Consider the following 57,671-nt stretch of genomic DNA (forward strand, 5'->3'; position numbering starts at 1 on the left):
TCCGGTCATGACTGCTTCTTCTCCTCCACTGCGGGCACTCATTCCCCGTTTTCCCTACCATATGCGGCAGAAACATACACCATACGCACCGTAACTCCGTTGAATGAGGTACATTCCGGCCATTACAGACAGCTATCTGCCTTGAATGTGGTACCCGCACCGCGAAAGCGGCAGTATCGGAGAACGTAGCTCAACGTCATTCCGCCAGTTTCCGGCCTCCGATACTTGACCTCATACCTCATTGAACGCAGATACCTATCCGCGCAACCGGTGTACCTACCACACTCAACCGAGAAACCTACGGCACACCTTGCAATCTCTTTTCCGAAGATTCCCAAAACGGCAATGGCGGCCGTGAATCACTTCACAGCCGCCATGTCAGCCTTTTCATAACAACATGTACATCAACACGCTGCACTCATTCCCGCAACGTCACTTGTCTTCGGAGACGTTGCCGACTTCCACATCCGGGTCGTCGCCGACGATCTGGTCGCTGGCCCAGGCGGAGAGCTCGAGATGCTCGCCGCCGGTGTGGTCGACCAGCACGGTGTCGCCGTCGTGGACCTTACCGGCAAGCAGCATGCGTGCCAGCTGGTCGCCGACCTCGGTCTGCACCAGACGACGCAACGGACGGGCGCCGTACGCCGGGTCGTAGCCGGTGTTGGCCAGCCACTCGCGGGCGGAGTCGGTCACGTCGAGCGTGATGCGACGGTCGGTCAGGCGCTGGGCCACGGCATTGACCTGGATGTCCACGATACCGCCCAGCTCCTCGCGGGTGAGCGGGTGGAACATGACGATATCGTCCAGACGGTTCAGGAACTCCGGCTTGAAGTTCATGTGCACGGCGTCCATCACGGCCTTCTTCTTGGCGTCGGCGTCGAGATCCTCGTTCACGAGGAACTGCGAGCCGAGGTTGGAGGTCATGATGAGGATCGTGTTCTTGAAGTCCACGGTCCGGCCCTGGCCATCGGTCAGGCGGCCGTCATCCAGCACCTGCAGCAGCACGTCGAAGATCTCCGGGTTGGCCTTCTCGACCTCGTCGAAGAGCACCACAGAATACGGGCGACGACGCACGGCCTCGGTCAGCTGGCCGCCCTGCTCGTAGCCCACGTAGCCCGGCGCCGCACCAATCAGGCGGCTCACGCTCGCCTTCTCCATGTATTCGGACATGTCGATGCGCACCATGGCCTTCTCATCGTCGAACAGGAAGTCCGCGAGCGCCTTGGCGAGCTCGGTCTTGCCAACGCCGGTGGGGCCCAGGAACAGGAACGAGCCGGTCGGGCGGTTCGGGTCTGAGATGCCGGCACGCGAGCGGCGCACAGCGTCGGACACGGCCTGAATGGCTTCCTTCTGCCCGATCACGCGCTTGCCGAGGTAGTCCTCCATGTGCAGCAGCTTCTCGTTCTCGCCCTGCATCAGGCGGCCGACGGGGATGCCGGTCCAATCGGAGACAATCTCAGCCACGGAGTCGGCGTCCACGCGGTCCGGGACCATCGGCTCGCTATTCGGGTCAGTGGAGCCGGTGTCCTTGGACTCGGCATCCGCGTTCTCGGCGGCGGCGAGCTCCTTCTGAATCGCCGGAATCTCGCCGTACAGGATCTTCGAGGCTTCGGCCAAATTGCCCTCGCGGGTGAACTTGTCCGCCTGCACGCGCAGGTCGTCGAGCTTGGCGCGCAGCTCGCCAACCTTGTTGTGGCCGGCCTGCTCGGCATCCCAACGCGCCTTGAGCCCGCTGAGCTTCTCACGGGTATCCGCGAGTTCGGCCTGCAGCTTGCCCAAGCGCTCCTTGGATGCCGGGTCCTCGGCCTTCTTGAGCTGCATCTCCTCCATCTCGAGACGGGTCACCTTGCGCTGGAGCTCATCGATTTCCTCCGGGGAGGAATCGAGTTCCATACGCAGATGCGCGGCCGCCTCATCGACCAGGTCGATGGCCTTGTCGGGCAGCTGACGGCCGGAAATGTACCGGTTGGACAGCGTGGCCGCCGCGACCAGCGCATCGTCTCCAATCGTCACCTTGTGATGCGCCTCGTACCGCTGCTTCAGGCCGCGCAGGATGGCGATGGTGTCCTCGACGGACGGCTCGCCCACGTACACCTGCTGGAAACGACGCTCCAGCGCCGGGTCCTTCTCGATGTTCTCGCGGTATTCGTCCAGCGTGGTGGCGCCGATCAGACGCAGTTCGCCACGGGCCAGCATGGGCTTGAGCATATTGCCGGCGTCCATGGAGCCCTCGGCGGCACCCGCGCCCACGATGGTGTGGATCTCATCGATGAACGTGACGATCTGCCCGTTGGCGTTCTTGATCTCGTTCAGAACGGCCTTCAGACGCTCCTCGAATTCGCCACGGTACTTCGAGCCTGCCACCATCGAGCCGAGGTCAAGCGAGATCAGCTTCTTGCCCTGCAGGGTGGTCGGCACATCGCCGGCCACGATACGCTGGGCGAGTCCCTCGACGACGGCGGTCTTGCCGACGCCGGGCTCACCGATCAGCACCGGGTTGTTCTTGGTACGACGGCTCAGAATCTGAATCACACGGCGGATCTCCTGATCACGGCCGATGACCGGGTCGAGCTTGCCTTCCTTGGCGCGGGCGGTCAGGTCGGTGGAGTACTTCTCCAGCGCCTTGTACGAGCCTTCCGCATCCGGGCTGGTGACTTTCGCGCCGCCGCGCACGCCGGGCACGGCCTTGCGCAGGGCGGCCGCGGTCACGCCGTTCTTCTCAAGAATCTCAGCCGACTGGTTCGGCTTGCTGGCTGCGATGCCGATGAGCAGATGCTCGGTGGAGACGTATTCGTCGCCCATCTGCTGCATTTCCTTCTCGGCCTGGGCGATGGCCGCGGTCAGCTGACGGCTGGCCTGCGGTTGCGAGGTGGTGGAGCCGGATGCGCTCGGCAGCGCGACCAGCGCGTTGCGCACGGCGGCTCCGATGGCCTGTGCGTTGCCGCCCGCCGCCTCGATCAGCGAGCGCACCACGCCGTTCTCCTGACGCAGCAGCGCATCCATCACATGCAGGGTCTCGACCTGCGCGTTTCCAGCGGCGGACGCACTCTGAATGGCGTCGCCGACGGCCTCTTGGGCCATGGTGGTGAACTTCTGTTCCATGATGTGTTCCTCCAAAGTATTCTTGTATGCCCGCCCGAGGTTGCGCACGGTTTGCGATCCGGCCTTGGCGGCCCGATTGCTCGGCCCGCCGCTTGCCGAATCATGACCGCGCGCCCTAGGCGGGCATTCGTGTCATGTTCTGATTCATTCAACCGACCTATGGCACATTCTATTCCCAAAACTTGAGCGGAGGTGACTCAAGTTTTGGGATTCGGCTACTCCCGCGGCACGCGATCGGCATGCTCGGGCAGCGCGGGCGGGGTCGGCAGACCTTCGTGCACAAGGTTCCACGGCGAGGGGAAATCCGCCACCGGCACTTCGATCAGCGTCGGCGTCCGGCTGGCAAGCGCCTTCTCCAGCGCACGCCCCAGCTCCTGCGGGTCGAAAACACGCGCGTGGGCGATGCCGAACGCGTCTGCAAGCTTCATGTAGTCCGGGTCGGTCAGGTCCGAGGAGAACACTCGACCGCCGTAATTGCCGTTCTGAATGCGGCGCACATTGCCGTAATAGCCGTCGTTGAACACCACGGCGGCCACCGCCAGCCCGAACCGACGCATGGTGGACAGCTCCTGCAAGGTCCAGGAGAAGCCGCCGTCGCCGCTGACGGACACCACGCGACGGTCCGGCGCCGCAGCCTGCACGCCGAGCGACGTGGCGAATCCGAAGCCGAGCGTGCCCTCATAGCCCGGGCCGATGTAGGTCTCGGGGCTGTGGCGCGGCATGCATATCGCCGCCGCGTATCCGATCTGCGTGTATTCGCTGACGAATACGCCGTCCTTGCCGAGCACGCGCCCGATGACGTCGAGATATTCGCGCTGCGGGTCGAGTTGGGCGAGCGTCCGGTCGCTCCAGGCGCGCACCTCGGCCAGTTCCTCGCTCCGGTAGGCAGGCCGGTAGCCGACCACGGACTGCGCCACTACGGCAGCGTCATCGCCAGCGGCAGCACCCGCCGATTCGCTAGACGATTCACCATCACCAGCCGATTCGCCATCCACCCCACCAAGCAGCTCGACCAGCTTGGCGAGCGCCACCTTGGCGTCGCCCAGCACGGCAATCTCCGGGTGACGCGGGCCGGTCAGGTCCGCGGCGTCGGCGTTGATGCAGATGTACGGCACACCGTTCACATTGAGCTCGCCGCCGAAACTACCCACGAAGCGCGAGCCGACAGCGATGATGAGGTCGGCGGTCTCACGCAGTTTGCGGAACGCCACCTGATCGAACGCCAGCGGATCGTCAGCGTCGATGTCGCCGCGGCCATTCTCGGTGACCACAACAGGTGCCCCCAGCAGGTGCGCCAGTTCGGTGAGCTCCTTGGATGCGCCGGCCGCGCGCACGCCGCCGCCAGCGTAAATCAGCGGGCGCTGCGACCGGGCGACGCGCTCTGCGGCACGCCTGAGCACCTCGTCCGCAGGCACGACGGGCTCCGGCTCGACATATCCGGGAATCGCCAGATTGGCGGGAATCGACGCGGCGAGCACGTCCGGCGGAATCTCCAGCACCACCGGGCGCGGACGGCCGGACCGCAGCTGGCGGAACGCCTCGGCCACCAGGCCGGGGATGTCTTCCGCATGTTCAGCCATCGCGTGCCATTTGCACAGGCGCGCGATGATGCCGGTCTGGTCGGGCAGCTCATGCAATACGCCATCGCCCTTGCCGATCTGCGGAGTATCCACCTGACCGCAGATGAGCAGCACACGCGAATTCGTGGAGTATGCCGTAGCGAGGCCAGCGAGCGCGTTGAGCACGCCGGGACCGGGCACCACCATACCCACGCCTTCGCGCCCCGAGCTGCGCGCATAGCCGTCGGCCATGTAGGTGACGGCCTGCTCGTTGCGCGCGCAGATGTAGCGGATCTGCGCCTTGCGGTAGTAGAGCGCATCGCAGGCGGCGTCCAGCTGCACGCCGGGAATACCGAAGATGGTGTCTACGCCTTGCGCGATCAGGGCTTCGGCGAGCGCGTCGCCGCCGGTGGTGAATCGGGTCATCAGTCCTCCTCGATGATTATCGGATTGTTCCGTCCGTTGTCCTCACGTTTGTTGTCCACACGTTTTCTATAACTATAATAATGATTATTACGAATTAATGTACGGGCCATACGATGCCGCTGGCGGTACCCGCCCATGCTCTGCAAGGCGGTAGGCTGGGAAGATAGTGGCGACAACGCCAAGGAGGAAGCATGACCGTTACGCAATCGGTGTCCGGGACCGTGGCCGACGCGCTTGAGGAAGGCATCCGCACCCGCCATCTGCCGGCAGGATGCCGCATCGGCACGAAAACCGAACTGCTCGAGCAGTTCAACGTGGCCCCCGCGACGCTGAACGAGGCGCTGCGCATCCTGCGCGAGCGCCGCATCGTCATCGTCAAGCCGGGACCTAAGGGAGGCATCTTCGTGGCCGACCAGCCGCCGCTGTCCCGCTTGGCCTTGGAGATCGTCGACCTGAAGACCCAGCACAAGATCGACGTGAACAACGCGGTCGAGGTGCTGGATGGCCTGGATACGCAGGTCATGCATGACGCGGTGCGCTGCCGCACCGACCAGGACGTGGCCGACCTGAACGCGCTGCGCACGCCGCTGATCGAGCAATGGCACACACCCTCCAGCGAGGAGGTCAACTGGAAGCTGCACCGACGTATCGCGGACATCACCCCGAACCTCATGCTGCGCAGCTTCTACCAGAATCTGGTCGACTACATTCTGGCCGAGGACACCGATCCCACGCTGGGGGTGAGCGGCTTCGACCCGACCAGCGACGAGCGCCTGAAGATACATCTGGCCCTGATCGACGTCATCATCGACCAAAATGATGACCGCGTCGAAGCCGTGCTGCACGACCACCGCATGGTCAAGGCCTAGTGTCTCCTGCGTCAGAAGCTCGTTGACGACATGACTACCCCTCAGACCCGCTTCGCGTCTCTCCCCCAGTCAGCTTCGCTGACAGCCCCCTCGTCAGAGGGGGCCAGCACGCTCAACAAATTGCTGACGCAGACCGCTAGAACTGTCCGTCACGGTAGAACGCGCGCAGGTCGGCGTCCATGGCCTTGAGCGCGGCGGCATCCACATAGGCCATATGTCCGGTGGCATACAGTCCATACGAGATATTCGCGCGCAGCCGCGGTGCCAGAAACAGATGCGCGATGTCGTTGCGCGCCGAGAGATACGGGCAGGCCAGATCGTATTTGCCGCCCATCACCGCCACCTTGAGCAGCGGATTGCGCCGCATGGCCGCCGACAGGTCCAGCGCGGTATTCGGGCACATCATCGGCCCGTCCACTGCCGGCGCCTGATGCATCCAATTCCAATTCGGCTCCACCTGCATGTTGTTGAGCACCAGATACGGCCGGTTCCAGACATACCCAATATCATGCAACGCGGCACGGAACGCGCAGGTCTCCGCGGAATTGACGCCCGCCGTGGCCGCATCGTTCGTGGCCGGATCGGCACCGCCGGAGCCCACCACATAATCGTTGTCCGCCACGAACCGTGCGTCGAACCGGCCGATCATCTTGCCTTCCGAACCGCGCAACGCCGCACGGAAATCCTCCATGTCCAACCGCAGATGCCGGCGCAACAGCAGGCCCTTGTCCACGCCGATCAGTTCCGCCAGCCGCCGTGCCACCTCACGTTCCCGCTCGACGGGCAACCGGTCACCCTGAATCAGCGCGGCCGCATAATCACCCAACGCGAACGTCTCGGCCTCGCGCAGCAGATCATCGGTCACCGTCGCATTCGCCTCGACGGCGTCCTTGCCTGCGGCGAGCGCCTTATGATACGCCGCAGCCGCCGCATATGAGGGGATGAGATTGATGTATCCGGCATCGGACCCGGCTTGTTCGCCAGCCCAGTCGAGCAGATTGGACAGCATGACCACGCCGTTGAGATCGATGCAGCGGTTCTGGATCATGTTGGCCATGACCGCCACTCGCGTGGTGGCATAGGATTCGCCGAACAGGTACTTCGGCGCATTCCAACGATTGTTCGCGCCCAGCCAGTCGATCACGGCTCGGCTGAACACATCCGCATCCTGATCGACGCCCCATGCGCGCGAGGTGGGCACGCCGGGCGCCATCGTCGACCAGCCGGTCTCCGGCGCGTCGATGAACACCAGATCCGACCAGCGCAGCAGTGTATACGGGTTGTCTTCGATGGGATATGGCGCGGCCCCCGAAGGCTGTGGCGCCATGGATGGTGCCTTCTTCGGCCCGAAGCCGCCGGTGTTGAGCCACACGCTGGACGACCCCGGCCCGCCGTTGAACAGGAAGGTGACCGGACGCTCCCCGCCCGCCGCCGCAACGGCCGCCGCGTCGCCGGATACCTTCTGCGCCACATAGGAGACGGTGAACAGCGACGCTATCGGCGAACCGTCGTTCTCACGGATGTCCAGGTGACCGGCCGTAGCCGTGTAATCGATGGTCGATGAGCCATCGGTCCAGGTGAATCCACGCGAAACCGCCGCCGGATGCGCCGCAAAGCCTTCCGGTGCCGCGTTCGCCGCCGCAGCGGCAGCCGCAGCACCGATCCCAGTGGCAGAGCCAGTCACTCCTGCGATATCTTCCGTCATCATCAACACCATCCCTTCCGCTGTCACTCGCCCCACTGCTCGGCAGCCGCCGGCAGTTCACTGATTACGGACGCACAGGTCTCGATGACGAGATCGTTGGCCTCATGCGTGCCGATGGAGACGCGGATGCCGCAGCCGCTGAACACGCGCGCGATCACGCCCGCCTCGGTGAGCTTGTCGGCCACGGCGTCTGTCAGGCCGCCAAGCTGCAGCCAGAAATAGTTCGCTCCGGACGGTGGCACATGCCAGCCCTGCCCGCGCAGCGCGTCGATGATGCGCTCGCGCTCGGCGATGATGTCCTTGACGCGCGCGTCGAGCTCATCCTGCGCGTCAAGCGAGGCGACGGCGGCGGTCTGCGCCACATCCGAGACGGCGAACGGCAGCGCCACCTTGCTCATCTCGTTGATCACCGGCACCGGGCCGATGCCGAAGCCGATGCGCAGGCCCGCCAGACCGTAAGCCTTGGAGAACGTGTGCGCCACCACGACGTTCGGGTACTTGCGGTAGAGGTCCATGGCCACTTCGGTATCCGAATCGGTGTTGAACTGGTAGTAGGCTTCGTCGAAGAGCACCACGACGTCGCTCGGCACGGCTTCCATCAGCTGTTCGGCCTCAGCGCGTGAGACGGTGGTGCTGGTCGGGTTGTTGGGGTTGTTGACGATGATCAGGCGCGTGCGATCGGTGATGGCGTCGATCATCGCGGGGATGTCGTGCCTCAGGTCGACGGTCAGCGGTACTTCGACCGGGGTGGCGCCGGCGCCGCGCACGATGATCGGGTAGGCTTCGAAGCTGCGCCACGGGTAAATGACCTCGGTGCCTGGTCCGGTCAGCGCGTTCACCAGTTCGGTGATGATCTCGGAGGAACCTGCGCCCAGAATGATGGCGGCCGGATCCACGTCGTATCGCTTGGCGAGGCGCTCCACCACCTTCCAGCCGTGCATATCCGGGTACCGGTTCATCGTGGCGAGCGCGGATTCGTCGATCGCCTTGACCACGGAAGGCAGCGGACCGTACGGGTTCTCGTTGCTGGAGAGCTTGAACGCGCGACGGTCCGTGGGCGCGGGCTTGCCCTGACGGTAGACCGGAATCGAGGCAAGATCCTCCCTGTGGCGGAAAGCGGCGATGCTTTCAGGAGCCGAGGATGCTGCAGTCATAATCATGTTCCTTTCTTTATTATTACTTCCGTATGATTCCGTTGCGTTGCTGCGGTGACGCATGCGGCTCGCGCCGCGCAACGGATGGCATACCGTATCGGGCGGATCGTTCGGCGAGGCTCAGCGGCCGGTAACGAAGTCGGCGAGGTCGTGGTTCAGCGACACGGACGATTCGCGATCGGTGTAGGTCATGTGGCCGGCCGGGTAGATGCGTTGCACCACGCTGCCTTCCGGCGCGTCGATCGAGGCGATGAGCGCATCCGACGCGCCCACGGTGGTGATGGTGTCGTAGCAGCCGTTGACCACCATCAGCCGGAATCCGGCCACCTGCTGCAGGCAGTATTCCACCGCCCCCGCGTAATCGAATTCGTCGAACGGCGACTTTTTCTCGCCCGCGCTCACCGAATCGCTGGGCGCGCCCACGCTCCAATCCCAGACGGACCATACGTCGCCCGGCGCCTCCACATGAGTGATTGCGCGATCCACGCCGAGCAGGTCGTTGTAGAACAGGTGCACGCACGCGGACAGCACCGGCTCGACACGGCTGCTGGAGGGGTCGACCGGATAGGTCGGCGAGGCGGTGGCCTTGTACCGTGCGTCGTACACGCCCAGCACGTCGCCGTCGTCCTCCAACAGCATCGAACGGAACCGGTCCTTGGAGATGTTGAGTCGGTTCTTGAGCCATTCGGCGGTCTTGATGCCGGTGATGCGCTCAAGCTCGGCGGCCACCGCCCGGCGCTCCTCGGCCGGCAGCCGGGAGCCGGTGTACAGGGCGTGCAGGTAGGGGCCGTACGCGTACTCGCGCGCATGATCGATGGCCTCGCGCCAATCGGCGGCGTCGAGCGAACCTTTGTGGTGATACCAAGCGACTGCGGCCATCAATGGCAGCGAGCTGGCCGGCGCCACCACCGAACGCAGACGATCGTGCACCTCCTGGATGTTCGTGGTGGTACCCATCAGGATCACGCCGGCGGGCGCTATCGCGGTGTCGCCGAGCTCGAGTAGCGCCTTGGCCATGAGCGGCGCGCGCACGGTGCCGTAGCTCTCGCCGAGAATGTACAGCGGCGAGGTCTCGCGCCCCTCCAGCACCATCCAACGCGCGGCGGCTTCGGCGAACTGCCGGGCGTCCTCGCGGGCGGTGTACTTGGATTCCACGTCCACATCCTGCTCATAGCGCCCGTATCCGCAGCCGATGGCGTCCATGACCAGCAGATCGCAGACGGTCAGCAGCGAGGACGGGCTGTCCTCCAGATGGAAGGAGTCGCGCACCGGGGCCGTGAGGTCGTCGCTGAACGCAGCGCGCTTCGGCCCGATGCCGGAGAGCAGCAGCGCGGTGCTGGCCACGATCGGCCCGCCGTTGAACAGTACGAGCACCGGACGCGCCGGGTCGGCATGGCCGTCGAGCTGCCGCACGAACGAGGTGACGGACATGCGTCCGACCGGCCGGCGGTCCTCGTCTGATCGCGGCACGTCAATCAGGCTCACACGCGTCTCGTACTCAATCCGCTCCCCTGTTTCGTTGGTGAAGTCCAGCCGGACGGCCTTGTCTAGGTCGGGGGCTGCCGGACCTGGCTGGTGACGGGATTCACTGCTCATCCGTTGTCCTTTCCGCGCTTGTGCGCCCATCGATGCCCGCGTTGTTTCACGCTATGTTTCACGGTTGTTTCACGACTCTGTTTCACAGTACTCTGTCCAATCTGGTCAAGGCGAGGAGGTACAGCTTGGCGGCAGTCAGCAGATTCCTGAGGTTCACGCATTCGTCCGCGCTGTGGGCACCGCCCTCGTCCGCGCTCATGCCGTCCGGCTTGCCCGGGCGTCCAACCTTGCGCGCGATGTCGTCCATGTACCAGAAGTCCGCGCCGAACGTGACCGATTGCGGCAACAGACGCGAATGGGTGCCGCCGCCCATCGTGAACGGCCGCTTGTCCGCATCAAAGAAATCGTTGAACGCCCGGCTCAGGGTCACACATGCCGCGCTGTTCGGGTCGATGCGGTACGCCGGCTCGTCGTGCAGCGATTCGACGCGCACACCCGGCATGGCGTCGACGGCGGCGCGAAGCCCGGCTTCCAGATTGGTGCCGTTGACGGAGACCGGGTACCGGCTGTCGCAGTGCAACAGCAGCCGGCTGGGACTTCCGACGGGGCATTGGGACTGGCCAGCATCCTCCGGCTGTGCGGCACCGTCTTCGCCGCCTTCAATCTTGGTAAGGCCGGGCTCGACCTTGTCAAGCTCGACCTTACCCAGGTTGAAGGTCAGCGGGCCGGATTCGTCGGCGCACGCGATGCGAAGTCCACGGCCGTCCGTGGACTTCGCGATGGCGAACAGCGCGCGGGCCGTGGCCAGTTCCGCGGCATGATCGGCCCCTGAGAGCAGACCGGATTCGCTCAGGAATCCGGCGAGCAGCATGATGGCGTTCACCGTGCCCGCCTGAAACGCCGCATGCCCCGCCACGCCTTGCGCGTGGAGGGTGACCGAAGGAGCCTTGCCGGCGGTGTCGAAGCCGTTATATCCGGAATCATCGGCGGCAGACAGTTCCCAACGAATCACGTTACGATAGCACGCCGGAGCGGCTGCGAGCGCAGCCTCGACCTGACCGGCTGCGAAGCCGGACAGCAGTATCGAAGCCTCGCCTGGTACCGCGTTGGCGGCGGAGCCGGCGGTGAAATGACGCCAGATACCGGGCGCAGGCATGCTCAGCACCATCTGTAGGATGCCTTTCTGCCCATAGTTGACCGGGAACGGACCGTCAGTGACCACGCTGAACTTGGCCGCCCGCTCATGCCGCAGGTATCCGCGCAGATCGTTCATGCAGGTCTCCTCGCCGCCGCCCATCAGCGCACGTACACGATGACGCATCGGCACGTGAAGCTCGCGGAGCATACGCAGCACGAACAGGTTCACCAGCGACGGCCCCTTGCAGTCCTGCACGCCGCGCCCGAAAACGAACTCGCCTTCCCGGGTGAGCCGGAACGGCGCCCGCGTCCAGCCGTCACCGGCCGGCACTACGTCCAGATGGCTGATCAATGCAATCTCGTCGTCACCGCCGACCGGCAGATCGGCACGGGATTCACCATCTTCCACGGCCGCAGACAGCGCGTATCCCGCGTGATCGCTTGGCTGCAGGCCCATGGCGCGCATGTCCGCGGCAGCGGTGTCGAACATCTGAGCCACAGCCGGACCCAGAGGCGTCGAAGCCGATGGGCACTCAGCCTCACCGCCGGCATCGCCAGCGGCAATCGCAGCACCGGCGATGCCGGCATACCGGTCATCGCAGATCGAGGGCACGGCGACCCAGCGGGACAGCGTCTCTTCGAATTCCTCAGCATGCGCGTCCAGCCATACATCCGCCTTGGCCATCAGCGCACGCTCGTCGGCGGACAAATGGGCTCCGTGGTCTTCGGACCGCACAGTCTTCGTCATCTCCGTCATCGCCGCCAATCCGACTGCGCTCATCGCTGCCCCTCGGGCTGCGGAGCACCGGCGGCGAGCGCCGGATCGAGCAGCACGTCGCGCCCGGCGTCGCCCAGCGATGGGATCGCGCCGACCAGCGAGCGCGTGTACGGATCCTTCGGACTCCTGACGATCTGCTCTGCCGGCCCGACCTCCACGATGCGCCCGTGGTGCATCACGGCGATGTCGTCGCAGATGTATCGGACGGCGGCCAGATTATGACTGATGAACAGCATCGACAGGCCCAGCTGCTCGTGCAACGAACGGATGAGGTTGAGCACCACGGCCTGCACGGACACATCCAATGCCGACGTGATCTCGTCGGCCACGATGAGTTTCGGCCGCACGGCAAGGCATTTGGCTACGGCGATGCGCTGGCGCATGCCGCCGGACAATTGGTCGGGCATCTTGGAGGCCACTTCGGCCGGCAGATGCACGAGCCTCAGGAGTTCCGCCACGGAATCACGAAGCTCTTCGGCGCTCAGATGCTCGTAGGTCTCCAGCACCTCGCCGATCGCGTCACCCACGCTCATGCGCGGGTTGAGCGAGGAATAGGGGTCCTGGAACACCATCTGCACGATTTCGGCGCGCGCATGGCCGCGGAGCTTCGCGCGGTCGTGTTGGCTCAGGCCGTCGATGATGATCTGTCCGGAATCCAACGGCTGCATGCCCACGATGGCCTTGGCGAGCGTGGATTTGCCGGAACCGGATTCGCCCACCAGGCCGAGCATCGCGCCGCGCTTCATGGTCAGAGAGATGTGGTCGGCCGCGTGCACTACGGAGTCGCGCTTTTCGAAGGTGATGCAGGCGTCGCGGACTTCAAGAATCGTTTCGTTGCTCATCGCTCCTCCTTCACGGCTGCGGTTTCAGCGGCGGCATCGGCAGCGCCGGTGGCGTCCGCGATGGTTTTCGCCGAAGCGGCAGGTGCATCGTCATCGGCCAGATTGGCGGACTGCTGCGAAACGAGCTCGTCGTCGATGGTGACCAACGGCCGGCTCTTGTCGGTCTCCAGCGTCGGAATCGAGCTGACCAGGGCGCGTGTGTACGGATGCTTGAGTTTCTCAGGTGTGCGCAGCAGCGCGGTGTCGAAGATCTCGACTATCGCACCGTGGTACATCACCATGATGCGGCTGCAGATTTCGCCGAGCACGGCGATGTCGTGCGAGACGATGACCGCGGCCTGCCTGTTGCGCGCGCATTCGTTGCGCAGCAGGGCGAGCACCTGCTTTTGCACGGTGACGTCGAGGGCCGTGGTCGGCTCGTCGGCGATGATCAGCTTGGGGTGATTGATCTCGGCCATGGCGATCATCGCGCGCTGGCGCATGCCGCCGGACAGCTCGTGCGGGAACTTGCGTTCGGCGTGCTGCGTGGGGTCGATGCCCACGTGCTCCAGCGCCTCCACCGCGCGCTCCATGGCCTCCCTGTGCGGTGTGCCGTTCTGGCATTCGAGCACTTCGGCCAGCTGACGGCCCACGCGCATGGACGGGTTCAGCGCGGTCAGCGAATCCTGGAACACCACGCCGATGCCGGAGAGCAGCTTGCGCTTGTCCTTCGGCAGCATGCCGACGATGTCGGTGCCTTCGAACCGAATCGAGTCGGCGGCCACATACGAGCCGGGCGCGGCCAAATCGGCCACGGACATCATCGTCAGCGACTTGCCCGAGCCGGATTCGCCCACCAAGCCGACGATCTCGCCGGCTTCAATATCGAAGCTGATGCCCTTGACCGGCGTGTTCCAGCGCTTGCCCTCCGGGAAAGAGATGGTCAGGCCGCGCACGGACAGCACCGGCGCAGGACGGGGCACAGTCACCACGGCGGCCTGCGGGTCCTCGGCGCGCAGCCGCTCGACCTCGGCACGATGCTGTTCGGTACGCTCGGCGGCGGCCTCGACCACCAGATCCATGTTGGTCTTGTCCAGCATCTTGGGCGGGTTGTCGAGCTCACGCTTCGACATCGCGCTCGGCAACGGCTTGTAGGCGCGGCGGATCTGGTTGGAGATGCCTTCACCGAACAGGCTGAAGGCGAGACCCGCGAACACAATTGCGATGCCCGGCCCTACGGCGGCCATCGGCGAGACATACACCTGGGAGAAGCCTTCGTTGATCAGTCGGCCCCAATCGTAGACGGGCGGCTGCACGCCGAGGCCGAGGAAGCTCAGGGAGCTCATGGCGAGGATCGCGCCGCCGATTGACTGGGTGACGTTGGCCACGAACGGTTCGGCGACTTCGGGAAGAATGTAGTAGAAGACCTGTCGTCGGCCGGAAACGCCGAACATGCGCGCGGCGGCCATGTAATCCGCGCCTGCGACCGTGGCGGACAGCGTCTGCGCAAGTCGCGCGAACGTCGGCGTCATCGTGATGGTCAGGGCGATGGTGGTGGCCGCGGCACCGGTGCCGAGCGCGATCACCGTGAGCATCGCGAGCAGAATCACCGGGAAGGCAAGCCAGACGTTGATGATCGACGACGTCCAGCGTTGCGCGCGTTTGCCGAACACCACCGGCACCGCGCCCACGACGATGCCGAGCACGGCGGATACGGCGGTGCAGATCAGTGCCGTGACCAGCGACAGGCGCGTGGCCACCATCGTGCGGGCGAAGATGTCGCGTCCGAGTTGGTCGGTACCGAACCAGTGCTCGGCGGAGGGTTTGCGCAGCAGGAACATCGGGTTCTCGGTGTTCGCCGCCGCGCCCCACACGGCGGGGGCGATGACCGCGAGCACGACGAGCACGACGATCATCGCGCCGGACACTATCACCAGCGGCGAGGAGAGGAACTGCTTCGTGCGTTTCATGACTGGTACGCTCCCTTATTCCTGATTCCGTTCTTGATTCCGATCCGGTGTCCGGCACTGATTCCGGTCCGGTTTCCGAAGATTGTGTGCTGCTCCGGGACTGCGCTGTGTGCGCGATCCGCAAACCAATCGTGTGCCATACCGCTGCTCATCATGCGGTCTCCAGCATGGTCGAACGGCGTTCGAGCAGCGCCACCACCACATCCACGAGGAAGGTGATGAGCAACACCAGGAAGCCATAGACGAGCGCCAGGCCCTGGACTATGCCGTAGTCGCGTGAGGTGATGGCGTTGGTGAACGCGGTGCCCATGCCCGGCCAGTTGAAGACCTGTTCAATCAGCACGGTGCCGGTCATGATCTGCGCGAGCGTGTTGCCGGCGAGCACCATGATCGTGGAGACCATGTTCGGCATCACATGACGCCAGTAGATGCGCATCGGGCTCAGGCGCTTGCCGCGGGCGGTACGCACATAGTCATCGTTCAGGGTGTGGAAGGTCTGGATGCGGGCGATGCGCGAGAGCGAGCAGATGGACGACAGCGAGAGCGCGGCCACCGGCAGCACGAACGATGCAGGACTGTTCGCGCCGGCCACCGGGAACAGTTTGAGGTTCACGGCGAGCACGGCGACCAGAATCACGGCCACCAGGTAGTCCGGGATATTGCCGAAGAAGCCGGTGATGCCAGTGAACACGAGCTCGCTGCCACGATGGCGGTCGCCCTGCGTGTGCACGGCCATCGCCATGCCGATCGGGATGGAGAATACGAGAATCACCAGGAAAGCCAGCACGGCGAGCGCCACGGTCCACGGCAGTCGCGTGGCCACGATCTCGGACACCGAACGGCCCGAGATGATGGAGATGCCGAGGTCGCCGTGGAACAGTCCGGCGATGTATTGCGCGTACTGGATGGGCAGCGGCTTGTCGAGGCCGAGCGTGGCCCGGCGTTGAGCCACCAGTTCGGGCGATGCGGTGACGCCGAGCGCGTTGCGCACCGGGTCGCCGCCGGAGAATCGCAGCACCACGAACGCCACGGTGACGATGACCCAAAGCGCTACGACCGTGCGCACGAGTCGTCGAACGACGAAATTCACCCATGGATTCATGCGGCGGTGAGTCCGGCGGGTCGTTGTGACACCTGACGCCGTGCTGCTGCTTTCGCTCACGATATACTCCTTGGTTTCCTTGGTGCCATAGGTTGGTTTTGGTTTGATTTTGATTGGTATTGATTAGCTCTGATTGGCTCCGGGCGCGGACAAGAGCCTGCAGGATGCGCCCTGCAGGCCTTGTATAATCCGGCTCGTCTGCTGTCAGGCGGCCTTGAAGGTGGTGGGCAGGAAGTTGTTGCCGTCAGTGCTCACCGTGAAGCCCTTGGCGTAGTACTTGTCCCAGGACTGGGCGATCGGCAGCAGCGTCACGTTCTTCATCAGCTGGTCCTCGGCCTTCTGCCATGCGGGGCAGGATGCCTCACCGGCCTGTGCGGCGGCCGTGTTGGCGAGCTGGATGTAGTCCTGGTCCTCGTTGTACGTCCAGTTGCCGCCGTTGGGGACCACGTCGCCGGAGAGAATGCCGAACCATTCGGCCGGGGTGTTGGCGGTGATGCCTGCGATCACCACATCCCAGTCGCCGCCGGAGAAGATGACTTTGGTGTACTGATCGGACGGGGCGAGCTGGGCATCAATACCGACTTCCTTGAGTTCCTTCTGCACGAGCTCGACACCTGCGGCCACGGCAGCGCCGGACGTGGAGTTGTAGAGCAGCTTGATGGTGAGCTTCTTGCCGTCCTTGGTGCGCACGCCGTCGGAACCGGCCTTCCAGCCCGCCTCGTCAAGCAGTTTCTTGGCGTCCTTGGCGTCCGTCTTGGCAATGGCGCTGGAGGAGTCGAATCCGGCGCAAACCGAAGAGCCCGCAGGCATGATCGTCTTCATGACCTCGCCCTTGCCGGACGTGATGGCCGTGCCCACCTTGGTGCGGTCGATGGCTTCGGCGATGGCCTTGCGCACTTCGAGCGTACCCGTGGCGCGGTCCTTGTTCTGGTTGAAGAACGCAGTCATCGGCATGGAGCCGGCATTCACGTCCTTGTAGGTGGTGGTGTCGACGCGGTCCTGGTTGGTGCCGCTGAGCTTGGCGAGGTTGAGCTCACCGGAGCTGAGCATGTTGACCTGCGTGGACTGATCGGTCACCACACTGGCCACGATGGTCTTGGGCAGGTCGGTGATCTTGGTGCCGTCCGGCAGACCGGACTTGTAGTCGTCGTTGCGCACGTACGTGTACTTCTGGCCTTCGGTTGCGCTGTCGAGCTTGTAGGGGCCGGTGCCGAACGTCTTGGCGTCCATTGCCGAGGGGTCTTTGAGACCGGCCGGGCAGACGATGGGCAGCTGGCCGACTTCCTCGGCCAGGAAGCTTTGCGGGGTGCTGACCTTGAAGGTCACGGTCTTGGCGCTGTCGTCCGCGCTGACCTCGACGCCTTCGGGCACATAGACGCCGTTGTATTGGGAATCGGGGGCCTCATTGATCACATAATCGAAAGTGGCCTTGACGTCGCTGGCCTTGAGCGGGGTGCCGTCGGAGCAGACCACGTCGTCCTTCAATGTGAAGGTGGCCTCGGTGGCTGTGGCCTTCCAGTCCTTGGCGATATTGCCCTTCGGCTGCTGGTCGGCCTGCATGACGAGCAGGCCCTCATAGGCGAGGGTGGCGAGCTGCACGCCGTCGCCTGTGGCGTTGGTGAGCGGGTTGAGCTTGCCCGGATCCTGCTGGATCGCGTAGTTCACGGTTTCAGGAACGCCTGCCGATGCGGTCGCCGAACCGTCGCCGCTCTGGCCGCTGCCGCAGCCCGCAAGAAGCATTGCCAGTGCGCACACGCCGGCCGTTGCAGAGCTTGCCGTAATCATATTCCGTTTCATATCGCACCTTCCTCTTTGGGTCATTCCACTGATCGCCCGTTCGGCAATGGGGCGCAGCCACATCGATGGCTGCCTGCCTCTTTGTGCACCTCCACGCGGGTATTCAATAGAATGAATATAATGTTATGAATCAATGTGGCGATTATGTTTCCGTCATGCAACATCAAGGAAACAGTGGCTGTTGTGCATCGTCGCACCCGCCACAAACGGCTCAATGACGCCATTGTCATATAACCTTGAACATCGTCCCACTATATGGACCACGGCTTGGCGCGCCCTAGTGGTCCGCGTCATTCATTCGTTGACGAATTCACCACCCCTCAGTTCCGCTTCGTCACCCACCAACCAACCCCCAACAACAGAAGTCGCAGAACTATGTGAAACGAAAACACAAAGGCCCAGCCACCTCCCCAAACAGGAAAGATGACCGGGCCAGTGTTTTGCCAGTCAGCTTACGCGCGCACGATCACGTTGCGCAGGTCGCCGATGCCTTCCACGTGCACGATGGTCTCATCGCCGGGGTCGAGATGGCCGGAGGCGTTCGGCGTGCCGGTCATGATCACGTCGCCGGGCAGCAGCGTGGAGAACGAGGAGATCGCGGCGATCTGCTCCGGGATGCCGTGGATGAGGTTCGCGGTGGTGCCGGAAGCCATCGGCACGTCCTTGCCGTTCAGCGTGAACGAAATGTGGGCGTCGCGCCAGTTGAGGTCGTCGCGCATCACGATCCACGGGCCAAGCGGGCAGGAGGTGTCGAAACCCTTGGCGCGCGTCCACGTGGGGTCGATACCCTGCAGGTCGCGCAGCGTCACGTCGTTGACGCAGGTGAAGCCGAGCACGTAGTCCATCGCGTTCTCCACGGACACGTTCTTGGCGATGCGCCCCATCACCACGGCCACCTCGGGCTCGAAGTTCATGTCCTTGGAGCAGGCCGGGTAGACGATCGGGTCGTCTGGACCGATCACCGAGGTGGACGGCTTGGTGAAGATGACCATGTCCTCCGGCGCGTGCGCGATCTCGGAATGGCCGGCTTCGTGCATGAACTGCGCATGGGCCTCATAGTTCTTGGCCAGACCGTAGACCTTGGAGGGGATCACCGGGGAGAGCAGGCGGATACCGTCGGCGTCGAGCGCGTAACGGTTGCCCGTGGGGGTGACCTGACCGCCAGACAGCGGATGGCCGTCCAGCTCGACGAGATAGTCCTTGCCGTCGTTCTCGTCCTTCTGCACGAAGGCGTAACGCGGCGAATCATTCAGCGAAAAACGTGCAAGTCTCATAGCCATAGCCACCAGCCTACTACGGCGGGCCGCCGCCTTATCTATCTCATCTATCTTCTATCTTATCTTCTACCTTACGAGAAGGTAGAAGATAAGATAGAAGATAATAGATAAGATAGAAGATAATGCACTACCGAAGGAAGCAACGCGATGGAAAAACTCATTGAAGGCCCCCATCTGGAATTCAAACGCACATGGGTGGACGGTGCCAAACGATCAGCCATCGCCTTCGCCAACACCGACGGCGGCACCATATACCTCGGTGTTGAAGACGATGGCACCGTTATAGGCATCAACGACATCGACGAAACCATGCGCCGTGCGACGCAAGCGATTTCTGACGGCATACGTCCCGATGTCATGAGCTTTGTCTCCATTGATGTCGAAACAATGCAAAGCATGCCAATTGTGGCCGTACATGTACAACGGGGAGCACATCGCCCCTACTATCTAGCCGATAAAGGGATCAGGCCTGCAGGCGTATATATCCGTTCAGGAGCAGCTTCCATCCCGGCATCAGAATCCTCCATCATCGACATGATCAGGCAGACCGCAGGCGACTCCTTCGAAGATGCGATATCCCTCAATCAGGAACTCACCTTTATCGCAGCCCAGCAAGCATTCGCAGACGCGGCACTGTCATTCACGCCACAAGCACAGCGCACACTTGGGCTGGTTAATGCAGACGGAGTTTACACCAATCTGGCCTGGCTGCTCTCAGATCAATGCGATGCCTCAATCAAAGCCGCCGTATTCGCAGACGAAGTCAAGGAAGTATTCCTGAACAGGCAGGAATTCACAGGTTCGCTCATCACCCAATTCAATCAAGTCAATGAATTCATAGCACGGCATAATGCAGTGCGCTCACATACGGGCGAGGCGATGCGCCGCGTGGATAGCTACGACTACTCCCCCTTGGTATTGCGCGAGGCATTGCTCAATCTCATTGTCCATCGCGATTACGGGCTCTCAGGTCCTGCACTCATCAGCGTGTTCAGCAATCACATGGAATTTCTCAATCTCGGCGGACTGCCGGCAAACTTCACTCGCGCAGACATGATGAACGGCATCTCCTCTCAGCGCAATCCCAAACTAGCCAACGTATTTTACCGTCTCAACCTCGTAGAGGCATATGGCACAGGCATCCGAAGAATCGTCGGAGATTACAAGAACTGCGCGACTCAGCCTTCATTTGATATCAGTGATCACGCATTCCGTCTGGTTCTTCCCAAACATCAACAAACGCCTTTCCCCTCGGCGCAATCATCGCTCCCATATTCCGGAACGCCGAGCGTCAACTCAGCTTCAGAAGCCGCGCTGCCAATTAGGCAACAACGAATTCTCGATTACGCCAAAGAACACGGCAGCATCACCCGCAAACAAGCGCAATCGGTTATCGGAGCCTCACAATCCACAGCAGCGAAAACCATCAACGCATTGGTCAACGGCCAATTACTGATACGCACAGGCAGCGGACCGCAGACAAAGTACCAGCCGGCTACAGAATCGTCGCACTAAGCGCGTTCGCCGCTGAGGAACCGGGCTTTCCGCCACTTTACCGCCAGCTTTCCGCCACTTTACCGCCAGCTTTCCGCCACTTTACCGCCGAATCCGCCAGCTTTCCGCCACGTTATCGCCAATGCGACGACCATGCAGCGCAAACATAGAACGGGCTGTCCCGTTTCGCAACTGGCGGAGCGGAACAACCCGTCGCTTCCCGTAGCGTCACGCCGGTCTCGTTCGACCGTGACCGTGGCCGCGTCCTCGCACGCGCTATTCAGCGGCCCGGCCGCCTACTTGGCGGCCTCGGCGGCGAGCAGCGGCGCGACCTGCTGCTCGTAGGCGGTCAGGGCGGTGTCGATCACGTTGTGCATGTCGTAGTACTTGTACGTGCCCAGACGCCCGCCGAACACGGTCTTCGGCTCGGCGGCGGCCTTCGCCTCGTACTGCGCGTAGAGGGCCTTGTCGGCCTCGGTGTTGATCGGGTAGTACGGCTCGTCGCCGCGATCGGCGAAACGGCTGTACTCCTCCCACACGACCGTCTTGTCCGGGTTCTGCTGTTCGCGGCGCTCCGGGTTGAAGTTCTTGAATTCGATGGCGCGCGTGTACGGCACGTCCGCGTCGGAGAAGTTCATCACCGGGCAGCCGAAGTGGTCGCCCTCGTCGTAGCGGACCTCCTTGAAGTCCACGGTACGCCACTTGAGATCGCCCAGCTCGTAGTCGAAATAGCGGTCCACCGGGCCCGTGTACACGACCGGCACGCCCGCCTCACGCAGCGCCTTCTTGTTGTACGGCTGCGACTCGTCGAAGAAATCGGTCTTCAGGGAGACGGTGATGCGCGGATCGTCGATCATCCGCTCCATCCATTTGGTGTACCCGTCCTTGGGCAGCCCCTCCCACGTGTCCTTGAAGTAGCGGTTGTCGTAGTTGAAGCGCACCGGAAGACGCTTGATGATCGACGCGGGCAACTCGGCCGGATCGGTCTGCCACTGCTTGCCGGTGTAGTTCTTGATGAACGCCTCATACAACGGACGGCCGATCAGCTGGATGCCCTTATCATTCAGGTTCGCCGGGTCGGTGCCGGCCAGCTCACCCGCCTGCTCCTCGATCAGAGCCTGCGCCTCGGCCGGCGTATAGTGCGCACGGAAGAACTGGTTGATGGTGCCGAGGTTGATCGGCAGCGAGTATACGACACCGTCGTGCGTGGCGTACACGCGATGCACGTAGCCGGTGAACTCGGTGAAGCGATTCACATACTCCCACACACGCCTGTTGGACGTGTGGAACAGGTGCGCACCGTACTTGTGAATCTCCGCACCCGTCTCCTCATCGAAGTACGAGTACGCGTTGCCGCCGATATGATCGCGCACGTCGATGATATGCACACGCGCACCCGCATGCTCCACCGCCTGCTGCGCCACCGTCAGGCCGAACAGGCCGGCACCAACCACCACCAGATCGGGGTACTCAACCACGTTCGCGTTCGCCGCCGCAGTCGCTTCACCCTGTGCCATGCGTCACCAACCTTTCATCATCCATGTTCACATGCGCTTGCATAGTCGCTTGGGTTCATGGTAGCGCGACCCTGACACCGCGGCTTCGGCTGGACGCTACGGACAGGCACCACGGCTGTCCTGACCTACCTGGTCGCCACCGCACCAATCTGTCCGATCGCCCGCCCCGTTGCAAATTCCTCTCACTGACGCCACACCAGCAAGAGGAATTTGCGACAAGGAGAACCATAGCCCGGATAACCGCATCAGCATGGACTAGGCTGGTGCTTGGTTGATCAAGGTAGTGACAACAACGGCCAGCGTGCGGCAACGCACGCGGTTGCTGCACGCGGTGCCCGGCAACAACGCCGGCGACGTCGGCGCAAACCAGACACAGGCGCAAACACAGGAAGGCAAGTCGATATGAAGATCGCGGTTGCAGGTACCGGTTACGTGGGACTTTCGGTGGCGCTGCTGCTGTCCCAGCACAATGAGGTGCACGCGCTGGACATCGTGCCCGAGAAGGTGGCCATGCTCAACGCCGGCAAAAGCCCTATTGTGGACACGGAGATCACCCGGTTCCTCGACGGCAACCAGTCCGGCGACCGTCCGCTCGACTTCCATGTGACGCTCGACCCGGCGCAGGCGTACACGGGTGCCGATTACGCGATCATCGCGACGCCCACCAACTACGACCCGCAGAAGAACTACTTCGACACCTCAAGCGTGGAGGCTGCCATCGCCGCCGTCCGCGAGCATGACCCGGATGCCTGGATCGTGATCAAGTCCACGATTCCGGTGGGATACACGGCGAAACTACGCGAGGAGCTGGGCGACAGGCGCATCCTGTTCTCCCCCGAATTCCTGCGCGAAGGCCATGCGTTGTACGACAATCTGCATCCGAGCCGCATCGTGGCCGGCGCACCGCAGGATGACGAGGAGGCAGTCGAGGCCGCGCACCGGTTCGTCGAACTGCTGTCCCAGGGCGCGGAGCCGTCCGAGCACGAGCGCATGAACCCTGATGGCACGGAAGGCATCCCGGAACTGGTGGTGGGAACCACCGAGGCCGAGGCGATCAAGCTGTTCGCCAACACGTATCTGGCCCTGCGCGTGGCGTACTTCAACGAGCTGGACACGTATGCGGAGAGCCGTGGTCTGAGCACGCGCGAAATCATCAAGGGCGTATGCCTCGACCCGCGCATCCGCGACGATTACAACAACCCGAGTTTCGGTTACGGCGGCTACTGCCTGCCGAAGGACACCAAGCAACTGCTCGCCAATTACGACAAGGTGCCCCAGAACCTCATCGAGGCGATCGTGGATTCGAACACCACGCGCAAGGACTTCATCGCCACGGAGATCCTGGAGCTGGTGGCCCGCGCGAAGGCGTCCGGCGTGGCCGACCCTGTGGTGGGCGTGTACCGCCTGACCATGAAGGCCGGTTCGGACAATTTCCGCCAGTCCGCCATCCAGGGCGTGATGAAGCGCATCAAGGGCAAGGGTGTCACCGTGCTTGTCTACGAGCCCACGCTCGACCAACCCGACTTCTTCGGCAGCGAGGTGACGCACGACCTCGCCGCATTCAAGCAGCGCGCCGACGTGATCGTCTCCAACCGCTGGAGCGACGACCTCGCAGACGTGAAGGACAAGGTCTACACCAGGGATCTGTTCAAGCGGGACTGATGAAAGGCTGGCGGTGAACTAGCCAGCAGCCTTGCGCAGTCGCCCCGCGGCCGAACGAGGCCGAACGGGCCGAGTTGGGGCGCCGCGCCGCGCAGCTCCTCACAGACAGCCAACCGGAAAGCACTCGTTTGCTGCTATCTGCCTTCAGTGAGGTACATTCGTGCCATTGCGGAAAGCTATCTGCCTTCAGTGAGGTACCTCAGGGACGAAAACGCAAGTACGAACCTTGCAATTACGGCACAGTGACGGTGTTTATACTCGAACTGTCCAGCTTTAGGAACCTCACTGAAGGCAGATAGCTTTCCGAAAAACACCGAATGTACCTCACTGAAGGCAGATAGTAGCCCATTCCCATGCAAGCATCCGACCGGCCCTATGCTGCGGCAGAAATTCATTGACCGCATTTCCGGCTCCGCCTGCCAGAGGAGCCGGCAGCTTTCCAGCCCTTCCACTTCAAGCATGCTTGGGGTTCTTCGTCCCCTTCACAACTTTATAGCGTTTTCTATTATAGAAATTTCTATAATTCCATCATCAATGCTCGAGTTACATATATATAAGGAGCTGCTGGGCCGGCTTCCGCTTCCCCAGCGCCTCCATTGTGCCGCGACCCGACAGATCCGACTGCTTGAAAAGCAGGTCTATGACGCCAAAGTCAAGAACATGAAATAATGCTGGGAGTTGTCCCAGCTGTCCAAGGAAACAAATGGCCCGCAACAGCGATGCGTTGGGTGGTACGTGCATCACACAACCCAACGCATCACACCACGTCAGCCAGGACCGCCGAGACACCTCGTTCATGCATCCAACAGCCAGCGCCATGCCGGAATGGCATCAATGCTCCCTTCCGGCACCTCAATCCGTTCTTCATAATCCGCGGTGACAATAACTCCGGAATCCACCCGGAAGCGGCGCATCGCCGCCTGCAATGCCCGAATCTCCCGCGTGCGCGTCTTTTCATCGTCGAGAGCCCAACAAACTTGAATCAAGTGATAGACATCCATGGCGATGGCATCGCCAACGACGAAATCAACCTCATGCCTGTTTCCACCATCCTGAAACAGCAATCGAGACACTGAACCATTTCGCACAAGCCTGGCGTCACGGCGGAGTTTCAGAAACACCGCTGTTTCCAACCGCTGACCACGCTCCAGCGCTGAAGCTTTGGAAAAAGCGTTGAACATGCCTTGGTCAATCGCATACACTTTGGCGGAGGAACGCGTGTTATCCGCCAAGGCGCGGGAGAATTCATTGACCTGGAACAGCAGGTATGCTTCCTCGTAATAGTCCAGCAGCGCCGAAAGCGATCCACGCGAAACGCGCAGCCCCCGGCTCGTGAGCATATTGGCTGTTTTGTTGACCGAGAGCTCGCGCCCGGACGACGCCAATGCCTGCGTAAGGAACGCCGATGCAGCCACAGGATTGCGAATGCCGTACCGGTCAATCACATCACTGGCCAATGTACGATTCGCGTACTCCTGCAACAACGCCACAGCGTCAGGCACTCCCAGCCCCTGCACAGTGATGAAGCCGCCACGTTCCAGATAGCCGTCCAGTCCATGCTTCAGATGAGCGATCTCCCCCGACGTGAACGTCCGACGCCCATTCATGTCAACCGGCACACCACTGAGATCGACACCATGGAATCGCATGTACTCCGAGAAGCTCATCGGGAATAATTCCCGAGGCAGCGAGCGGCCTCTGAACTCGGTTGCCACTTCCCGCGATAGCATTTTCGAAGACGAACCCGTCACGTACATGGTGACGTTCATCGTATCGACGAGACGGCGCAGAAACATGCCCCAGTCCGGCACTTCCTGGATTTCGTCGAAGAACAGGTACACTCCCTGCTCACGAACATCCGGGTACAGTTCGAAATACGAGTCAATCACATCCTGCAGCAATTGGGGCGTGAAGGGCTTAAGACGCTCATCCTCGAAGTTGAAGTAGAGCATGCGGTCTTCGGATACGCCGGCGTCACGCAACGCGCGCATCTCCTGAAACAGGCGATATGTCTTGCCACACCGCCGTACACCGACAATGGTGCGCACCAGATTGCCCCTTCGAGGCTCCGGAGCTCCCCCAGATCAAGATCACGCGGGAACACTTCAGGTACTCCCACGCTCTTCCATTCGCGAATTATGCTTTTTACCAGATCGCTCACACCAGTACCCACCTTCACCGTCGTCTTGATTCGCTATTCTATCTCTTGACTTTTTAGAGAGCAAGATTTATATGAATCTTGCTCTCCAGTAGAGCAAGATTTACTCTTTTTTTGAGCGAGACAGCGGTATCCAGCTGGCGCAATCCGCCAGCCGCATGCCCGGAAAGCAGATCCATGACGCCAAGGTCAGGAACATGCGCTGACGTTCAGCCATGATTGACGCCGCTCCGCAGAGCGTTAACAGAGGGTGAACCAGTCCTGAACTTGTCGCTATAATGCCCGAGGTACGTAGTCGTAACAGGAACGGGCAGAGCAGTGATCGATACCCGAAAGCAAGAGGAACCAACAGCGGAAGCTTCGGCAGCGTCGGCTGAAAACCCGGCCGACTCAGTTGAGACGGCCGGCACAGCACCTGACGCAATCAGCCCCGACGGGACCGACACTGCGGCCGACACAGCGGCCGACACGGCGGCCAATACGGCGAGCGAAGAGCCCGAAGGCACACAAACCGACAAGCCCGAGGCAACCAGCCTCGCCTCCATGCGGCAAACACTGCAATCTCTCTGGGCCAAAGCAAAGCCGGCCCGCGAGGCATGGGGCAAACGTCCGAAGCTTCCCTACACGCTGTACGCCGTGGTCATGGTGCTGATCGACGCGGCTGCGGTGCTGTTCATCCAGTGGGGCATGTATTCGGAGCCAACATATGCCGATCCGAATGCGGTGGACAACACCACCAAGATCCTCAACAGCGTGAAAGGCCAACTCACCAAGTTCGTCTCACAGATGTGGCTGGAGGAAGACAAACTCAATTGGCTGCTGAACTTCCTCGCCCTCGGCATGATCTTCTTGGTATTGGTGTTCGTGCTGAATCGTTTCTGGGTGGCTACAGCCGTGTTTTCCATCATGACGGGCGTCTATGCCGTGGCGAACAGCATCAAGGTCGATCTGAGGAACGAGCCGATCATCCCCTCCGACCTTGGGTTCCTCACCAGCGGCAACGGCGGGGAAATCGCATCATACATCCCGGAGAACAGCCTAACGCTGGTGCAAGGCACCATCAAGGCACTGATCTTGCTGACCATCATCTGTCTGGCACTCCAGTTCGTCGACCAGCGCCGATGTGTGATCCCATTCCATTGGCGCAAACCGTTCCGCGATACGAAAACCATCATCGGCAACGCCACACGTGTCATTGCGGCGGCAACGAGCATCGCGCTGCTGTGTACGTTCACCTGGACGCTCAGCATACCCGGCGCCTGGGGCTATGAATGGGCGAAATCCTGGGGTGATTCGCCTCGTCTGTATAACGCTGCGGAAGACGCCACGGTCAATGGTCCTGTCATCAATTTCCTGCGTCTGGCGCACCCAAAGATCATGGAGAAACCGGATGGCTACAGCCGGAAGACCATGGAGGAATTGGCCGGCAGATACACCGACGCGGCCAACAGCACCAATGAGTCGCGCGTCAACAACCTGACCGACAGCACTGTCATCATGCTTCTTTCGGAGACGTTCTCCGACCCGACGCGCGTGCCGGGCATCACCTTGACCGAGGATCCGATGCCGAACATACGCGCGCTGAAAGACGCCACGACCTCAGGTCTGATGCTCTCGCCCGGCTATGGAGGCGGCACCGCGAACATCGAATACCAGTCGCTGACCGGCCTGGATCTCGCACTGTTCGACGATTCAATGCAATCCATGTATCAGGAGCTGGTGCCACATCAGAAGAGCCCGTTCGCATGGAACCAGCTGTGGAACACCGCCTATGGCGAGACAGGCTCAGTGGCATTCCACCCGTATTACAAGAACATGTATCTGCGCGACGCGAACTACAAAAAGTTCGGTTTCGGCACGTTCTACGCGTTGGATAGCGACCCGGCGATCACTCATCAGGACAGAATCGACAATTCGCCATATGTGAGCGACGCGGCAGCCTATCAGAACATCATCGACCAGTTGAACAGCGAAGAGCATCCCCAGTTCGTGCAGATGGTCACCATGCAGAACCACATGACCTATGACGGCTGGTATGCTAACAACCAATTCGATCAGGCGAATATCACGGAGAACCTCAACGATTACGAGCGCGGTCAGATCAATACCTATACCAAGGGAATCAGTCTCACCGACCAGGCGACCGCCGACTTCCTAAACCAGCTGAACGCGATGGACGAGCCGGTCACCGTGATCTTCTATGGCGACCATCTGCCGAGTTCCTACCAGACCGCAGCCTCAGACGATGCGAATACGCTCGCATTGCACGAGACCGACTATTTCATCTGGTCAAACAATGCGTCAGCCTCGGCTGGAACGAAACTGGACACCAGCGCCAGCGCCACCGCCTACACGTCGCCGAACTACTTCATGGCGTTGGCTGCCGAGCATATGAACGCCAAGGTCTCGCCATATCTCGCCTTCCTCACCCAAGCCCGCACGAAGCTCCCGGCGCTGGAACGCCTGGTGCTTGGCGCAGGCGGATTCACCACCGACACATCGACCACATACCTGGACGCCGCAGGCAATGCCGTCAAGCGAAACGACCTTTCGGAACAGGCGGACAACATGCTGCACAACTATCAGCTCATTCAGTACGACATGACCGCCGGCAAGGGCTATTTGGCGGAGATGGGCTTCTTCGACATGAGGTGATTGCGCGCGTAGCGCGTCCGTAATTGCAGGACGGGCTGTCAGCGAAGCTGACTGGGGGAGAGAGAAAAAGCTGAGACACTCAGTTATTTGTGAGACAGACCACTAGCAGCCAGCACCTATGTCTCCTTAAGCAAGTCTTCGTTGCGAATCACGGGCGCGTTCCTGACCGCCGGGCGTAGCGCATCCAGCTGGACGGCGAGCTTCGACTCGTCCACCAAGGGAATGTCGAGCAATGAGCGGGCTGCAGCATGCAGGTACTCGTTCAACGCTTCGATACGGCCGTCTTCAAGCGGGTATGCCGGATCGTTCTCCAACGTGACATCCAACGCACGGCGCAGCATCTCATGCTGGCTGGCACCCATGATGCTCGCACACTGGTCGCGGAACGTCATGCGCGAGTTCGACGGCTGGCGCTCCTCCAACACTTTCGGCGTCCATGCGCCATGCTCCCAGTCGGAACGCATGTCGTTCTTGAACAACGACATGTTGTGATCGAACAGAGGAGCCGGACCGAGGATGCGCCCGGTATGGTTGTCCCGCAGGAAACCGTGGTTGTTGGCGTGGCGGTCCTGGTTGACGATAAGCGCGTCGAACACGAGCATCGTGCGCATCGCCTCGAACGACTCCTCGGACACGGCACGGGCGGCGGCCAAAATCTCAGGGAACGAGGCCAGCTGCGTGGCCGCGTAGAACGGCACGAACGAAACATCCTTCGAGTTCATGGATGGGCATACCGATGCCAGTTTGCCTTTCCAACGGGCGATACGGTAGTCGACCGCGTTCACGCCGAGCTTGTATGCCAGCTGCGAGGCAAGGTATTCGGAATACGGCTCCAGCCCGGCGTTCGCATAGCCCACGGAACCCGCCTTCCATAGTTCCAGACCATGTTGCATATGGCGCCACGCCTTCGGGAACTGCCCGTCTGTCGTCCATTCGCTCGACAGGCCGATCGCATGCTTCTCGCTCGACGTGTACCCGGTGTAGGCGACGATGGCGAGCGTATCGTCCAGCGGATTGTCGTACAGATTGATGTCCTCGAACCTCAGATTCTCATCGTCGCGTTCCACCCAGAACGAATCATTGACCGACAGTCCTTTGCACAGGTCGATGATGCCAAGGGTGTCCGAGATGTTCAGCCCGGCCTGTGCGAGAATCTGGGCGGCGAACTCGCGGTTTTTCGGAATCGTGCGCCGCTCCAGCCAAGTGGTGAGCTTCGCATCATCCGGCTCGGGTGCCAGCGGGAATGGGAGCAGCGTCCGCTTCGACTCGTCGAACCAACGGACGCGGGCTTCGATTTTGCCGGCCAGCAACCCCTCACCGTACACGGCGTCGAATCGAAGCAGCGGAACGTCGTACAGACGCAGCACATACCCGGTCATGCCTGCTCCTTCCGGCCCGAACGCCTGAACGCGCACGCGTTCAGGCGCCCAGACGCGCAACGCACCTTCGTCGGCCCCGACACAATCCCATACACCGACAACTGAGTACAGTATAGGCAAAGCCTTTGGAGACAAGGTCTTGGGACCGTAGCGATTGTCATCATTCGACAAGACGCCACTCCCGTTCCTGCACCGCGCGGCATGCGGACCGCTTCCGTGTGCCATACTGTTCATGTCCATATCGCTTCGATGGTCCGCCTGTTCCGGCCGGGCCGCTGACGTATCAAGAGGGATGCCATGACGCAGGATTCACCGCTTGTCTCCATCATCGTGCCGGTGTACAACGCCGAGAAGTATCTGCGCTACTGCGTGGATTCGATCCTGGGGCAGTCGTACACGAACCTTGAGGTGATTCTGGTGGACGACGGCGCGAAGGATTCCAGCCCCGCGATCTGCGACGAATACGCCGCGCAGGACGACCGCGTCACGGTGATTCACCAGACCAACGGCGGCATCTCCAAGGCGCAGAACGCCGGCTTGGATGCGGCGCACGGCGAGTACATCGCGTTCGCCGACAATGACGATATCCTCGACCGGCGCAACATCGAGCTGCTGTTGCATGCGCTGCTCAGCACCGGTGCGGATATGAGCAAGGCCCGCTGGCGTCAGTTCGGCGTCTCCCAGCTGGAGACGGTGGCCGCGGAAGCGGCAGTCGGCGCCGACGCCCCCGGCACGATCACCGTGTTCGAGCATCCGCTCGCCGCATATCAGACCGTGTTCTGCAAGAGTCTCAGGTTGATCGGGGACAAGCTCGGCCGCCACACCGAGGCCCGCTACTTTAACGAGGCCAACTGGTGCAGGCTGTATAAGCGCGAGCTATGGGACGGCATCAGATTCCCGGAGGGCATGTATGCGCAGGACGTGATGGTGGCCGGCGAGCTGTACTCGCGCATGGGCAAGGTGGCGGACATCGACGTGAACCTGTACAACTGGCTGCAGTCGGCCGGGTCGGTGACGCATAAGGAACGCAGCTTCGGCTTCTATCATGACAATTTCGCCGCCGGCGCCCACAACTTCCGCCTATGCTTGGAGCAGGGCATACGCCCGGGCCGCAGCTACTATACTTTGGTCGGCTCCTATCACGAGGAGGCTACCGCCCCGGACTTCAACACCCCCGAAAGCCAGGCGCAGCGCGAACTGGACACCCAGGAATTCCATGAGCTACTGGGCAAGCTTCCACTCCCCCAGCGCCTCCACTGTGCCGCGACCCGACAGATCCGGCTGCTTGAAAAGCATGTCTATGACGCCAAGGTCAAGAACATGCAATAGTCACCGTCTTATCACACCAACGATATAAGTAGGGTGCTGCGGGCCATATTCATTTTCACAGATAATCTCACGCACTTCGAGCGCGCCTGCCTGCGTGGCAATATACTCGCCAAGCTCAGGCAAACGAGCCCAGTGCCAAGAAGATACCCTCCTAAATCCTCTTCCCAAAGTAGATTTAACATACTCGCATATCCACATTTCCATTGCTTTCAGCCTTTCTCTGGAATCCCTCCCATCGTACTGTTTTGAAACGGCGTAAACCTGAGTTACTCTTGGGGATTGCCAGTAAGCAGCAGACCAGAAGCCGTCCAGCAAACCTTGACCGAATCAGGTGTAAACTATCATGGACAGAGCAGCGCCATCGCGCTGTTTGTGCTGACCGCAGGCCGATTGATCATGTCTCTTACACTGCATATGAGGTACCGCTGGCAGGAGAGCTTCGACGACGAACTCTTGATGAGCTGTTCGTTCAAAGAACACTTTCTGCTGGATTGGTTTGCAACGATTAAACATCGACTTATACGACCGTAATCCACAGCACATTCCGTTCTTCAGTTATTCTCAGCCTTCCGATTTGCCTATACCGTACAAAGCACCTACAAGATAATCAACATAGTGCTACTAGTCTGCCTTCTTCTGTCCATGACTCTGTTGGTAATCATCAGAATCCGCAAAAGACAGAGCCATGATTACATCTTGGAAGCACTCATGTCCTGAGGATTGGTAACAAACAACTTTATTTACATATTCGTCATAGCGTGGCTTTCGCAATTCCTTCCCGCCAATGCGCAATTCAGATATTCCATAGGCGGCTCTAACGTTTTGGTTAACGTGGGCTCACTCGTAGCTCTTGGCATATTAATCAACATGACCGATGCTAAACATAGCGCAGTGCTACACGACATACAATCCTCAACATGCACGTTGAAGCATGGGCTACACAATCACATTCATTAGTCTCGCTACTCACCGATTCGAACTTCATTCCCACTGTATTCTTGTTTATTATGAGAATATACGCGAATACCCGCATCTGGTTGTGGGAATCAAAGAACAAGCTACGACGTACATTGACGCACGCTGCTCGGCGTCTCAGCAGAAAGCAACGCATCATTGTTTCGTTGACCTCTTACCCACCTCGGATTGCTACTATCCACGAGTCGATTCGTTCGATTCTGGCTCAGAAAATGTTGCCGGATAAGGTGGTTCTTTGGCTTTATGAGGGTGATTTCCCAAACCGCGAAAAGGATTTGCCTGCGACACTTACGCATTTACTCGCTCATGATGTACAAATACGCTGGGTAACAGAGGATTTGAAGCCTCATAAGAAATACTATTGGGCACTTCAGGAGTTTACTCATGATCTAGTCATCACTTTTGATGATGACATGATATACCCCAATACATATATCTCTGAATTGGTGGCGGCACATCAGACTCATCCTGAGGCGGTCGTATCGATTCGCACTCATCTAATCACCTTCAATGTAGATGGCTCGCTTAAGCCGTATAACGAATGGATTTTTGAAGCGCCAGCACATTATCCGGCAATGCTGGATCGGCCTTCGATGCGTTTGTTCGGAACGAACGGTGCTGGTACCTTGTTTCCACCCCACATCATGCCTCCGGAGACGTTTGATATGCAGGCAATTCGCGATACGGCGCTGCGGGCAGACGACATCTGGATAAAGGTCATGCAAGTTATAGGCAGTATTCCCGTTGTCTCTGCAACAACGAACCAAGTAATCTCTTTGATTTCCGCCGAAGAAGCACGGACTCAAAACCGTATCGGTTTTGTACCAAACTCACAGACAGAAGCTCTTTGGAGCACAAACAGCGCAGGCGGCAACGACAAAGTAATTAAACAGATACTTGCATACCCTACGATTCGCAGAGCGTTGAACGGAGATTTCGCCGATCTTGTCAGAGACGACAGCTTTGATGAGCTCATGGACGATGCCACTCGTCAATAGCTTCCGCATGTCTGGCACAGTATCTGCGTCGCGTTTACCCCAGCCCATAGAATAGGCGGAACTAGTGAAGACTGCGCTGCCCAACAGGCAGCCATTGTTGTCGTTTGTAGAATGGAACGCTTGTGAAGCAACTAGTCAACAGACTTCAGGCTCGCTACCACTATGCATTGGTGGTTTTCAAAGAGCTGGTGAAAACCAATTTCAAACTGCGATATCAAGGATCGTTCCTAGGTGTACTGTGGTCCGTGCTTCAGCCTCTCATGCTGTTCGCTGTGATGTACATGGTATTCGTCAAATTCTTGAAGTTCTCGGATGGCACTCCGACTTTCCCGATTTCGCTATTGTGCGGCACCTGCTTGTGGCAGTTCTTCTCGGAATCCACCGGCATGGGAATGCGCTCCATCGTTGATCGTGGTGACTTGCTGCGTAAGATCCATTTCCCTAACTACATTATCGTGGCATCCACAACCATGGGGTCAATGATCTCTTTGGCTATCAATCTCGGAGTGGTTATTCTTTTCGGCACATTTGCCCATGCACATTACACATGGCGCGTATTACTCGTAATTCCCAGCATCGTCCAGCTCTATGCCATCTCTCTCGGAGTGGCGCTGCTGCTTGGATCCTTGTATGTATATTTCCGAGATATCGGCCATATCTGGGAAGTGGTTCTGCAAGCAATGTTCTATGCCACCCCTATCATCTACCCGATTTCAATGGTGGTCGACCGTGGTTTTGGATGGGCAGCAAAAGTAATGATGCTGATGCCCACCACCCAAACCATTATGGATATTCGCCACAACCTGCTTTCACCGGAATATATCCCGACCGTTTGGACCACAGTGAATAATAAGTGGCTATGCCTAATCCCCTACGTCAGCTCCATTGTGATCCTCTGGCTAGGCATTCACGTATTCCGTAAGTACAGCGCCAAATTCGCGGAGGTGCTCTAATGTCCGGCAACAACACAATCGACACTGCTGCCACCAACGATACTCGCCCAGTTGTTTTAAAGGTCGAGCATGTAGCCAAATACTTCCGCTTGCCCACCGAGCAGGCCACAGGTCTCAAAATGGCATTTCTGAACTGGACTCGTGGCATTAAAGGATACACCGAACAGCATGTGTTGCGAGATATCAATTTTGAAGTGCACCAAGGAGATTTCTTTGGCATTGTCGGACGTAACGGCTCCGGCAAATCAACACTGTTAAAAATCATCTCTCAGATTTACAAGCCCGAACAAGGCAAAGTAACAGTCAAAGGAAAGCTTGTTCCATTCATCGAACTCGGTGTCGGGTTTAATCCGGAACTCACTGGACGAGAAAACGTATACCTCAATGGCGCATTGCTCGGATTCACCCGCGAAGAAATCGACGCCATGTACAACGACATCGTGGATTTTGCCGAACTCGGTGATTTCATGGACCAAAAGCTCAAGAACTATTCGTCCGGCATGCAGGTGCGTCTTGCCTTCTCTGTAGCCATCAAAGCGCAAGGCGATATTCTTGTGCTCGATGAGGTTCTGGCCGTCGGCGACGAAGCATTCCAGCGCAAATGCGACAATTTCTTCTCCCAGATCAAGCATGATCCGAGCAAGACCGTTATCCTAGTAACTCATTCTATGGATGCGGTAAAGAAATATTGCGATAAAGCAATCCTCATCAAAGACGGTGAGATTGTAGTTTCTGGCAACAAAAATGATGTCGCTGATCAGTACACTCTCGAGAATCTGAAATCAGCAAAGAAATCACAAGAAGAGCAGCTTTCGGAAGGACAATATCCAGCAGGTTTGAGCGAACGCGTGCCCAAACTGGAGGTACGAGCAGATAGTTCGCCACTGGTCAAGACCAGTGATCCGTTCCGATTCCATGTTGAATATGAATTCAACGAAAAGGTAGCTTTCTATCTCATCCTCACGGTACTGGATATGCAACGCGGCGGTATTGTGTATGACACAGCAGCCGAATTACAACAAACGAAACATGGACACCAAACCGCAACATTCGAGTTGCCGCTCAATGCTATCTGCAATGGAAATTACCGTATTACAGCTCAACTGCGCATCTTGCCAGATCCTGACAATGTCAAATCAAACCAGCAGCTTGCCTATACCGATGAAAATCGTTCACTCGATTTTGCGTTGCGTATTCCGGGAAATAATGGGTATGCTCTACTTAACAAGAGCGCTATGCGAGTCGCACAAGTAAACTAATTGTGATGAAAACATAGGAGCTACCAAACATATCAATATGGGTTTGTTCCCACCATGTCAAATAGTAATAGAAACGAATCCTACAGCCCATTTAGATAGCTAATCGAACTATAGGTCTTCCAATCATTAATATATTGAATATTTGGCCTGTTGGGCATAGTCATGAAGAAAGATATCATATGGAAAAGAGTGGAACAGAGTCACTTTCCGCACAACTTGCGCTGACCGAACGCCAACGAAATATAATCATCGTCTTCTTACTGACTGTGGTTATCGTAATAGGCAATATCCCTTTCCTTTCTCGAACTCCACTATGGGCAGCTGATCTTGACTTTCATCTGTTTCGGATAAAGGGCATTGCCGAAGGTCTTCAGGCCGGTCAGTTCCCCGTTCGCATGCAAACAGTGCAAGTTTCAGGATATGGGTATCCAACATCAATCATGTATCCTGACATCTTTCTCTATGTTCCGGCAATACTAAACTGCTTAGGTTTTTCAGTTTATACCTCGTACCATCTTTTTGCTATTGCAGTGAACATCACCTCTATCCTCATTTCTTATGCTTGCTTTAGACGTATCTTTCATCAATCTCGTGCTATAGGTGTTACTTGTGCCGCTCTCTGGTCATTAAATACATATCGACTTGATGATATCTACTCCAGAGGCTCATTAGGGGAATGGCTGGCAATGCTGTTCTTCCCTGTCCTTATTTACGGGCTGTATCTCATATTTGCCAATAATACAAATGCAGGAATTCGAGGTGGTATTTTGTGTGCGGTTGCCACGACGGGCATCATCAACTCGCACGTTCTCAGCACAGCAATGACTGCACTCGTAGCAATTCCCGCCTTGATAGTGTTACTAATCTTCAATCATTCAATATCCGTTTGGAAGCAACTAGGCGTAGCACTATTAATTACTATATTACTTTCTGCTTTTTTTATCATTCCTTTTGCAGATTTTACTTTAAACGCAGATATGACAGTCAATGCTCTATCCGATCAACAGAAAATGGATTTGGCATCAAGAAAAGCTATCGAACCAGGTCAGCTACTATTGCTGTTCTCTCCACTTGTTCAAGTTGAGGAAGGCAAAGCATTTGCAGGCGATATTCCATATTCTCTTGGGTGGGCGACGATAGCATTCGCGCTTCTTTGGCCACTTATGCTTATACTAAGGGAGAATCGCGATTCTGAACAAAAACGGTTGTTCCATTGGGGAATCCCTCCTTTAATAACCTTTGGGTTAGCTGCTTTTCTTACGACTACGTTATTCCCGTGGAACGCGAGTAGGCTACATGCATTGATAGGTACAATTGCTACTGTGCAATTCCCGACACGTTTCGTAAGCTATGCCGCTATAAGCCTCATTCTCATGGGGGGATTAGGATGCTTTTTACTTATTCGTTCTACTCAGTTCTCTATATACGCTAAGCCTGTTATAGTTTTGATTCTTGCTATGGGACTAATGGAAGGAGCAGTTACCTGCTCTACTTATTTACAAAATGCCAAACCTCTAGACCCCTTTGAACAAGTCACGATGGCGACTAATAATGGAGTTATGGCAGGCGAGTACCTCCCTGCAAACACAGATTTGTCTGCCATTGGGTGGCAGACAAATCCCTATGCTGATTCAAAGCGAGTGACAGTTAAAAATTATAACAAACGAGGTAATAACATAACGGTTACCGCTTCTTCAGAAAAGGGTGGAATTATTACTCTACCATTGTTCGCATACCCACATTATCAAATCCAAGAGAATGGCAAGCATCACAGTAATCTTAGTTTATCCTCAAGTAAAGGCAATACAAATCTCTTGACTGTATCTATTCCCCAAGGCTGGTCAGGGACATTCACTGTATCATTCGTCGAACCAGCTTCTTGGAAGATAGCGACGGCGCTTTCGGCAGTCACATTTCTGATTATCATCATCGCATATACAGCAACGCAGCGGTATAGGAATCTTACTAAGAAGCATTGGATTTAATACTCAATAGATACTGAAATACTCGTTTCATTTCGATAAGGAACGAAGCCCTGCTTTGTTTTACTGTGTTCCGTTTCACTAGAATTGATATTGTTTTACTGCCTGTCGGCTCGTACGTTGTCCGTATATAGATTTGCTTTGTGAGGACAACGTACGAGCCGACAGGCAAGCCGACTGCACGCGGAACACATCAGTAATTGCAGCAAGTCGACTAAGGAATAGGATGCAGCAAGCATATGTCAAGGTTAATTTGACAGAGCCCTTTTGCCTTAATGCTTACGCAAATATCGCACACCTGCACGCAACTGTCCCAGCACGTATCGCACTGCGCTGATTGGCGTCCATGCGGCCGTATAAATCACGTTTTGAGCTGGCTCGGGAAGCTTGCGTACCGTCTGCGCAGCCACTGCCTGTAGACCCAGATGCACACGATGCTTGGCTGCTTTGAGTGTCCTGAAACGAGTGGTTGCCGCATGCAGGCCATACATGTTGCTGAGGAGGGATTCCCCTCGACGTGCTTCCACTGACGAACCCATCATCATTGCCGTGGTGTAGAACAACGAATCGACCTCAATGCGCGCATATCGATCGGAAAGTACCCATGCCGGGTAATATCCCTGCGACTGGCAGATATATCCATTGGCACGTTCAATCGCGTGTGAAACGGTACCATCTTCACCCATTTGTCCCTCCGGCAGGAAGTCCTCATACTTCCAACCGTATTCAAACAGGGGCTTCAATGCTTCTACACGGAACCAATAGCACGAGCCGATAGCTGATGCCGTGGGCTTATATGGCGAAAGCGGGACATGAATATTGAGCCGCTCTTCCAGAAGCTCTTTGGTGATGTCATAGTTCGCGCCCCAATCCGCTGGAATGGTGTGCGCAAAATACAGGGCATGGTACGGCGGCGTAGGAGCTACTTGGCCGAGTCGCGGATTCTCCGCGAATAGCGTCAGAATATTCTCTACATACGCCTTGCTGCCAAGCGTGTTTTCCATCAGCTTATAGGCGAAGCCCTGGCTCTCAGTGCCGTGGTGTCCATTTTCCTGATTCTGACTCGACTTCTTGTCGTGTGCGAAGCCGACGATATCATATTTCCCGCTCAATACCACCGGACAAGCTGCAACCAGCAGCGCAGAGACATCACGACCACGGTTCACCACCGGAATAAAAGTGGCAGGATGGCTAACACCGTGCTGTTGCATATAGTCACGAATCTGCGGAATCTTATTCTCGGTAGAAGTGATATACAGATCGGTCTCGTCAGGCAGTGAAGCAATGTAATGGCATGTGTCCTCCAACAAATCCATGAAGTATACATGGTAGATGAACGCTGAACGTGGTTTATCATGCGTACGAGGATTCAGCGCCTGCGTTGGCAAAACGTAATCCAGATGCATAGCTTTGCGGATATCGTCGATATTGTGGCCTGAAAGCACTGCATCCCAAATCATATCCGTGTCGTAATCGGTATGATCACGCAAGTAATCGAACAGATCCAGAGCGGGCTGGCCGGCAGTCTGGTCAAAATACGCGCTGTAGTCCACGAAGAAGGAACGACGCTTGAACACTGGGCAGCGGTCGTCGCTAATCAGCAGCTTGGGCATATACAGCAATGGGTATGACGAGTAACCCTTGTATTTACGCCAATCGATGTACGAAGCCCAGGTGAACCCCAGGTCGGCAAAATGCTTGGTGAAAGTCATCTCATGCTTACGGGTGACCTCGGCATAATCCTTCCACAACGGCATGGTCTCCCAATATTCGTGGAAAGCGGGTGATGAGACCAGCGAACGACGGTATGCATGCCAATAGGCTTGCAAATGCGTGGGGATGACTTCCTTGTTGACCATCTCACCCGCGTATGCAGTGATACCCCAGAAATCCACGGGCTTTGCATCCATGACATGGAACATCTCTCGGAACGGATACACCGGTCCCATGACGGTGTCGTTCAGGCAGATCACTTCATCATAGGACTCGAGCTTTTCCCAGCCGAGGGTAAGAATGGCCTGCTTGTAAGCAGCGACATCAAGTCCCTTATTCTCACGAACAATAATGTCCTGAGTATAGTTCTGGAACAGACGTCGGGCCTGTTCGTCAAGCTTCCCATTCACCACCACAACCAGATCATCGATATTATTCATCAAGTCATCGAGAAAAGGCTTGATGAATCGTGCAGCTCGACCTTGATTGTCATAAAAACAGTAAATACCCAGACGATGCATATGCGTATTCTCAACGCTCACGTTCTTATTCCCTTCCTTCCATCAGACTGTATGGCATAAGGCTGTATGACATAAAACACTTATTTTCCCTTGTTATGCAGATGCATGCGAACCAGACGAATCACATCTCTAGGCAATGAACCTTCTGGAATCACCGTGTCTGCACAACGCGCAAGAGCACTTCGCTCAGCTCTTTTCTGCGCTTCCAGTAGTTCTTTCTGTCTTGCTTCCTCCCGCTGGCGCTCTTCGCGTTTCTGCTTCAAGGCAACAACATGGCTGTCAACCTTCGAACATAACTCCCGATATGCAAGAGCCGCAGAAGAGTCCATCTTTGGCAGTACCCGATCATCGAGAAGGCGGCCCCAACGATAAAACTCGTCATCATCCACAGGAATGGAGTCTTGTGTAAGCAGCCATTGACCTCTCGCCATTATCGGACCCAACACAATGCTATACACGTCTTCTGCCGGCCATGTAAGCATAAGCCGGATCACGGCCTCTGTCTGAACATCTGGCGACAACCTCGTCACCCACTCATTTCCGATAATTCTCAGATATTCCTGCTTCAGCCAACTTGCACAATCATCAGTAGTGGAATCATCACATGTTCGCGCATATGAAGCAACGTATTCAATATCTTGGCGAGCCGATTGCTGAAGATAATTGAATTTATCTACAGATTCTTTAGACCTACCCGAAACTCCAGCTCCAAGATAGTATTTCAATCCACGAATATCGGGAATCATACGCATAGTCTGTGCTTTTGAGCACAATACGAACATCTCATACGAATCCTGCATGCGTCCAAGCGGGTAATCAGTCATCTCTTGAAAACCCTGCCGAACAAATTCACCATTGAATGCGCAATCGATGATGCTCCACGTGTAACGATGGTCACGTTGCGAAAACATACTCGGCAATATTTCTGATCCAGAGAGTACGCAATCTCCTTGGTTGAACATTTCCTCATTGGCATATGAGAAAACAATATCTGATTCCGAAGTACCCAACGGTATGACATTACGTCCGAAGCGAAGAAAATCGTAGCTATTGTTGGTCAGCACCGGCTGAAGCAACTCGAGGCAGTTCCGTGTAACTGCATCATCTCCATCGACGAAAATCACGTATCGGCCGATGGATGACAACGCACCAGCACGTCGTGCCAAATGAGCACCCTCATTTTGGCTTTTACTCACCACACGGAAGCGACTGTCTCCCTTTACTTCTTGCTGTATTACCGAAAGAGTGCCATCTCTGCTCGCATCATTGACCACAATGACTTCAAAATCCTGAACCGTCTGAGCCTTAATGCTCTGTAAGCAACGACCAATATAGCGTTCGACGTTATAGGCAATGACAACAAAAGAAAAAAGGGGCAGCATACAGCTATACCTCTGCTATGTCAGCGTTCTTCGCGCGACTTGACGATGATCTTGTCGTCCGCCACGTCTTTGAGGTGCTTACCGTAGGGGCTCTTGCCGTAGCGCTGGGCGGATTCGAGTAGCTCGTCCTTGGAAATCCAGCCGTTCTCGTAGGCAATCTCCTCGGCCACTGCGATGGGCAGGCCCTGCGCGCGCTGCACGGTGCGCACGAACTCGCCCGCTTCATACAAGGAGTCCATCGTGCCGGTGTCCAGCCAAGCGTAGCCACGGCCGAGCGTCTGCACGTTGAGGGTGCCGTCCTCGAGATACATCCTGTTCAGGTCGGTGATCTCCAGCTCGCCACGGGCTGAAGGCTTGACCTGCTTGGCGAACTCGGTGACGCGCTCGTCATAGAAATACAGACCGGTCACCGCATAGTTGCTGGCAGGGTGTTCGGGCTTCTCCACGATGGAAATGGCCTTCTTATGCTCATCAAACTCGACCACGCCGTAGCGCTCGGGATCGTCCACGTAATAACCGAACACCGTGGCGCCATGCTCCACGGCTGCCGCCTTGCGCAGCGTGCGGCCGAGGCCATTGCCGTAGAAGATGTTGTCACCGAGCACAAGAGCACAGGGCTCGCCGGCGATGAATTCCTCGCCGAGGATGAACGCCTGTGCCAGACCATCAGGGCTCGGCTGCACCTTGTAGCTGAAGTTCACGCCGTACTGGGTACCGTCACCAAGCAGCTTCTCGAAGTTTGGCAAATCCTTCGGCGTGGAGATGATGAGGATGTCGCGGATGCCGGCCATCATGAGCACACTCAGCGGATAGTAGATCATCGGCTTGTCGTACACCGGGAGCAGCTGCTTCGATGTCACCGTCGTCAACGGATACAGCCTCGTACCCGACCCGCCGGCGAGAATGATGCCCTTCATGTTCCTACCTGCTTTCCTGTTACAGCGCACGATATTTTCAACCGTACTTAGCTTACCCATAACCTTCCACCGCATCGAACCGGACAGAAAGTCTGTGCGGTTTCATCGCATACGGCGGGTACAGGTAAACTTCATGCCACGGAATACCTTGAACTTCTGGCGGCGCCATCGCGCCGAACCATGCCATCATCCTGCATACGTTTAAGAAGGCGGGACGCAGTAGCGTAACTCACCCCGAAATGTCGAGCCATCTGGGAAACCGAGGTCGCTCCACCTGCCTGACGAATATAATCCAACACTGATGCGCAGCGTTCCTGATAACTCCGCGTGTTGAGAATCACCGGATCGCCAGCGTCTTTCTCTTTCTCCTCCACTAACGCATACCGATTGCCGTTGCCCTCAATAGCATCCAGCGAACGCAAATCATCCAACGCCATTTGCACACGTTCGCGGTCTATGCTCGTCCTGAATGCAATGTCTTCATCCGTCAATGTCCCGTATTGGTTCAATGCCGCAACAACGATGAGGCTTTCCACCGGCAGTGGTGAGCGTCGTTTCTCAGTAAGAGCATCGACCATGCGGACAAATCCTTCATCTACCTTGGCCTTCCGGAAGAATAGCACCACTTCATCAGGCGTGGACTGCGAATAATCCGGCAACGGCCTTCCAGCCGCTACCGTGCGAGCAAAGATGCGGTCGATGCCACGTCCCGTCCGTTCAACATAGCCGCAGCGCTTGAGCACATCGGCAAGCTGTCGGTTCCGCGGAGTCGGCGATACAGTGAGCAAATTCTCAAAGCTCACGCCTCGCATAAACCCACCGGGATTGGCTATCGTCAGGCCCGCCTCATCCATCTGAAATCGAACCGGACCAAGCAGCGTGTAATCCCGATGGCAGAATGCGTTCACCATCGCCTCACGGAAAGCACTTCGATCAATGTCATAAAAAACGGCATGCCGTGGCCCCAGCATGACCTCCGTCTGTGTGTTCCAAGGCGCAAGCAGCTCTTCAATGCGCGCAAGCATCGCCACCAAAGGCAGACGAAGCGTCTCATCCACCACCGGAGACCCGTCGCGCATCACCTGAAACGTCGCGGTGGCAGTTGGCATTGTTCGTCTCAACGCATGATGTGTACCAATGGTTACGATGCCCGCAACACTCGGTCTAACAATGCCGTCTTTGATGTCACGAGTGACCAGACCCGTCGCCCCATCGAACTCGGCGTCCGCCAGAGCCAGCAACTGATCATCGGCATGGGTCCTAGCGATTCCTTCCCGCAGCATATTTCGAGCATCGCCGTCCAAATCATTCAGAGAGGAATCCGGAGCCGGCTGCGCACTGTAATCGTACTGCCCGATGCCGGAAAGACGTGATATGAACTCATATGGATACATGGTCACATTCTCAGGTTCGCCATCTGCCTTCAACACGCGTTGAATCACACGGCCACCCTTGGTGCAAATCAGCTGCTGCGATTCGTCCACCGAGATGCTCACGACCTGGAGTCCGCAGGAATCATTGATAACCGAAGGGCGTACTTGCACTGGAGGGACGGTGTTGTTGAACACATATGCGGCCAACTGGTTGATGTTGCGATGTTTCTTGCTCACACCCGTCACAGTGCCGTCATCCTCAATACCGAGATATAACGTTCCGCCTTGCGTATTCGCAAACGCAACCATGTTGTTGATAATCACGGAATCATCAACGGGACCCGTTCGCTCGCTCTTGAACTCCACCCGGATTGATTCCTTATGCGGCAATAGCATGGCACTCGCCTCTCATATCTTTTCAGTATCTTATCATTATCTTATCATGGTAAATTATCTTATCATCGATGATAAGATACTGAAAGGATATGCGGGAAACCGACGAGACCACATCATTCCGCAACTACATACCATTGCGAATGAATATGAGAAGCGGCTCTCCGTCTGGTGAGAGCCGCTTCTCATATTCATTCGCCACGCTCAGCGTGCGCATGGGCTGCAGCTATACGCACAAAGGCCTACTTGCCGAGTTCTTTGGTGACATAGGTTTTGAGGCTTTCCTCCCAGTCGGCGGGCGTGTAGCCGGCGGCCTCGATCTTGGACAGGTCGAGCGCGCTATGCGTGGGCCGCGGGCTGACCGGGTTCTTCGCGTTCGCGAAATACTCAGTCGTGCTGATCGGCTTGACCTTCTCCCCGTTGCCGTTCGTCAGGTCGAACACCATGCGCGCGATCTCAGCCCAGCTTTTCACCTCGCCCGAACCGGTCAGGTTGTACGTGCCATACGGCGCATGCGAGTCGAGCAGGTGGAAGATGGCCTCCGCCATATCCCTGGTGAACGTCAGACGCCCATACTGGTCGTCCACCACCGTCACCTTGTCCAGCTTGTCCGCCGGGTCGGCCACACGGTCGGACAGGCCCATCATCGTCTTCACGAAGTTGTGCCCCTCGCCGATCACCCAGGAGGAACGCAGGATGTAATGCTCCGGCGCGTTCGCCACCGCGATGTCACCGGCCGCCTTGGTCTGGCCGTACACACCCAGCGGGGCGAACGCCTCCGTCTCCGTATGCTTCTCCGCGGTCCCATCGAACACATAATCCGAACTGATGTGCACCAGCGTGATGTGATGCTCCCCCGCCACCCGGGCGAGCAGGGCCGGACCCTGCGCGTTCGCCTTCCACGCAATCGGACGTCCCTCCGCCGTCTCCGCCCTATCCACCGCCGTGAACGCGCCCGCGTTGATGATCGTCCCGTACAGGCTCCAGTCATACTTGTCGTAGGCTGTCGGGTCGGAGAAGTCGAACTCGTCGATATCCGTATACTCGAAGCCCTGCAATTCATGCGCCTCCGCATACGCGCGGATAGCATGGCCCAACTGCCCGTTGCAACCCGTCACCAAAGTGCGCTTCGGCGCCATGGGCTTCGCGTCCCTGAGCATCGGATGATGCAGGTCAGCCTCGGATCGCTCCGACTCCCCCAACGGGATGGGCCACTGGATGTCCAATTCGGGATCCGCGAGGTTCACGAACGTGTACGTCTTCTTCTGCTCCAGACTCCAATGCGCGTTCACCAGATACGTGTACACGGTCCCGTCCTGCAACGCCTGGAAACTGTTGCCCACGCCACGCGGCACATAGATCGCCTTCGACGGGTCCAATCGGGTCGTATACACCTGGCCGAACGACTCCCCCGGCCTGAGGTCCACCCACGCGCCGAAGATCTCACCCGCCGCGATCGAGATGTACTTGTCCCACGGCTCCGCATGGATGCCACGCGTCACACCCTTCGTCGCGTTGAAGCTGATGTTGTTCTGCACCGGACCGAAATCAGGCAACCCCAACGCGGTCATCTTCGCACGCTGCCAATTCTCCTTGAACCAGCCACGATTGTCCCCATGCACCGCCAGATCAAACACCAGCAAACCCGGGATATTCGTCTCCGTGACCCGAAGATCCTTCTCAAACTCAAACGACATGACCTATGACTCCCTTTCTGCCAAACTCCAATAAACATGTATCCTCAAGTATTCACCGCAAGACAAGTGACATCAACCAAAAGCTGATTCCGTTGCATGAAGATAATCCAACACGTCCTGAGAAAGCGGCGCATCGCACAAGCGGAGATAGTCCTGCTCCTCGGAATCATCTTCGACCAGATAAAAATCCACCAATAACGGCATCATCTTGTCTTCCCACTCCAAGAATCCGCACAGTGGGTGAGTGCAGCACCACTCACCCACCAAGAACCTGCCTTCACTGTCCTTGTTGCTTGTACTTGGCTTCGGTGGCGGCCTTGGCGGGCTCCCACCAGGCGCGGTTGTCCGTGTACCACTTGATGGTCTGCTCGAGACCCTTCTGGAAGTCCGTGTGCGTCGGCTCCCAACCCAGCTCCGTACGCAGCTTCGTCGAATCGATCGCGTACCGGCGGTCATGGCCCGGACGGTCCCTCACCCAGTCGAAATCATCCGGCGACTTGCCCATCACGGTCAGGATGTCGCGCAGCACCGTCAGGTTGTCGCGTTCGCCGTTCGCGCCGATCAGATACGTCTCACCGATACGCCCCCGGGTCAGGATCGTCCACACGCCCGTCGAATGGTCGTCCGTATGAATCCAGTCGCGAACGTTGGAGCCGTTGCCGTACAGCTTCGGCTTCAGACCGTCCAGGATGTTCGTGATCTGACGGGGAATGAACTTCTCCACATGCTGGTAGGGGCCGTAGTTGTTGCTGCAGTTGCTGATGGTCGCGCGGATGCCGAACGTGCGATGCCACGCGCGCACCAGCAGGTCCGAGCTCGCCTTGGTGGAGCTGTACGGGCTGGACGGATGGTACGGGGTCTCCTCCGTGAACTTCGCCGGATCATCCAGGGCCAGGTCGCCGTACACCTCGTCCGTGCTCACGTGATGGTAGCGCACATCGTACTTGCGCGCCGCCTCCAGAAGACGGAACGTGCCCTCCACGTTCGTCTTCAAAAACGGCTCCGGGTTCGCGATCGAATTGTCGTTATGCGACTCGGCCGCGTAATGCACGATCGCGTCATGACCCGGAACCAGCCTGTCCAGCAGCTCCGCGTCGCAGATGTTCCCATGCACGAACTCCACACGGTCACCCAGAATGCCCTTGATGTTCTCCAGATTGCCCGCATACGTCAACGCGTCCAGCACGGTGACGTGCACATCCGGATGGTTGTTGTACACGTAATGCACGAAATTCGACCCGATGAACCCACAACCACCAGTCACAATAATATTCTTCGGAGCAAACAGTTCTTCAGCCATAGTATTCAGCATATCGCCAGGTGTGCCGTAAGAGGCAGGTTCTGAGGTCAGTTCTCTCCATGATCCTGTAAAGAAATCAGCTCCACTGACTAATATTCTGCTCCTCCACCAGATAATTCGGACGATTCTTAGTTTGCATGAAGATTCTGCCTAGATATTCACCAAGAATACCGAGACTCAACAGTTGGATACCGCCAAGTATGAGCATGACCACCATAATCGAAGCGTAACCCGGCACATCCACACCGATAACGAGCGTCCTCACCAGAATCACAATCGCATAAATCAATGCGACGAATGAAACCGCAATACCAGACCATGTAGCGATCTTCAACGGCAACGTGGTGAAACTGGTAATGCCATCCATTGCCAAGTGAAATAGTTTGAAATAGTTCCACTTGGTCTTGCCCGCGACACGCCGGTCACGGTCATAGAGGAACTCGATCTTCTTGAATCCAATCCAACTGAACAGAGCCTTGGAGTTTCGCTCGGACTCGTCCAAACGCTTCAATGCTTCAACGCATTTGCGATCAAGCAGGCGGAAGTCACCGGTATCCTTTTGAATAGCCACACCCGAAACCTTCTGCAACAATTCGTAATACCAGCGGCTCGTGGCCTTCTTCAACCAGCTTTCACCTTCGCGGGAGCGGCGACGCGCATATACATCCTCATAACCCTGGCGCCACAACTCAGCCATCTGCGGAATAAGCTCAGGTGGATCCTGCAGATCCGCGTCGATAATCACCAAAGCATCCGTATCCACATGTTGGATTCCCGCGAACATTGCCTTTTCCTTGCCGAAGTTGCGGGAGAGGAATATGTATTTCGCATACGAATGATGCTGCGCGTATTCACGGACCAGTTGCCGAGTCTCGTCCTTGGAGCCGTCATCAACAAACAGCAGTGTATATTTCAAACCACTTTCAACCTGCTTACTCACCAACGCATCCATGCGTTCGAACAGAATCGGCAATGATTCTTGCTCGTTATAGCAAGGAATAAGCACCGTGACGGTTTCCTTACGGGAATCAGTTTGCTCGCCTTGCATTACTCTCCTGTCACTCCACTACCAGATTGCGACATGCCGCACTGCAACAAGGTTAATACAGTCCTCGAAATTCCGATATCGCATGGCCGTCAATCACGACAACACTCTCATTCCCCCAGCACAAAGCCATCAGCCGAACAGGCTAAGACTGTAATTGCTCCAAACAGCATATACAAAATGAAGAAAATTCGCTGCTGCCGGAATGCCGATAATCCAATACCAGAACCTGCTGGGATACCACGAACGCATGAAGTGAAGAACCGTAATGAACAACAGCGCAGAAATGAACATCGTACGTGGGCCGGAAGCGTAAATTGTCGGAGAAAAGTACATGACCGCAGACGCAGCGATTCCAGCCAACAGTATAAATGCAATCAGCATACGGGATTTTGCACAATACAGTACGGTGATTATGAGGCAGACTAACAGTATAGTCCAGAATGAAGCAGATGTGATTTTATGCAAACGGTCTCCACTAAAGTTCATGAGGAAAGGCCTTATCTGAATCAAATCCTCACACGCCAACACCGTAAGCAAAGCACCTGCCAAGCCTATGGCAATACGATTGAAAAGTGGAACCGAATGATCTCCCTTAGCGGTGCTGTTTGCCGAGATTTCGACTTCAGTAGAGCACCAGCACTGCGCCATCACCACCAACAGACCGATAATTAATACCGCGATAATGAGCAGCATGAAATTCGCCGTATATGAGAATTGCCACATAATACCTCGCACTATTTTGCTGCTCAAAGGCATTGTCGCAAATTCCGGATACCAGTTTTTCGTCTCCGAAATAGTGCGCAAATGAGACCCAGGTGAAACCATTTCAATAATGATTCCTGCGCCTGAAACAAGCGCGAAGACCAGTGAAGGAATAGAGATCTTTTTATTTCGTATCCAGTAGGCACCCAAGGTGAGCAGAGCGAAAGCACACAAGCACAAACCGACCTGCTCCACGCCTAGCGAGGCCACGAAGGCCACGGGGATGTACCACCCCCAGTGTCTCACGGACTCGCCCCGGTATATTCTCACCAGCAAGAGTGACGCAAAGAACGCCAATGCAGTCGGCCACAAATAAGCGAACGACCCAGCCACCCAGTACACACTGTTCAGCATCATGCCTGGCGCAATCAGCCAGAACGACGCATACCCTATGAGAACATCGACGACAGTAACACGACGGGAAACCAGCCGAATCATCGAATATATCAGCAGAGCGACCATCAACGCATTGGCCACGCGCCACCACATCTGGTCAAGCGGAATGAACACAGCGGCAGCCGACTCGGAGAACACTCGGCCAGACCAATTCAAATACCGTTCCCACACCCAGTGAGCGGGACTTGATGATTCACTAATCCATCGGGCAAAGTTGGTGTCATCGCCCTGTGCACGGACGACAGGCAGAAGAGTGATCAATGTGATGATGATGCAGCACAGCCATGTGGCTAGGATACAAGGCTTTGATTCATTCGCTTTTCTCAAACGATCCATATCAAGCTGCATACCGTAACTCTCTCTCAGACAACAGTGAACATCACCAACTATAATGCCCAAGACTCCCATTAGACCCATCGAAACGAAGTGTCGCTCAAGAGCACGACGACTCACGCGGAAGCAAATATCAGGCAAATAAAATTTTGGCGGAATTTCAACGATTTCGAGGAATTATACCCCAAAAATGCAGTTACGAAGCAAATAAAAACAGCTGAGCGGATGGCCCAGTGTCCTGCGTCAGCAAATCGTCGCCGAAATACCGGCTCTCAGTCCCGCTCCCGCTTCGCCGGGCAGTTCCCCTGACGAAAAGGCGTTACGGACGCAGTCAACGAAGCCCTGCCGACGAAGGGCACCGAACAGAACCAATGAGCACCAGTCTACTGTCCCAGAAGCATCTTATTAGTACTAATAGAGTACTAATAGCCAATCGCGCATGGGCGCGACGGCAGCATACGTGCGCCGCACGCTTCAACAAGCAATCAGCCCATCGCTTCAATCACGTCTGTCATATCCGTCCAAGGCGCATAATCCGATTCTCGATAGGGCTCGAGCTGACGCCTGGCCATCGCCTTGTTCCCTTCCGAATTGTGCCTCTCCGCGTTCTGTACAGCCTTCTGCGTGAGCCCATCAATGACTTCGAAGTTGACGTGCTTATTCCGTGCGCCCATAACCACCTTGAGCTCACCGGCATAGCGTTCCACTGCTGGGGTATCGGCGTATGAAGCCGGACACCGCCGAATGTGATCAATCAGCCATACCTCGAAGCAAGGGTTGGAAATGATGAGGCGAATCCCGTTGTCCTTGCAGATACGTTGCGCTTGACGATGGTCGTGATAGTCATCCACATCCACAACAACGAAGACAGCGCAATAACAATCCTCAGGATCGTTATTGCGCTCATCGTCACGTTTGCACCTCACCGCATAGTCCGCAAGTTGCGAAGGAGCCATGGTCTTTGAGATAACCCTAATGGCCACTGAATTCAGGGACGAACTCATATGCTCAAAATACTCAGGCTCCGTAGCTTGTCCTCCACAGACAACAAGGTAGCGTTTCGCCCTTGCCCGAGTGTTGCGCCGAACATTACGCCCGTGCCGCGGAGCGGCGTACTTACCTTCCCGCCGGCTCAATCGATGCCGCCTTCCTCAATGATTCTGGCAAACACGGAATGGAATGCTGGCTTCGGAACGGCACCGTATACACCATTGAGATAGTTTCTGCCGATATTCTCTTCCTTCCGTATTTTCAGGTCAGTTACTGGGTACAATGCAGATGCCCCATCCTTGTCTTTCTCAACCAGCCACACCTGATCAGGATCAATAAGACGATCAGCAGAACCGGATACGTTGATCAGAGATGCATCATGAGTGGTGAAAATCAACTGCGAACCATGAGGATTGGTCGCACGATCAGTGAACAATGCGATGAATTCCTCAACCAATGACGGGTGAAGACTGGCGTCGATTTCATCAATCAACGTAACCGTAGGACGAGCAAGCTGACGCAGCGCCAAAGAGAAGAACGACAGTGCCGCAATAGTTCCCTGCGACTCATTGCCCTCATCGAACGCGACAGGCGCTCCAGCACCAGCATGCTCGAATTGCAACTCAGACGATTGCCCACGGGCAAACAACTGATCCAACTTATCCGGATCGGCTCCGAGGCTTTCCCTGATTTGGACTTTCAAATCATCCACCACAGCCCTATCGATATTCACTGGAGCGCTCCGGACATCCACAATGCCGAAGTCCGCATAACGAATCAGCAGAGCAAGCTCCTTGGCGAACGACGTCTTGCGGTTGAACTCCCCTAGAATGCGCGGCTGTTCGTCACGGTACCCTTGGGCGTCACAGAAAGTGATCCCCTCCACGAAGAACTCGAACGCGGGCTGCGTGCAGGCAATGCCGGCGGCAGCAGCAGCCGATAGCACCAAAGCGTTCGGCCGCAACTCAATCGTCTTCTTAACCTGCGCTCTCGGTCCGCGAAACGCGCTACCGAAGCTGATTCCATTCTCATCCCTTGAGAACAATCGAGTGGGGTGCGAAGATGTCCTATCGCCGATGAGCTTATACACCGACAGTTCCTCATACAGAATGACATCGTCATTGAAACGAAACCAGTAACGGTACCGTTGATTATCCCCAGCTAGGAATTCCACGAAGAATGAGGAACCCTCAGACCTTTCCCGCCTTCCAAGCAAGAAAGGGTCTCGCGGTATATCGGTCCCAGCATTGCCTTGGCTGTAACTCGTACGCACCATATCCGCCATCATCTGCAGCGCTCTGAGGAAATTCGATTTCCCTGACGCGTTCGATCCATACACTGCCGCAATCGTAGATCGATCAGCAAATGATCCGTCCGAAAAACGCTTGTCTCGAGTCATGGAGAAACACTGCTCATCACGGAAGCTTCTGTAGTTCGAAAAACTGAAGTCAATGAGCATGCCATGCTCCTCTCTGCACAATCAATGCGATTGTATCATAAAAAGCCTCAATTCTGCATATTATTGCAATAATAATGCTTTTAAATGAAGATAATGCTAAACCAATAGCGTTAAACCAATAGCGATCGAAGATAATTCACCCTCAATACACAGTTACGAAGCAAATACAAGCGGCCGAGCGGATGGATTGGGCAAGACGAACACCAAACGAGCACCAAACCGCTGTCCCGGAAGCACGGAAACCGCCCCGGACGCGCTACAGGGACAGGTTTTCTTGTCCCTGTAGCTCTGAATGGCCGTTTTGCGGCTACAGGGGCAACTCCGGCACGAGAACGCCATCGGCACCTCGGAACCCGGCCGCAGGAAACGGCGGAATACCGCGGTTTTCGACGAGCCGCCCACATCGATGACCGGCGTGCAGGCCGCACTCAGTGCCATCAACCCGTCCCTGAAGCGCAAAACATGCGAAAAACCGCTACCGGGACACGAAATCCCGCCCCTGTAAGCGCGTCAATCGATCGACCCTCCCACAGGGACACGAAACACCGCCACGCGAGCGCAAAACAGCCACGAATGCGCCAGCGCGGCACAGACAACGCACAAACCACGACAACACACATGGCGTGTCGCCAACATTCCAGCAAGCTCTCTCCACTTCACCGACTCTCGCAGGAAACAAGCAGACATCAGATTTGCGAATATTTCGTTTAATGACTATGATGGATGAGCTCAAGCATCCATTGCAGGAGCTGATGGCTCGGGGGAATGGGAAGGAATGACTATGGGGACGCGAAGCATCGCCAAGGATTCTGCGACATATATGCCGAATGTGGATAACCGTAAGCAGCTTCTGGATATCAGGGAGGCGCTGTCCAGCCTTCCGGAGGACCCCGCCAAGACCGTCGACAGCCGGTTCGCCGAGATGGCGGCGCAGCCAGACTTCCCCGTAGCGACACTCAAAGTGCCCGGCATGCCGGCCCGCCCTCTGACCCCTGAGTTGGCGAACGCCCTGCTGCAGATGGCCGATCAGCTTGCGCGCGGCAAGGCCGTGTTCGTCGCTCCGTACGACACGAAGCTGACCACCCAGGACGCGGCCGATTTCCTCGGAGTATCCCGTCCGACGTTGGTGAAACTGCTGGAACAGGGGAAGATTCCGTTCGAGAAAGTCGGCCGCCACCGCCGAGTGCTGCTCGCCGACCTGCAGAGGTACGCCGAGACGCGCCATCAAGAGAATCTGGCCGTTTTCGACGGCATCGCCGCGGACGAGAACCCGCAGGCGACACTCGACAACCCCCTTATCTCATGAGCCCGCAGGCATCCGCGGATAAGGAGTTCCCGAGCCATGAGTTCCCCAGTCTTCTTTGACACCTGCGTTCTCTACGGCGAAATCGTCAACGATTTGATTCTCCGTCTTGCCGAAGAACGATTCTTCACACCTTACTGGTCTTCCTGAGTGCTCACGGAACTTCGAAAGAACCTATCCATCCGCGTCGGAGAAGAACGCGCCGTACGACGCATCACCGCAATGACCCGCGCCTTCCCAGACGCCACAGTGACCGGCTACGAGAGTCTTATCGAAGACATGACCTGCGACGAGAAGGACTGCCATGTGCTCGCCGCGGCCGACCATTCCCTCGCACAGACTCTCGTCACCTTCAACCTCAAGGATTTCCCCGAATCATCCACTTCCTCGTTGAACATCGATATCAAGCACCCGGATGTTTTCCTCCTCGACGTGTTCGACCTTGACCCGGGGCGTGTCGCACAAGTCGGCTATACCGCATTGCGAAGCTACAAGGAATACCCCCAGACGCCCGAAGACTACGCGCACATGCTCCAGAGGTCGGGTTTACCGCAATTCGCCCAGCAAATCTACCCCGCCCTCGCCGCGCTTGACGAACAAGACTGACAGCCCACGCTCGGACTACCAGACCGGCAAGGTCTGCTACGAGCGCGGCGAATGCGAAGTCGACGAATACGTCGGCACAATATCACCATGGAGCCCAAACACCGGCAAGATACTGACAAGCTTGCAGCAAGCATAGCCAGCGGAATGATGTCGACAGCGCTACTCAAGAGCACAACGACTCACACGGAAGCAAATACCAAGCAAATAACATTTCGGCGGAACTCCAACGATTTCGACAAGATGCCCGCGCCGGTTCGCATCGGAGAGCAACAAATCACTGTCAGAGCCATAAGACGACGTCATCAAGGCAATATCATGCACAGCCTTTCAAAAACCGCTCTACAGAGCCATTCGGCATCTCTGTCAGAAAAATACTCAACGACATTACCGCTGTCTTCAATAGCACCAATAGGCGCATAGCCGAGTCGTTCCCGACCGCGCTTTCGAAGACCGGGAGGCGAAGGCCGAGATGCCAAAAGATGGGCGGATATTAGACTGATGCATATGCACGCAGCAGAGGAAACAGCGTCCGCAGCAGCAGCGTCCGCAGCAGCAGCGTCCGCAGCAGCACGCTCGACGGCGGACCGCTCAAGCGAACCCTCCCGCCCACTGCAACCATGGCGAACATGGCTGCGCCGATACTGGTTCATCGCGCTGCCGCTACCGGTGTATCTGGCCTGCCTAGCGCACGTATGGCCGGGATTCAATACGAACGACTCCACCTGGCAGCGAGCGCAATTCGCCAGCGGCCAGTACAGCAAACACCACTCACTGCTGGACACCTACGTCTTCCAAGGACTGCTCGGGCGCAACGACCTCGGCACCACGAATCTCATCCAATCGATTGTGCTGGCGTCGTGCATCATCGCCACGCTGGCGCTGCTGACCCGGCATCTGAGCCGCAGATGGATCGCGGCACTCACTCTCGCGTACGCCCTGTATCCGCTGTTCCCGCTGTATGCCACGATCCGCACCAAAGACACGGTCGCGGCCGGATTCACGCTGCTGCTTGCGGTGGCGCTGTATGAGCTCATCGCGTCGAGCGAGCGCGTTGACCGACTCAGCGGCAGCAGCGAGCGCGGCGAGGGCGGCGGGCGCCTCAGCGAGAGCGGTAGCCGTAGCAGCAAAAGCAATCGACTCGGCATACGCGACTGCAGCGGCAGCCGCAGCATGGCGGACACGCCCGTCGGACCGGACGCAACAAGTACCGCAGACGACGCATATACAGCGTTGCCAACAGCCGGCACTTCACGCATCGGACACTCCTCGGCCGGGTCCCCTGACGAGGCCACAGCTGGGTCCTCAATCGGCACCCGCCAGCGTCTGCGCGCACACGCTTCCCGCATCACTTCGCCACTGCTTAATAGCCCTTGGTTCATCGCCGCAGTGGCGGTGCTGCTGTTCATCTGCAACGAATACCGCAAGAACAACATCCTGTTCGTGCTGGCGGTGCTGGTTTTTCTGGTGATTCGATACCGCGCGCAATGGAAGCGCGTCGTGGCGCTGATTGCAGCGTTCGCGATGCTCACTGCCGCGTGGGGCGTGTTCGAGGATTACGGGCTCAAGGCTGAGCCGTCCGAGACCACTGAGATGCTGGGCGTTCCGTTGCAGCAGATCGGCTACATCTACCACGAAAACCAGAACGGCAATCCGCAGAACCTGCCCGAGTCCGCGGATCGGTACTTCACCTCCTTCCGATCGGCGGACGATTGGGCGAAAAACTATCAGCCGCTCATCGCCGATCAGGAGAAGCTGTTCGAGCTGGACAACGGTGATCTTCCGGAGTTCCTACGGCATTGGGCGTCACTGTGCTTCTCGAACTTCGGCTCATGCGTGACCGCATACTGGCAGTTCGAGGGCTCTCTGGTCAATCCACTGATGGTGGCGAACGACCAATACCTCTACGCCTCGGGCATCACGCATACCGCGCCCGAAGTGCTCGCCGAGTCGCCGGTGGGGCTGGTGCCGCATTATCTGCTGAACGTGGCGCTGCTGGATTGGTGGCTGGTTGCACTGGCGATTATGGCGGTGCGTCGCGGGCGGGCCCAGCTCTTGTCGCTGTTTCTGATTCCGGTCGGAATCGTGCTGTCCATCATGGTCGCGGCGCTGAACGTCGAACTGCGCGTGCTGCTTGCGGTGTTCCTCTGCGCACCGATGCTCACCGCCGTGTGCCTTGGGGACCAAGATGCGGGCCGATTGGGCGATCCGAGCTGCCGGGATGAGCCGACCGTGCGGGATTCAGCACGGGAACAGGAATCATTCGACGAAGGCCACGACCTCTCGAAGGCTGATTGATTCACCGACACAGCAGACCACACTCAGCGACTCGACACCGATTAAGGGCTGCATCCGAGGCACCTGATGGAATCCCGGCTGCGCTGCGTCCGATTTCAACTGCCGGATTCCATCTGAATTCTGTCACGGAAGCGAATAGTGGCTTAAAGCGCGATTCCGCGTACTTCGCGCTTGCTTCGTGCCACGCGAGTGCAAAACCGCCGAGAATACACCAGCGTGGCAACGCGAACACGGGAACATCACCGAACCATCGAAACCACACGCCGAGAAACGACGAAATTCTGCGGTTTTATGTGAGCACTCACAGCGGCGGCGCGCCCGCAACACCACAGGCGTGCCACGCGAGTGCAAAACAACCACGAATGCGCCAGCGTGGCAGGTTTTCTTGTCCCTGTAGCCCGGAACGACCCTTTTGGGGCTACAGGGACAGCGTCTGCACTGGAACGCCGTTGACGCTCCGAAGCCACACATTGCAAAACGGCGGAATTCCGCGGTTTTCGACAACCAGCCCACAGCGAAGGACAGCGCGCAGGGTGCACTCAGGGCACTCAATCTGTCCCAGAAGCGCAAAACGGGAGAAAAATCGCTACCGGGGCACGAATTCCTGCCACTGTAAACACGTCAACCGATTAACGCCTCCACAGAGACACGAACCACTGTCCCAGAAACGCAAAACGGGCTAAAAACTGCTACAGGGACACGAATTCTTGCCCCTGTAAGCATGTCAACCGATTGACACATCCGCAGAGACACGAATCATTGTCCTGGAAACACAAAACCCGAGATAATCCGCTACAGGGACACGAACGCCAGCCATGAACTCTGCCGATAAGACCTCGCTAAACGTACACTGAGCAGCTCTCAGTGTACGTTTAGCGAGATATGGGCCCGTAAGACCACAGCAAACGTACTGCTACGACGACAAACCTGGGCAACAAACCCTATTAACGGCCATCATCGTAGTTGTTGCGTTGCACCAACAATCTCAGTCAGCTACAACCTGCGCTGCCCGTGCTTACGCCGGGCGGCGGCGATGACCGCGGCACCGACGCAGCCCAAAGCGGTGACGGCACTAACAACGGCACCGGGGATGAGTCCGGGCGTGATGAAGCGCATGTCGATGGTATTGTGCCCTGGCTGTACGGGAATCACGGTGGCCGCGCCGCCGAACGCTGGCTGGGCCGCAACCTTTACGCCATTGACAGTGACCTTCCAGCCCTTGCTGTAAGGAGTGGTGACGAGCAGCGACTGTGCGGCCGCACCGGATTCAGCTTCCACAGACGAACCGGAGTCGGAGCCCACACCCGAACCGGAGCCCGCGCCCGAGGAAGAGCCCACACCCGAACCGGAGTCGGAGCCCGAGGAGGAACCCGCGCCCGAGGAAGAACCCGAACCCGAGGAGGAACCCGAACTGGAGCCCGAATGAGTGCTCGCGCTCGAATCAGCAGAACCGGCACCCGCGTCCCCGGCAACGCCCACACCAGTGTCAGTACTGTCGCTCGACCCCACATCACCGCCAGCAGCAGTCCCCGCATCGAAGGTGCCGCGGATGTGGCCGTCCTCGAATCGCTCGACATTAAGCGGGTTCT

39 protein-coding genes (2 of these 39 cut by a window edge) are annotated in these 57,671 nt (G+C 57.7%); 12 read left to right on the forward strand and 27 right to left on the reverse strand.

What is annotated here, in order from left to right:
* The 3 genes from BREU_RS09640 to BREU_RS09650 all read right to left on the reverse strand — a co-directional run.
* A protein-coding gene (locus BREU_RS09640; protein ID WP_044089867.1) for a glutamate--tRNA ligase family protein crosses the window boundary here: on the reverse strand, window positions 1-9 show its start. The gene continues 1,248 nt to the left of window position 1, outside the view; 9 of the gene's 1,257 nt are visible here — the first part of the coding sequence; its start codon is at window positions 7-9; its stop codon lies off the left edge, out of view.
* Window positions 10-432: 423 nt separating this feature from the next.
* The gene (gene clpB / locus BREU_RS09645) at window positions 433-3,102 is read right to left on the reverse strand and encodes an ATP-dependent chaperone ClpB (protein ID WP_044089866.1); all 2,670 of its coding nucleotides are present in this window, start codon (window positions 3,100-3,102) and stop codon (window positions 433-435) included.
* Between the two features lie 215 nt (window positions 3,103-3,317).
* The gene (locus BREU_RS09650) at window positions 3,318-5,087 is read right to left on the reverse strand and encodes a thiamine pyrophosphate-dependent enzyme (protein ID WP_044089865.1); all 1,770 of its coding nucleotides are present in this window, start codon (window positions 5,085-5,087) and stop codon (window positions 3,318-3,320) included.
* Window positions 5,088-5,278: 191 nt separating this feature from the next.
* Between BREU_RS09650 and BREU_RS09655 the strand changes: the two genes are divergently transcribed.
* A complete protein-coding gene (locus BREU_RS09655; protein ID WP_044089864.1) occupies window positions 5,279-5,956 on the forward strand; it encodes a FadR/GntR family transcriptional regulator in 678 nt (225 codons plus the stop codon).
* Window positions 5,957-6,092: 136 nt separating this feature from the next.
* Here BREU_RS09655 and BREU_RS09660 read toward each other — a convergent pair whose 3' ends face one another.
* The 9 genes from BREU_RS09660 to BREU_RS09700 form a co-directional block, all read right to left on the reverse strand.
* Window positions 6,093-7,664, reverse strand: coding sequence for a S10 family peptidase (locus tag BREU_RS09660; RefSeq protein WP_052382113.1), 1,572 nt, complete (start codon window positions 7,662-7,664; stop codon window positions 6,093-6,095).
* Between the two features lie 20 nt (window positions 7,665-7,684).
* Entirely contained in the window at window positions 7,685-8,815 is a 1,131-nt protein-coding gene (gene hisC / locus BREU_RS09665) for a histidinol-phosphate transaminase (RefSeq protein ID WP_044089863.1), read from the reverse strand.
* A gap of 120 nt (window positions 8,816-8,935) precedes the next feature.
* The gene (locus BREU_RS09670; RefSeq protein ID WP_044089861.1) at window positions 8,936-10,411 is read right to left on the reverse strand and encodes a S10 family serine carboxypeptidase-like protein; all 1,476 of its coding nucleotides are present in this window, start codon (window positions 10,409-10,411) and stop codon (window positions 8,936-8,938) included.
* 82 nt (window positions 10,412-10,493) lie between these two features.
* Window positions 10,494-12,269: a M20/M25/M40 family metallo-hydrolase gene (locus tag BREU_RS09675; protein WP_044089860.1), complete on the reverse strand. Its 1,776-nt coding sequence runs from the start codon at window positions 12,267-12,269 to the stop codon at window positions 10,494-10,496.
* Window positions 12,266-13,108: an ABC transporter ATP-binding protein gene (locus BREU_RS09680; RefSeq protein ID WP_081886673.1), complete on the reverse strand. Its 843-nt coding sequence runs from the start codon at window positions 13,106-13,108 to the stop codon at window positions 12,266-12,268. The genes BREU_RS09675 and BREU_RS09680 overlap by 4 nt, the downstream gene beginning before the upstream one ends.
* The gene (locus tag BREU_RS09685) at window positions 13,105-15,057 is read right to left on the reverse strand and encodes a dipeptide/oligopeptide/nickel ABC transporter permease/ATP-binding protein (protein WP_052382114.1); all 1,953 of its coding nucleotides are present in this window, start codon (window positions 15,055-15,057) and stop codon (window positions 13,105-13,107) included. The genes BREU_RS09680 and BREU_RS09685 overlap by 4 nt, the downstream gene beginning before the upstream one ends.
* A gap of 151 nt (window positions 15,058-15,208) precedes the next feature.
* Window positions 15,209-16,219, reverse strand: a complete 1,011-nt coding sequence (locus BREU_RS09690) for an ABC transporter permease (RefSeq protein WP_202962229.1) — start codon at window positions 16,217-16,219, stop codon at window positions 15,209-15,211.
* Between the two features lie 144 nt (window positions 16,220-16,363).
* Entirely contained in the window at window positions 16,364-17,956 is a 1,593-nt protein-coding gene (locus BREU_RS09695) for an ABC transporter substrate-binding protein (RefSeq protein ID WP_044089858.1), read from the reverse strand.
* Window positions 17,957-18,408: 452 nt separating this feature from the next.
* Window positions 18,409-19,230, reverse strand: coding sequence for a fumarylacetoacetate hydrolase family protein (locus BREU_RS09700; protein WP_044089855.1), 822 nt, complete (start codon window positions 19,228-19,230; stop codon window positions 18,409-18,411).
* A gap of 150 nt (window positions 19,231-19,380) precedes the next feature.
* Between BREU_RS09700 and BREU_RS09705 the strand changes: the two genes are divergently transcribed.
* The gene (locus tag BREU_RS09705) at window positions 19,381-20,748 is read left to right on the forward strand and encodes an RNA-binding domain-containing protein (protein WP_044089854.1); all 1,368 of its coding nucleotides are present in this window, start codon (window positions 19,381-19,383) and stop codon (window positions 20,746-20,748) included.
* A 275-nt stretch (window positions 20,749-21,023) separates the two neighbouring features.
* Here BREU_RS09705 and glf read toward each other — a convergent pair whose 3' ends face one another.
* On the reverse strand, window positions 21,024-22,244 hold the full coding sequence (glf, locus tag BREU_RS09710; RefSeq protein ID WP_044089853.1) for a UDP-galactopyranose mutase: 1,221 nt from the start codon (window positions 22,242-22,244) through the stop codon (window positions 21,024-21,026).
* A gap of 402 nt (window positions 22,245-22,646) precedes the next feature.
* On the opposite strand from glf, the gene BREU_RS09715 reads away from it, so the two are divergent.
* Window positions 22,647-23,906, forward strand: coding sequence for a nucleotide sugar dehydrogenase (locus BREU_RS09715; protein WP_044089852.1), 1,260 nt, complete (start codon window positions 22,647-22,649; stop codon window positions 23,904-23,906).
* 794 nt (window positions 23,907-24,700) lie between these two features.
* On the opposite strand, the gene BREU_RS09725 is transcribed toward BREU_RS09715, so the two are convergent.
* Window positions 24,701-25,954: an ATP-binding protein gene (locus tag BREU_RS09725; protein WP_202962230.1), complete on the reverse strand. Its 1,254-nt coding sequence runs from the start codon at window positions 25,952-25,954 to the stop codon at window positions 24,701-24,703.
* Between the two features lie 428 nt (window positions 25,955-26,382).
* On the opposite strand from BREU_RS09725, the gene BREU_RS09730 reads away from it, so the two are divergent.
* A complete protein-coding gene (locus BREU_RS09730; RefSeq protein ID WP_330935792.1) occupies window positions 26,383-28,719 on the forward strand; it encodes an LTA synthase family protein in 2,337 nt (778 codons plus the stop codon).
* 116 nt (window positions 28,720-28,835) lie between these two features.
* Here the strand turns inward: BREU_RS09730 and BREU_RS09735 are convergent, their stop codons facing one another.
* Complete coding sequence (locus tag BREU_RS09735) at window positions 28,836-30,098, reverse strand: HipA family kinase (protein WP_044089849.1); 1,263 nt, start codon at window positions 30,096-30,098, stop codon at window positions 28,836-28,838.
* 297 nt (window positions 30,099-30,395) lie between these two features.
* On the opposite strand from BREU_RS09735, the gene BREU_RS09740 reads away from it, so the two are divergent.
* From BREU_RS09740 to BREU_RS12000, 5 genes are all read left to right on the forward strand, one after another.
* A complete protein-coding gene (locus BREU_RS09740; RefSeq protein WP_044089848.1) occupies window positions 30,396-31,427 on the forward strand; it encodes a glycosyltransferase family 2 protein in 1,032 nt (343 codons plus the stop codon).
* Between the two features lie 917 nt (window positions 31,428-32,344).
* Entirely contained in the window at window positions 32,345-33,400 is a 1,056-nt protein-coding gene (locus BREU_RS09745) for a glycosyltransferase (RefSeq protein ID WP_238567059.1), read from the forward strand.
* Between the two features lie 122 nt (window positions 33,401-33,522).
* Window positions 33,523-34,353, forward strand: a complete 831-nt coding sequence (locus tag BREU_RS09750; RefSeq protein ID WP_044089847.1) for an ABC transporter permease — start codon at window positions 33,523-33,525, stop codon at window positions 34,351-34,353.
* Window positions 34,353-35,612: an ABC transporter ATP-binding protein gene (locus tag BREU_RS09755; protein WP_044089845.1), complete on the forward strand. Its 1,260-nt coding sequence runs from the start codon at window positions 34,353-34,355 to the stop codon at window positions 35,610-35,612. The genes BREU_RS09750 and BREU_RS09755 overlap by 1 nt, the downstream gene beginning before the upstream one ends.
* 179 nt (window positions 35,613-35,791) lie before the next feature.
* Complete coding sequence (locus tag BREU_RS12000; protein WP_152598615.1) at window positions 35,792-37,597, forward strand: hypothetical protein; 1,806 nt, start codon at window positions 35,792-35,794, stop codon at window positions 37,595-37,597.
* Window positions 37,598-37,866: 269 nt separating this feature from the next.
* Here the strand turns inward: BREU_RS12000 and BREU_RS09760 are convergent, their stop codons facing one another.
* The 11 genes from BREU_RS09760 to BREU_RS09805 form a co-directional block, all read right to left on the reverse strand.
* Window positions 37,867-39,828, reverse strand: a complete 1,962-nt coding sequence (locus tag BREU_RS09760; protein ID WP_044089844.1) for a rhamnan synthesis F family protein — start codon at window positions 39,826-39,828, stop codon at window positions 37,867-37,869.
* Between the two features lie 80 nt (window positions 39,829-39,908).
* Window positions 39,909-41,210, reverse strand: coding sequence for a glycosyltransferase family 2 protein (locus BREU_RS09765; RefSeq protein WP_044089843.1), 1,302 nt, complete (start codon window positions 41,208-41,210; stop codon window positions 39,909-39,911).
* Window positions 41,211-41,230: 20 nt separating this feature from the next.
* The gene (gene rfbA, locus BREU_RS09770) at window positions 41,231-42,127 is read right to left on the reverse strand and encodes a glucose-1-phosphate thymidylyltransferase RfbA (RefSeq protein ID WP_044089842.1); all 897 of its coding nucleotides are present in this window, start codon (window positions 42,125-42,127) and stop codon (window positions 41,231-41,233) included.
* 131 nt (window positions 42,128-42,258) lie between these two features.
* A complete protein-coding gene (locus BREU_RS09775) occupies window positions 42,259-43,866 on the reverse strand; it encodes an RNA-binding domain-containing protein (RefSeq protein WP_052382116.1) in 1,608 nt (535 codons plus the stop codon).
* Between the two features lie 269 nt (window positions 43,867-44,135).
* Window positions 44,136-45,590, reverse strand: coding sequence for a sugar nucleotide-binding protein (locus BREU_RS09780; protein WP_044095946.1), 1,455 nt, complete (start codon window positions 45,588-45,590; stop codon window positions 44,136-44,138).
* 72 nt (window positions 45,591-45,662) lie between these two features.
* Window positions 45,663-45,857 (reverse strand): hypothetical protein, encoded by a 195-nt coding sequence (locus tag BREU_RS12005; protein WP_156100227.1) that lies wholly within the window; start codon window positions 45,855-45,857, stop codon window positions 45,663-45,665.
* 10 nt (window positions 45,858-45,867) lie between these two features.
* Window positions 45,868-46,890 carry a dTDP-glucose 4,6-dehydratase gene (gene rfbB / locus BREU_RS09785; RefSeq protein ID WP_044095958.1) on the reverse strand — a complete coding sequence of 341 codons (1,023 nt, stop codon included), beginning with the start codon at window positions 46,888-46,890 and terminating at the stop codon, window positions 45,868-45,870.
* Window positions 46,891-46,966: 76 nt separating this feature from the next.
* Window positions 46,967-47,938 carry a glycosyltransferase family 2 protein gene (locus BREU_RS09790; protein ID WP_044090426.1) on the reverse strand — a complete coding sequence of 324 codons (972 nt, stop codon included), beginning with the start codon at window positions 47,936-47,938 and terminating at the stop codon, window positions 46,967-46,969.
* A gap of 129 nt (window positions 47,939-48,067) precedes the next feature.
* Complete coding sequence (locus BREU_RS09795; protein WP_044095947.1) at window positions 48,068-49,444, reverse strand: DUF6056 family protein; 1,377 nt, start codon at window positions 49,442-49,444, stop codon at window positions 48,068-48,070.
* Window positions 49,445-49,914: 470 nt separating this feature from the next.
* Window positions 49,915-50,565, reverse strand: coding sequence for an RloB family protein (locus tag BREU_RS09800; RefSeq protein WP_044090429.1), 651 nt, complete (start codon window positions 50,563-50,565; stop codon window positions 49,915-49,917).
* Window positions 50,562-51,878 (reverse strand): AAA family ATPase, encoded by a 1,317-nt coding sequence (locus BREU_RS09805; protein ID WP_044090431.1) that lies wholly within the window; start codon window positions 51,876-51,878, stop codon window positions 50,562-50,564. Before BREU_RS09805 ends, BREU_RS09800 begins: the two co-directional genes overlap by 4 nt.
* A 781-nt stretch (window positions 51,879-52,659) precedes the next feature.
* Here BREU_RS09805 and BREU_RS09810 point away from each other — a divergent pair.
* From BREU_RS09810 to BREU_RS09820, 3 genes are all read left to right on the forward strand, one after another.
* Window positions 52,660-53,184, forward strand: coding sequence for a helix-turn-helix domain-containing protein (locus BREU_RS09810; protein ID WP_044090432.1), 525 nt, complete (start codon window positions 52,660-52,662; stop codon window positions 53,182-53,184).
* Between the two features lie 147 nt (window positions 53,185-53,331).
* Window positions 53,332-53,787: a PIN domain-containing protein gene (locus tag BREU_RS09815; protein ID WP_238567063.1), complete on the forward strand. Its 456-nt coding sequence runs from the start codon at window positions 53,332-53,334 to the stop codon at window positions 53,785-53,787.
* 504 nt (window positions 53,788-54,291) lie between these two features.
* Complete coding sequence (locus BREU_RS09820; protein ID WP_152598627.1) at window positions 54,292-56,082, forward strand: DUF6020 family protein; 1,791 nt, start codon at window positions 54,292-54,294, stop codon at window positions 56,080-56,082.
* A 993-nt stretch (window positions 56,083-57,075) separates the two neighbouring features.
* On the opposite strand, the gene BREU_RS09825 is transcribed toward BREU_RS09820, so the two are convergent.
* A protein-coding gene (locus BREU_RS09825) for a YfhO family protein (RefSeq protein ID WP_044095949.1) crosses the window boundary here: on the reverse strand, window positions 57,076-57,671 show its 3' end. The gene runs 3,094 nt beyond the window's last position; 596 of the gene's 3,690 nt are visible here — the last part of the coding sequence; its start codon lies beyond the right edge, outside the window — the gene reads right to left on this strand; its stop codon occupies window positions 57,076-57,078.

The sequence above is a fragment of the Bifidobacterium reuteri DSM 23975 genome, assembly GCF_000741695.1.
Classification (GTDB): domain Bacteria; phylum Actinomycetota; class Actinomycetes; order Actinomycetales; family Bifidobacteriaceae; genus Bifidobacterium; species Bifidobacterium reuteri.

What these genes read in the sequence shown, in the direction of transcription:
- BREU_RS09735 (WP_044089849.1), bottom strand. Translation starts at nt 30,098, where the DNA reads ATGACCGGGTATGTGCTGCGTCTGTACGACGTTCCGCTGCTTCGATTC.
- rfbB (WP_044095958.1), bottom strand. Translation starts at nt 46,890, where the DNA reads ATGGCTGAAGAACTGTTTGCTCCGAAGAATATTATTGTGACTGGTGGT.
- BREU_RS09660 (WP_052382113.1), bottom strand. Translation starts at nt 7,664, where the DNA reads ATGATGACGGAAGATATCGCAGGAGTGACTGGCTCTGCCACTGGGATC.
- BREU_RS09715 (WP_044089852.1), top strand. Translation starts at nt 22,647, where the DNA reads ATGAAGATCGCGGTTGCAGGTACCGGTTACGTGGGACTTTCGGTGGCG.
- BREU_RS09760 (WP_044089844.1), bottom strand. Translation starts at nt 39,828, where the DNA reads ATGCATCGTCTGGGTATTTACTGTTTTTATGACAATCAAGGTCGAGCT.
- BREU_RS09670 (WP_044089861.1), bottom strand. Translation starts at nt 10,411, where the DNA reads ATGAGCAGTGAATCCCGTCACCAGCCAGGTCCGGCAGCCCCCGACCTA.
- BREU_RS09655 (WP_044089864.1), top strand. Translation starts at nt 5,279, where the DNA reads ATGACCGTTACGCAATCGGTGTCCGGGACCGTGGCCGACGCGCTTGAG.
- BREU_RS09700 (WP_044089855.1), bottom strand. Translation starts at nt 19,230, where the DNA reads ATGAGACTTGCACGTTTTTCGCTGAATGATTCGCCGCGTTACGCCTTC.
- BREU_RS09680 (WP_081886673.1), bottom strand. Translation starts at nt 13,108, where the DNA reads ATGAGCAACGAAACGATTCTTGAAGTCCGCGACGCCTGCATCACCTTC.
- clpB (WP_044089866.1), bottom strand. Translation starts at nt 3,102, where the DNA reads ATGGAACAGAAGTTCACCACCATGGCCCAAGAGGCCGTCGGCGACGCC.
- BREU_RS09685 (WP_052382114.1), bottom strand. Translation starts at nt 15,057, where the DNA reads ATGAAACGCACGAAGCAGTTCCTCTCCTCGCCGCTGGTGATAGTGTCC.
- BREU_RS09780 (WP_044095946.1), bottom strand. Translation starts at nt 45,590, where the DNA reads ATGTCGTTTGAGTTTGAGAAGGATCTTCGGGTCACGGAGACGAATATC.
- BREU_RS09745 (WP_238567059.1), top strand. Translation starts at nt 32,345, where the DNA reads ATGCACGTTGAAGCATGGGCTACACAATCACATTCATTAGTCTCGCTA.
- glf (WP_044089853.1), bottom strand. Translation starts at nt 22,244, where the DNA reads ATGGCACAGGGTGAAGCGACTGCGGCGGCGAACGCGAACGTGGTTGAG.
- BREU_RS09810 (WP_044090432.1), top strand. Translation starts at nt 52,660, where the DNA reads ATGGGGACGCGAAGCATCGCCAAGGATTCTGCGACATATATGCCGAAT.
- BREU_RS09705 (WP_044089854.1), top strand. Translation starts at nt 19,381, where the DNA reads ATGGAAAAACTCATTGAAGGCCCCCATCTGGAATTCAAACGCACATGG.
- BREU_RS09650 (WP_044089865.1), bottom strand. Translation starts at nt 5,087, where the DNA reads ATGACCCGATTCACCACCGGCGGCGACGCGCTCGCCGAAGCCCTGATC.
- BREU_RS09820 (WP_152598627.1), top strand. Translation starts at nt 54,292, where the DNA reads ATGCACGCAGCAGAGGAAACAGCGTCCGCAGCAGCAGCGTCCGCAGCA.
- BREU_RS09740 (WP_044089848.1), top strand. Translation starts at nt 30,396, where the DNA reads ATGACGCAGGATTCACCGCTTGTCTCCATCATCGTGCCGGTGTACAAC.
- hisC (WP_044089863.1), bottom strand. Translation starts at nt 8,815, where the DNA reads ATGACTGCAGCATCCTCGGCTCCTGAAAGCATCGCCGCTTTCCGCCAC.
- rfbA (WP_044089842.1), bottom strand. Translation starts at nt 42,127, where the DNA reads ATGAAGGGCATCATTCTCGCCGGCGGGTCGGGTACGAGGCTGTATCCG.
- BREU_RS09765 (WP_044089843.1), bottom strand. Translation starts at nt 41,210, where the DNA reads ATGCTGCCCCTTTTTTCTTTTGTTGTCATTGCCTATAACGTCGAACGC.
- BREU_RS09805 (WP_044090431.1), bottom strand. Translation starts at nt 51,878, where the DNA reads ATGCTCATTGACTTCAGTTTTTCGAACTACAGAAGCTTCCGTGATGAG.
- BREU_RS09675 (WP_044089860.1), bottom strand. Translation starts at nt 12,269, where the DNA reads ATGAGCGCAGTCGGATTGGCGGCGATGACGGAGATGACGAAGACTGTG.
- BREU_RS09695 (WP_044089858.1), bottom strand. Translation starts at nt 17,956, where the DNA reads ATGAAACGGAATATGATTACGGCAAGCTCTGCAACGGCCGGCGTGTGC.
- BREU_RS09790 (WP_044090426.1), bottom strand. Translation starts at nt 47,938, where the DNA reads ATGCAAGGCGAGCAAACTGATTCCCGTAAGGAAACCGTCACGGTGCTT.
- BREU_RS09795 (WP_044095947.1), bottom strand. Translation starts at nt 49,444, where the DNA reads ATGCAGCTTGATATGGATCGTTTGAGAAAAGCGAATGAATCAAAGCCT.
- BREU_RS09755 (WP_044089845.1), top strand. Translation starts at nt 34,353, where the DNA reads ATGTCCGGCAACAACACAATCGACACTGCTGCCACCAACGATACTCGC.
- BREU_RS12000 (WP_152598615.1), top strand. Translation starts at nt 35,792, where the DNA reads ATGGAAAAGAGTGGAACAGAGTCACTTTCCGCACAACTTGCGCTGACC.